This is a genomic window from Micromonospora sp. DT31 (assembly GCF_049841795.1).
In the GTDB taxonomy this organism is placed as follows: Bacteria; Actinomycetota; Actinomycetes; order Mycobacteriales; family Micromonosporaceae; genus Micromonospora.
In genome coordinates this window covers 278848-336518 of record NZ_JBNCKZ010000007.1, presented here as the reverse complement: position 1 = coordinate 336518, position 57671 = coordinate 278848, and the positions used below count along the sequence as shown (strand labels likewise).

Here is a 57671-nt window from a genome sequence, read left to right as displayed (position 1 = left end):
ATCGTCATCGGGTGCGGTGCGACGTGCGGTCGGAGAGCCAGCCGGACGTCCGCGGGCCGGCAGGAACATCAGCAGCGTCGTGATCACGGCCGTGGCCAGGGACGCGACGACGAGGCCGCCGACGGTACGCGGGCGCACGATCGCGGCGACCGTCAGCAGCCCGGCGGTACCGCACCACAGCGGCGCCGCCGCCCACCTGACGCCCGCCGCGAGCCGGTCGTTGAGCAGCACGAACGTCACCGCGTAGAGCGCGCCGACCGCCGCGAACAGCGGTGCGTACCGGCCGAGAGCGGTGTAGTCGGGCCCGCCGACGAGGCGGAAGGCCAAGCCTCCGGCGACAGCCGACGCGCCCACCAGGACCACACCGCATCCACCGGTCACCGCGAGCGCCACCGTCCGGCTGCGGCGGTCGCCGCGGGCCAGACGGGGCAGGGCCAGGACGGCGGCGACCTGCGGCGCCCAGAGCGCCCCCTTCGTCAGGACCGTCCCGACCGAGTACGCCCCGGAACCCGCCGGTGGCAGGAGTTGCCGGGCCAGGAGCAGGTCGGCGTAGGAGACGACCAGCATCGCCAGGGTCGCGCCACATCCGGCGGTCACCTGCGAGACGGTCAGGCGTGGGGCGGCCGACGGACGCCGGGGCGAGCCGGTGAGCCAGGCCAGCGCCGGGGGCGCCAGTGCGGCGGTCAGCGCCCCGACTCCGAGCGCCCCGGTCAGGCCCGCGCCGAGCAGCAGTCCCACGATCACCCCGCCGTAGCGGGCGGCGGCGAGCAACGCCATCGCGGTGGCCAGCCGCACGAAGCGCTGGCCGCCCTGCAGTTCGCCGAGCGAGCGGGAGGAGAGCACCACGGACGCGGTGGTGACGGCCAGCAGCGCGGGCACCACGGCCGGCAGGTCCAGCGCGGCCACCAGCAACGGGGTGGCCGCCACCAGCGCCCCCGCGCACAGGGCGGCGGTCACCACGGTGAGCCGCCGCGTGTCGGACGGGCCGTGCCGGGCGTGGTGCACGGCGACGGCCAGTTGCAGACCGAGCCCCGGCACCCCGGCGATGGCCACCAGGCCGAGAGCGGTGGCGAGCGCGCCGAGGTCGTCCGCGTCGAGCCGCCGGGCAGCCAGCACCGGAACCAGGTAGGCCAGGGCGTTGACCAGGACGCCGGCCAGCGTCACGGCGACGCCCGCCGCGCCCAGGCCGGTGCTCCGGCCGCCCGCCGGAGCACCGGGCGCGGGGCCGGGTCGGCGCGCGCTCACGTGATCTCGGAGATGCGGGACGCCGGGCCCTCGGCCGGTCCTTGCGCGGTGTCCGGTTTCGGCTGCCCGTCCGGTCTCGGCTGCCCGTCCGGCTCCGGTGCCCGGGGAGCCGGGACAGCGGTGGCCGGGACGGGGCGGATCCGGCGTACCGGCCGTCGGCGGGCGGTGGTGGAGAGCCAGAGGGCACCGAGCGCGGCGACGGCCACGAGTTGCGGCAACACCGCGGTGTGGCGCTCGGTCGACTCGATGTAGACCCATCCGGCAAGCACGACGAGGGCGCCGGGCAGCCACGTCTCGGCGGCCCGGACGATCCTCCTGGCCCGCCGCGGATCCGTGGTCCAGGGCAGGCGACGCGGGCCCGGAACGGCGAGCATGAAGCCCACCGCGACCAGCAGACCGCCGATGAGGCCGCTCCACAGCACCAGCGCGGCGGCGCCGACGGCCAGCAGCGGCAGAGAGCGGGTGAGCCGGCGGCGGACCGCCGGTGCGGGGGCGACCGGGCGCTCCCCGGCCGGCCGGCGGTCCGGGAGCACCGCGAGCAGGACCACCACCGCCAGCAGGACGCCACCGAGGAGCAGACCCACCCGGTACGGCGTGTCCGGCGTGAACCGCAGCACCACGTCCCCGGAGACACCGGCGGGCAGGATCCAGCCCTGCTGCCAGCCGTCCACCACCAGCGGGGTGAGCGTCCGCCCGCCGGCGGTCGCCTGCCACCCGGTGTTGGTGTTCTCCCGCACCGCGAGCACCCGGTCGACCGGATGCCCGGCCACCCGTACCCGCCGTTCGGTGGCCGACCACGAACTCACCTCGATGTCGCTGGCGGTGACCGGCGCGGCGGGCGTGGCGGTCTGCGGCACCAGGGCCACCCGGGTGGCGGCGGCGAGCGTGCTCGCGGTGGTGACGAGCCGGTGCTCACCGGCGGCCAGCTCGAGCCGGCGGAGGACTTCCCGTCCGCAGGGGGTGGCCGGCATCTCGCGCAGTTCCAGCAGGTCGCGCAGCGTGCCGGTGAGCGTGGTGGTGACCCGGGACGAGCCGATCCGCAGCGTCGGCCCCGATCCGCAGGCCAGCTTCAGCGGGGTGTCCGGGCGGGGCGCGACCGTGTTCCCGCCGGGCAGCACGGTCACCTCGCCGACCGCGACGGGCAGCGGCTCCGGCAGCCGCAGACCGTACGGGTCGACGCTGGTGGCGGACGGCTTGTCGAGGAACTGGATGGTGATCTCGTCGGTCCGCATGGGCGGGTCCAGGGTGAGCAGACCGTCGTCGCTGAGCAGGTTGCTGCGGAAGCCGTCGTCGCCGACCACCCGCACGCTGCCGAGTCGGGTGGCCGCGGTTCCCTTGTCCACGGTGAAGCGGAGCCCGCTGATGGTCTGCGGTTCGAGCCAGGTCAGGCGCAGGATCGGCGCCTCGTCGTCGGGCGCCGGTGACCAGGTGGTGGCGGGATTGCCGTCGAGCACCGCGCCCGGTCGACCGACCGGGTCGGGCACGGCCGTCGAGGACGAGGTGACCTGCGGGGCGAGGCGCAACGGCTGGGCGTTGGCGACCAGCTTGTCGAGGGCGGCGTCCAGTGCCGGGCCGGGGGTGGGCCGTGCCCACAGCTTCGCCCCGTAGCCGCCGGCGGTCGGCAGGGTCAGGGTGCGGTCGATGGTGGCCCCGTCCTCCGAGCCGCGTGCGGCGTCGGTGGAGCAGCGGGGCCGCCCGTCGACGGAGAAGCAGGCCGGTGTGCTCGGGGCCGCCGACACGACGACGCTCGCCGGCCGGTCGGTGGCGGGTGCGACCGGCAGTTGGAGGGTGCGGCCGGTCCGCACGCCGGGGATCTTGATCTCGGCGATACCGACGGTCCGGTCGCCGAACGGCCGCAGGTCGAAGGCGCCGTCGACGGAGATCTCGACCTGGCGGGTGGCGTGCACGCCGGGCAGCTCGAAGACCATGTGGTCGCCGAACCCCTCGACGGTGCGGCTCTCGTATCCGGCGCTGACGGTGACGGTCGTCGGCAGGGCGTCCGCCTTCAGGTCGAACCACACCTCCACCCGGGTGACCCGGGTCGGGTTGGCCAGGCCCACCTCGATCCACTGCCTGTCGCTGGGGGAGTGCGGCGCCGACCGCCACGAGGTGGCCGAGTTGCCGTCCATCGCCGCGTACGGCTGGTGCTCGGGGCGGGCGCCGCCGGTCGCGTCGACCTGAGAGGCCGCCGTCGAGGCGCGGATCGCGCTGATGCCGTCGAAGCGAGCCACGGTCGACCACTGCGCCCCCCACTCCGGGAGGTAGTCGTGGGCGGGCGCTGACACCTCGAACGTGTCGCCGGCGGTGAGGGTCTGCGAGGAGTTGTCGCGCAGCCGGCCGAACGAGACGTCCCGCCGGCGCAGGCCGTCGGTCAACGCGACCTGGCCGGTGACGTCGCCGGTCGCGTCGCCGGCCAGGACCGTGGGCGCGGCACCCAGCTGGCCGGACGCGGCCAGGTCGAGCAGCGACTCGGGCCCACCGACCACGGTGGTCACGTCGTCGCGGTCGTAGGCGACCACCGGTTGGACGTCGCGGCCCACCTGGTAGACCTCCAACGCCCGGCCGGGCACGTCCAGCCCCTGGTCGCGGAACTCGTCGGCGGAGTCGGAGCCGCCGCGTACCGGGCCGAAGGAGGCCACCCGGGTCAGGCCGGGTGAGCGTTCCAGCGCCTGACGGACGACCGCGGGGCGGGCCGTGTCGGAGCGGCCGTGGTCGAGGTCGGCGCGGAACAGGACGTGGCTGATCCCGGAGCGGGCGAGCAGGTCGGCGAGGCCGGCCGAGCCGGCGCCGGTGGCCAGCGTCGACTCGATCGCGTCGAGCAGTCGGATCGTGGTCGGCGGGGTGAACGGGATGGCGTTGCGGACCGCCCACCGGCTGTCGAGCAGCGGCTGGGTGATCTCGTCGGTGGTGCTGCCCCAGTCGTAGGCGGGGAAACGCGCGCCGGGGACGACGAGCACGCGTCCGCGGCCGGTGTTCGCGTCGAGCCAGTCGGTGGCCTCGTGCCAGTAGCCGGGCACATCCTTGACCGCGCCCGGCGTGGTGAGTCCGCCGGCGAGCGCCGGCGAGGCGACCCCGGCGACCGCGAGCATGGCCGTGCCGGCGGTGAGCCAGGCCCGCGCCACGGTCCGGGTACGGTGCCGTTCGGGCGCGGTCCGGGCGGCGCGTACGGCGAGGCTGACCAGGTGCGCCAGGCCGAGCGCCAGCGGAAGGCGGAGCAGGACGTCGAACTTGTGCACGTTGCGCAGCGGGGCGCCGACGCCGTCGAGGAACTGCTGCTGCGGGCCGGCGAGGATGTTCGGCAGGTCGCCGGTGTGTCCGAGCCCGACGAGCGCGACACCGAGCAGCAGGCCGGTGATGAGGAACCTGCGGTGCGGCATCCCGCGCCGGGACAGGCCGAGCACCCCGAGCGCGGCGACGACCAGGGTGGCGACCACCAGCAGGGTCTCGTTGGCCAGCCGCGCGCCGGCCGGGATCGTCGCGCCGAACGGGGAGGCCAGGTAGGCGACCCAGTAGGAGGCGCCGCGCAGGGTGGTCACCCCGTCGGTGACGCTTGTGGTGTTGCGGGCGGTTTCGATGTAGTCGAGGAACGGCGGGCTGTACCTCCCGAGGATCAGCAGCGGGATCAGCCACCATGCGGTGGCCAGGGCGACCGCGCCGCACCAGGCCGCCATCGCGGTGACGCGCCGGCGCAGGGGCGTGAGCGTGGCGAGCCAGAGCAGGGCGAGCGGCACCACCGCGGCCACGGCGGTGGCGTTCACCCCACCGGCGCAGGCGACGGCGACCGCCGATCCGGCGACCGCGCGGCGCAGCCGGGCGCCCCGGGCGAGGCCGACGAGCGGGATGAGCACCCACGGGGCGACCGCGCTGGGCCAGGACTCCACCGAGGACCAGCCGAGCTGGGTGAGGATGCGGGGGGACAACGCGAAAGCGACGCCGGCGATCATGCGGCCGGCGGGGCTGCCGATGCCGAGGCGGCCGGCCAGCCGCACCACGCCCAGGTACGCGACGCAGAACAGCAGGGCCCACCACAGGCGCTGCACGACCCACGGCGCGATGCCGAGTTCCGAACCGATCAGGAAGAACGGTCCCATCGGCCAGAGATATCCGTACGCCTGGTTCTGGAGCTGCCCGAATGTGCCGGTGGGGTCCCACAGGTGCAGCGAGCGGAGCAACCAGCCGGCGGGGTTGACGTTCAGGTCGACCTTGGTGTCGGGCACGATCTGGCCGGGCGCCTGCTGGAAGGCGAGCGCGGTGAGCGCGAGACAGATCGCCAGGTGCCGGAAGCGGCGAGCCGTCCGCCGGGTGCGGTCGACGTGACGAGCGGGGCTTTCCGCCCGCTCTGCCGGCATTGTCGTTCCGGCTGCACGCATTTTCGGCTCCTGTCTCCGCCGGCCGTACGCGCACCTGCACATGACGCGTGTCGCGCGACGGTATCCGGACCGGCGGCGGGTCGGCGACCTGGGGCCACTGCGAGGTCATCGGGAGAACGGCCGTCCCCACGGCGGGTAAGCGTGTGGCAGGCTGCCGGGCATGTCAATGCCACAAGCTGCGGCCGAGGCGCCTCCGGCGGCCGACGGTCGGGCGGACGACGGGCCGGGGCCGGTCGGCCGCTGGGTGCGCGCCGACCGGGTCCGCGCGGTAGCGGTCGCCCTCATCGTCGTGTCCGTCGCCGTACGGGCGGCGCTCGCCACCCGTGGTTGGTTCTCCCAGGACGAGTTCGTCATCGCCGCGCAGGTTCTCGACACCAAGCCGGACGTCGACTACCTGCTGGGCACGTTCAACAACCACCTCATGCCGGGTGGCCTGCTGGTGGCGTGGGCGATGGTCCGGGCGGCGGCGTTCACCGGGTGGCCGTGGGTGCTGTTGCTGGCGGTCGGGCAGGCGGCGGTCGGTGTCGCCCTCTACCGGTTGCTGCGTGACCTGCTGCGGCCCGGATGGGGCCTGCTCGTCCCACTGAGCCTGTTCCTGTTCAGCCCGTTGACGCTTGAGGTGTCCTCGTTGTGGCTGGTCGGCCTGCTGGTGCTGCCGCCCCAACTGGCGTTGGTCCTGGCGGTGGCGGCCCAGGTGCGGTACGTGCGTACCGGCCGGCGCCGGCATCTGGCCGTGGTGGCGTTCTGGGTGGTGTTCGGTCTGCTCTTCGACACCAAGGCCCTGCTGATCGTGCCGCTGCTGTTCCTGCTGACCGCGTTCCTGTTCACGAAGGGCCGTGCCTGGCGCAGCCTGGTGACGACCGTCCGCCGGTACTGGCCGGCGTGGCTGACGCTGACCGTGCTGTCCGGGGCGTACCTGGCGTACTACCTGACCCGACCCGCGCGGGAGTTGGACAATCCCACCTCGGTCGGGCAGGTTCTCACCTTCCTCGGTGACCTGGTGGGCGACACGGTGGTGCCGGGCCTGCTCGGCGGGCCGTGGCGCTGGATCTACGCGGGCGACGGGCCGCCGCTGGCCGACCCGTACGACATCGCCAAGTGGCTGTCCTGGGCGGTGCTCGCGGCGCTCATCGTGGTCACCGTGCGTCGCCGTCGATCCGCCGGCCGCGCCTGGCTGCTGCTCGGCTGCTACCTCGGGCTGGTCGCCGCGCTCTTCGCGGTGACCCGGCTCGGCGGGCCGCTCGGCCCGCTGGTGGGGATCGTGCCCCGGTACGTCGCCGACGTGGTGCTGGTCGCCGCGATCTGCGTCGGGGTGGCGCTGCTCGGCACCAGGGACGACGAGGACGCCGCCTCGGCGTGGCCGGTGCCGCCGACCCTGCGGGAGCCGGGCGCGTTCGCGGTGGGCCTCGTGTCGATGGTCGTCCTGCTGGCCACCATCGGGGTGGGCACGCTGTGGAGCACCGCGCGGTTCGGGGACAACTGGAGCACCAAGCACGGTCGGGACTACCTCGCCACGACGCAGGCCGAGCTGGCCGCCGCGCCGCCGGGCACCGTCTTCTTCGACGTCGCCGTCCCGGACCGGGTCGTCGCCGGGTATTTCTGGCCGGACAACCTCCAGTCGCACTTCTTCCGCCCGGCGCAGCGCCGTCCCACGTTCGTGACGATGAGCGAGGAACCGTCGACGTTCGACGAGGACGGCCGGATCCGCCAGGTCGCGGTCGAGGGACGCAAGGTCGCGCCCGGCCCGGTGCCGGACTGCGGGCACCTTGCCCAGGGCGGCCGGACCACCCGGATCCCCATGGACGGCTACCTGGACGAGTGGCCGTACGCGGTGCACTTCGGCTACCTCGCCTCGGGCGACGGGAAGGCCACCTTCCGGCTCGGCGAGGCCACCCGCGAACTCACCCTGCGACGCGGCTTGAACGAGGTGTTCTTCCTGATGGAGGGCGCCGGCTCCGCCGTCGAGCTGACCGTGGAGACGCCGGGCGTGGGGTTGTGCACCAACCTGGTCACCATCGGCCGGGTGGTGCCGGCGCCGTAGATGGCCGAACGATCCCCCGGCGTGGACGCCCCACCGACCCGGCGGTGGCGGGAGACGCTGCCGCTGTACGTCGTGGCGGCGGCCGTCACCGTGTTGATCCTGGCCCCGCTCGCGGCGCCGGGCTACGCGTTGCGCTACGACATGGTTTTCGTGCCGCACCAGCCGTTGAGCTGGGATCTCGTCGCCCCGGCGGAGAGCCTGCCCCGGGCGGTGCCGATGGACGCGCTGGTCTCGCTGGTCACCCAACTGGTGCCGGGCTGGCTGGTGCAGCGGGTGGCGTTGGGCGGGGCGGTCCTGGCCGCCGCCGTCGGCGCGGGCCGCCTGGTGCCGACCGGGCGGCACGGGGTGCGGTTGGTCGCCGCCGTCGGGTACGCCTGGACGCCGTACCTCGCCGAGCGGCTGCTGATCGGGCAGTGGGGGTTGCTGCTGGCGTACGCCGCGTTGCCGTGGCTGGTGCGGGCGGTGCTGGACCTTCGGGCGGGCCGCGACGGTGCGTTGGCCCGGGTGCTGCTGGCCGCCGCGCCCGCCGCGATCACCCCGACCGGCGGGCTGATCGCCCTGGGCACGGTGCTGGTGCTGGCCCCGGGATGGGGCCGGCGTCGCCCGGTCGTGTCCGCGGTGGCGGGTGTGGCGCTGCTCAACGCCCCGTGGGTCGCGGCCGCGCTGGTAACCGGCGCCGGGGGGTCGTCCGATCCGGCGGGCGTGGCGTCGTTCGCGGCGCGTGCGGAGAACTGGGCCGGCCCGCTGGTGGCGTTGGCGGGCACCGGTGGCATCTGGAACGCCCAGGCCACCCCGTCCAGTCGTGCGGGCGCGCTGGTGCCGCTGGCGACGCTGCTGCTCGTGGTCCTCGCCGCGGTCGGCGGTGGTCTGCTGCGGCGGCGTCTGCCGGCGGGTACGGCGGTGCGGCTGGGTGTGCTCGCCGCCGGCGCCTACCTCCTGTCCGCCCTCGCGCTGCTGCCGGGCGGGCGTGGCCTGCTGGGCTGGGCGGTGGTGCACGTGCCCGGGGCGGGGCTGCTCCGCGACGGGCAGAAGTTCCTGGCCCCGTACGCGTTGCTGCTGGTGGTGTGCGCGGCGTTGGGGGCGGAGCGGCTGGTGTCCCGGATCGACCGGGAGGTGGCGGGTGTGGTCCTGGCCGGTGTACTGCTCCTGCCGGTGGCGGTGCTGCCGGATCTGGCGTTCGGCGGTGTCGGGCGGATTCGTCCGGTGAGCTATCCGGCGGACTGGCAGGCGGTCGCCGACCGGTTGCGCGACGACCCGGGTGAGGTTCTCTCCCTGCCGTTGACCGCCTACCGGACCTACCCGTGGAATCCGGCCGGGGCCGTGCTCGATCCGGCGCCCCGCTACCTGCCGGGCACGGTGCTCACCGACGACACGCTTGTGGTCGGTGGCGTCGCGGTGGCCGGCGAGAACCCCCGGCTGCGCGAGGTGCGTCGGGTCCTGGCCGACGGGCTGCCCGCCTCGGCCACCGGTGTGCGCTGGGTGCTGGTGCAGCACCGGTTGCCCACCGCGGTGGATCCGGCTGCCCTGGCCGGGCTGGACCTGCGTTACGAGGGGTCGTCCCTGAGTCTGTACCGGAACCCGGCGGCCATCGCGGCACCCCGGGACGCCGGATCGGGGCGGTGGGTCGTCGTGTCGGCGTCGGGCGCTGCCGTTCTTGTGTTCATGGCTGCCGGCTTTTCGACCCTTCGCCGGCGAGCTACTGCGTGGTAACGTCCGCTCGCACGCTTCACCACTGGAGGATGGCATGCGCAGAGCGTTGACCCTTGTCGTGTCCGGCCTGGTGGCGGCGTTGCTGGGGGTCCTGGCCCTCGGCGGGATCTCGGCCGCCGCCTCGGCCACGGCAGAAGAGGCCGCGGCCGAGGCGCGTAAGGCCTCGGAGGCGGCCAAGCGGGACGGTAAGCCGGACCCGTACGCCCCCGAGGTCTACGGCACCAGGTAGGAAGGTTCGCCCCGCCGCTGCACCCGGCGGGGCGAATCCGCCGTCTCCAGCAGCGAGGCGAAGTTCTTCCCGGCCACCTGCCAGGTGAAGCTGCCCGCGTGCCGCCGCGCCTGCGCGCCCATCTCCTGCCGCAGTTCGTGGTCGTGCAGCAGCGTGCGAACGTTTTTCAGATAGTCGTCGAGGTCGTCGGCCAGCAGTCCGGTACGTCCGTCGACGACGGCTTCGGCGACGCCACCGGCCTCCCGGAACGCCACCGTCGGCGTGCCCGCCGCGCCGGCTTCCACGATGGTCAGTCCCCAACCCTCCTTGAGCGAGGGGGTCAGGGCGACCCAGGCCGAGGCCAGCAGGGCGGCCTTCTCCTCCTCGGTCACGAAGCCCCGGAAGTCGACCCGGTCGGCGATGCCCAGCTCGGTCGCGACCTCGCGCAGGTGCGACTCCCACCAGCCCTGGCCGGCGACCACGAGCCGCAGTTGGGGCAGCTCGTCGGCGAGCGCCGCGACGGCCTGCAACGCCACCTCGACCCGCTTGTGCGGCACCAGGCGGTTCAGCGTCACCAGCAGCGGGAACGGCGCCCGTTCGGCGTCGGTGCGGGGCAGCTCCGGCGTGCCGTTGTGCACGACGGCGACCTGCTCCGGTGGCACCCCGAGGGTGGCCAGTTCGCGTCGGGTCGCCTCGGAGACGGTGACGTACCGGCAGCGCCGGTAGATGCGCACGGCGACCGACGACTCGATCCACCAGCCGAATCGCGCGGCCCACGGCGGCAGGACCACCGGCCACTGCTCGCGGTGCACGTGGTGGATCAGCTTGACCACCGGACGGCGGGCCCACAGCGGGGCGAGGAACGGCAGGCCGTTGCAGACGTCCACCAGGATGTCCGGCCGACCGCCCCGGCGTGCCGCGAGCGGGCCGACGCCCAGCGCACCGGCCAGGTAGCAGAGCGCCGCCCAGAGGTAGACGGTGTGCCGGCCGCCGCGTCGGACGATCCGGACGCCGGCCGGGTTGGTCTCCTCGGCGGGCGCGTCGCGGTGCGCGGCGCAGAACAGGGTGGCGTGGAATCCCTGGGTCACCAGTTCGGCGGCGATCCGTTCCACGTACACCTCGGAACCGCCGCCCTCCCGGTTACTGGTGTCTCGCCAGTTGAGGAACAGCACGTGTCCGGGCATGCCGAAGCGACGCTCCACGCGAACCCTACTCTCAAGTAATTTAGCGGTGCGCGTCACATTAAGGGCTGGGCCCGCGTCGGGCAATGTCTGGTCGGGTCGCTCCCACCGGTTCGGCGCCGGTGGCCGGTCGCTTCGTACGGACGCGCCGGCCACTACGCCGGTGCGGCCACCTCCGGTGCGGGCACCTCGGCCGCGGGTGTCGGGGAGGTCCGGTCGGGCCGGGTCGGGCGTCGGCGCTTCTGCGAGCCGAGCATCTGCAGCGGCCGTTCGACGCCGTAGTAGCTGACGGCCGCGTACACCAGGCCGAAGGCCATGGTCAGCGCGAAGGTGTTGAGGAAGCCGCCGGTGAACAGCGGCCGGTCGTCGAGCAGGTAGATGAGTTCGATGACCATCGGGTGCCACAGGAAGAGGCCGTAGGACACGTGCCCCAGCCATCGGGACGGGCCGCTGGAGAAGACCTCCTTGGCCCGCGAGGGCCCACCGAAGGCCACCGGGATCATGATCATTACTGCGATCAGCAGGTAGAGGGTCAGCTTGACCCCGAACTGGATCGCGGTCGGACCGGTCAGGTCCCGCGGGCCGGCGATGGGCGTCGTGGCGATCGCCATCAGGGCGACCGCGGTGGCCCAGCAGGCGATCGGCGCGGAAGCGAGGTCGTCGAGCACCCGGAACGCGGCGGGCGCGGTTCCGGTGCGCAGCGCCACGTGCGCCGCCGCCAGCGCCATGCCGCCGCCGAACCAGGCGCCGTACGAGGGGAACCACATGGTGTGCAGGGCGTTGTCGAGCACGCCGAGCCCCATCAGGAGCAGCCATCCGGCGGTGACCAGCACCCCGACCCCGGTGATCAGCACGGTGCGGACGGGACGCCACGTCCGGCCCACGGCGGCCACCGCGATCAACGGCAGGATCAGGTAGAACACGACCTCGGTGGCGAGACTCCAGGTCTGGCTGAGCCCTTGGCGCAACTGGCCGTAGCTGTAGATCTGGGTCAGCGTGAGGTGGCGGAACCAGTCGCCGGCGGACGGATTGTTACCGGGCAGGACCACGAAACAGACCACCACCGCCAGCCAGTAGGCGGGCAGGATCCGCAGGGCACGGCGCCAGAAGTAGCGCTGGGCGCGTGGTCGGGGGTGACCCGTCGCGACACCGAGCGCCCACGGACGGAACAGCAGGAAACCGGAGAGGACGAAGAAGATGGCCACGCCCACGTCGAGGCGCGCCAACCAGCCGCCCCAGGTGGTGTTCATGGTGACGGCGGTCTGGAAGCCCACGTGGTGACCGACGACCGCCACGGCGCCGATCGCACGCAACGCGTCGAGGGCGGGGAGACGACCGGCTGGCGAGGGCTTCGGGATTGTTGACGCGGCGGCTGTGGACATCTGGACATCCAGGGGGTCGCTTTGAAGTTGACTGGGGAGTAACCTCCCGCCATGTTAAGGATCGGGTGCCCCGGACGACAGGCCGTAGGGCGGCGGGTTACAGGAGGATGAGTGAAGCTTCGCTTGGGCGCCGCGCTGTTTGGGCTGGGTGTCTTGTTACTGGTCTTTGCGGCCGGTTTGCCGTTCTATGTGGCCCCAGCAGTGAAAAAGCTGCCATACGACCTTGAGCCGACGACGTCGGTCGCGGAGGCGAAAGGCGCGAAATTCCTGAAGATCACCGCCGACGGAAGTTCGGTGAGTATCGAAGTCCCGCAGGCTGATCTGGTGTCCAGCATCGAGGTCATCCCGCAGCCGGACGACACGAAGGACCGGTTGCCGAAGGAACTCGACGGCAACGCGATGATCTGGGACGTCTACCAGACGGTCAAGCGGGGTGACACCCAGGACGTCATCAGCCAGTACAGCACCGAGCTGGCGCTGTACCGGATCTCCGGCGCGGCGGCGCCGTGGGACGAGCAGTGGCTCAACGAGTCCGGCGCGGACCAGGTCCCGGTGGGCAACGTGCGCTACTCAGGCCAGGTCTACAAGTTCCCGTTCGACACCAGCAAGCGGGATTACGACGTGTTCGACCGCGACCTGAAGAAGCCGTTCTCGGCGCGGTACACCGGTACGGAGAAGATCAAGGGAATCGAGACGTACCGGTTCGAGCAGCGGATCCAGAACGAGGTGCTGAACACCCCGCAGGACAGCATCCAGACGCTGATCGGCAAGTTCGCCCCCGGCGCCACCAGCGGCCAGGTCGTCTACAGCAACACGCGGACGCTCTGGGTCGACCCCGTGACGGGCGCCTACGTGAAGGTCCGGGAGCAGCAGTACAAGGAGCTGCGTCCCGACACGGGCAGCCCGACGGTGCTGCTGGACGCGGACTTCGTCTACAACGAGGACACGATCAGCCGTAGCGTCGAGACGGTCAAGGAGAACCGCTTCAAGATCGGCATGGTCAGCCTGTGGGGTCCGATCATCGCCGGTGTGCTCGGCCTGATCGCCCTGGTGGCAGGGGTGTGGCTGGTGACCCGGCCCAACGGCAACAATGCCAGGCACCGGGCTGACCCGCCGGCGACCGACCCGACGTCGACCCGCGTGGACCAGGAGCCGGTGGGTGGCCCACTGGACGACGAGATCCCGCCGGCGTCGACGAACTGGCGGTCGGGCGACGCATCGGTGCCGGAGCGCCGCTGACCGGTACGCCGGAAGCACGACGAAGGGGTGGACCGCGCCGCGGTCCACCCCTTCGTCGTGGTGGTTTGCCATGACGGCACGCTACGTCGCATTTGTTACCCGAACGTAACTACCGCATCTCGGATAACTTTCCGTTGCGCTGACGAGCATCTATGTCACGTTTGCCGCTGTTTGTCCGCCCGCTCGGGCAGTCTGGCCAGGCCTTTCGTGACGCGGGGTCACCGTGCCGGCCGGGCTGATGTTGCCGGCCGGTAATTGGGGGGTTGTGAGCTGCGCCTCATCGGGTGCACGATCAGGCTCGATCGTTACCCGCCGGTAACACCGGACGGGATCGTCGCAGGTCGCCCGGCTCGGACCGGCCGCCGCGCACATCCGCTCAAGGAGGAACCCGTGCAGAATCGGTTCGAGGACCAGGGCCGCACCCGGTGGCGGCGCTTCGCCGCCATGATGGTGCCCGCCACGGCAGCCGCCGGGGCCATCCTGTTCGGCATGTCGAGCGGCGCCATCGCCTCCGACATCACCGTGTCCGGGCAGACGTTCAAAATCGGCGCCGACCGCCTCGAGGGTGACGGCTTCAAGCAGTACGGCGGCATCGTCCGCGAGAAGGGCGAGAACGGCAAGGCCGGCGCGACGCGCCCGATCGCCATGGCCGAGATCAGCAGCGCCGAGCTGTACCGCCTCTGCCAGTCCGTCCGCGCCGACCTGCCCGGCCTGCCGGTGGTGCTGACCATCAACGCCGGCGAGGGCAAGGAGCCCGCCCGCGCCAAGGACCTGGTGATCGCGATGGACTCGCTGGAGGGCAACGCGACCTTCACCAACATCAAGATCGGTCGGGACGCCAGCGACCTGAACCCGACGGCGCAGAAGGGCTCGTTCGGCCAGAACTCCGACCGCGTCACCATCCGCGACCTCAAGCAGGTGTCCCGGTACACCACGGCAGCCACCTTCAACCTGGTCGGCCTCCGACTCAAGGTCAACGTGGGTGACGACGCCAAGGGCAAGGAGTGCTTCTGAGGTGAACGCGGCCCGCGGTGACCATCACCGCGGGTCGCACCCCGTCCCCGTCCCCGCTCCGCCAGGAGGAGTACGTGAGCACCGTCAACCCGTCCCGCGCCCGGCCCGGCACCGCGGCCCAGGCATGGCGGACCTTCCGTCTCTGGCGGCGGAGCAGGCCGTTCTGGGGCGGCCTCCTCATCATCCTGGCCGGGGTGGAGATGTTCGCCTCCACCCACCTGACCCTCAACGGCCTGAGCTTCCACAGCGGCGCCACCGGCCTGCTCTCCCTGCTGATCCCGGCCATCCTGGCGACCTGCGGGGTACTGCTCTGGTTCAGCCCGGCGCAGCAGTTGTTCTACGCGATCGTCGCCGCGATCACCTCGGTCTACTCGCTGATCGGGCTCAATCTCGGCGGCTTCTTCCTCGGCCTGCTGCTCGGGATCACCGGTAGCGCCCTCGCCTTCGGCTGGGCGCCCACCCGGGCGGCGGGCCCGGCGGACGACGAGTCCGCAGCCGGCGACGTGGCAGCCACCGACACCGCGGACGCCACCGAGGACCCCGGCGCCGCCGCGCCGGCCGGCGAGCGGGTGACCGTGGACGAGCTGTTCACCGACCGGTCGGACGCCGGGCAGCCGACCACCGAGCAGCCGACTGTCGAAGGGCCGGGCGGGGAGCGGCCGGCCCCTCGACAGTCGGCACCCGGGCAGCGGGTGGAGGAACCGCAGGGAGTGGGCCGCTCCGTCGACCCGCGCGCCCTCGGCGTCGTGCTCGTGGTGCTCGGCCTGGCCACCGCCGGCCTGGCCGCCCAGCCCCGGGCCGTCCAGGCGGCCCCGAGCCGGCCCGCCGCGAACGCCTGCCCCACGCCGTCCCGACCGGCCACGCCGAAGCCGAGCGCTCCCGCCGCGACGCCCACGCCGAGCGCCAGCCCGACGCGGGACGGGAACATCATCACCGACATCCTGGACGGGATCGGCAACCTGTTCACCGGTGGCAAGAACAAGGAGACCGCAACGCCGTCGGCCACCCCCGCACCCGGTGCGTCGACGACGCCGACGGCCAAGCCGACCACCCGCCCCGGCTCACCGGACTGCCCGTCGCCGGGCAGGCCGGCCCCCAGGCCGACCAAGCCGGGCAAGGTGGAGCCGGGCAAGCCGCTGCCGCGTATCGCCGCCGACCCGAGCCTGCCCAGGGTGGCCCGGGCGCCGTCCAAACTCACCGGATCCAAGGTCACCATGACCGGGCTGCGGTTCGAGGGGATCACCGACCTGCAGACCGATTCCGGTGCCCTGAAGGTGTTGAAGTTCAGCATGAAGGAGGCCGTCACCGACGACTTCCTGCTGGAGGCGGACGGCCCGGCCGGGCGCACCCAGCGATACCGGACCGACCGCCTGACCGTACGCGACGACGTCGCCTTCTACTGCACCCGGTTCGTCGGCAGGCTCGCCGGCATCAAGATCACGTTGACGCCGGAACTGCCGTTCCCGGACGGCCTGCCCGTCACCGTGCCCATTCCGGTGACGTTCACCGACCCGGTCATCGACCTGGCGTACGTCACCAGCGACACCCTCACCGGCCGGCCCTCGCTGCGCCTGACGCTCGGCTGAAACGCGACGCGGGTCCTGCCCATCGGCGCCGGAACCCGCGTCGCTCAACGCCTCAGAGCCGCGCCAGCGCCCGGCGCAGCGGATCCAACCCCAGGGAGCCCAGGTCGAGCGCCTGCCGGTGGAACTCCTTCAGGTCGAAGTCTGGGCCCTTGCGAGCCTTCGCGTCGTCGCGGGCCTGCAACCAGATCCGCTCGCCGATCTTGTACGAGGGGGCCTGTCCGGGCCAGCCCAGATAGCGGTTCAGCTCGAAACGCAGGTTCTCGTCCGGCACCCGGCAGTGCGCCCGCATGAACTCCCAGCCCAGCTGCGGCGTCCACCGCTGACCCGGGTGGAAACCGAACGGGTTGTCCTTCGGGATCTCCAACTCCAGGTGCATCCCGATGTCGACGATCACCCGGGCCGCCCGCAGCGCCTGCCCGTCGAGCATGCCCAGGCGGTCCCCGGGGTCCGCGAGATAGCCCAGCTCGTCCATCAGCCGCTCCGAGTAGAGCGCCCACCCCTCGCCGTGCCCGGAAACCCAGCAGAGCAGCCGCTGCCACCGGTTGAGCAGGTCGGCCCGGACGGCGGTCTGGGCGACCTGGAGGTGATGGCCCGGCACGCCCTCGTGGTAGACGGTGGTCACCTCCCGCCAGGTGGAGAAGTCGGTGATGCCCTGCGGCACCGCCCACCACATCCGCCCCGGCCGGGAGAAGTCCTCGCTCGGACCGGTGTAGTAGATCGCGCCGTCACTCGTCGGCGCGAGGCAGCACTCGATCCGGCGCACCTGCTCGGGGATGTCGAAGTGGGTGCCGTCCAACTCGGTCACGGCCCGGTCGGCGAGCTCCTGCATCCAGTCGCGGAATGCCTCCTTGCCGCGTACCGTCCGCGCCGGGTCGGCGTCGAGCATGCGTACCGCGTCGTCGACCGAGGCGCCGGGCCCGGCGATGCGCGCGGAGACCGACCGCATCTCGGCCTCCAACCGGGCCAGTTCCGCGAAACCCCAGGCGTACGTCTCGTCCAGGTCGACCTTCGCACCGAGGAAGTACTGCGACGCCAGTTCGTAGCGCTCCCGCCCGGCGGCCTGCTTCTGTCGGCCCGTCGGCGCGAGTTCGGTGCGCAGGAACTGGCCGAACTCGGCGGTGGCCGCGGTCGCCGCGGCGGCACCCTTGCGCAGCTCGGCGCCGAGGGTGCCGTCCGCGTCGAGCCGCTCCGCCAGCCCGTGGAAGAAGTTGTCGCCCTCCGGGTCGACCCAGATGTCGCACTGCTTGGCGACCTCGACGAGCTGGACCTGGGAGCTGACCCGCCCGGCGGCCGCCGCCTCACGCAGCGTGCGCTTGTAGCCGTCCAACGCCGACGCGAAGCGGTTCAGGCGGGCGGCCACGTTGGCCTTGGCCTCCTCACCGTCGGTCGGCATCAGGTCGAAGGCCATCCGGATCTCGTGCAGCCCGCTCGTGATGACGTTCACCTCGCTGGCGGTCTCACCGGCCTCGTGGCGGGCCAGTTCCAGGCCGAGGCGCTCCTGCATCGCCTCCTTGGCGGTCCGCTCCGCCTCGGTCTGCGGCTCGGTCACGTCGAGTTGCCCCAGCGTGCGTCGGGTCAGCTCGGCGCGGGCCTGGTAGCCGTCGGGCGACAGGTCGTCGAGCTGGTCGTCGTAGCCGGCGATGCCGACGTAGGTGGCGCCCGTCGGGCTCAGCGGCGCCCACTCGGCCACGTACCGGTTGGCGAGGTCATCGATGTGTCCCACCAGGCGACCCTACGTGACACCGTCGGCCGTCCACTTCAGCAGGCGGTCCGCCGTCCAGGTGTTGACCACCCGCTTCGCCGGCACCCCGCACAGCGCCGCCCGCTCGCAGCCGAAACGCTGCCAGTCGAGCTGGCCGGGGGCGTGCGCGTCGGTGTCGATCGCGAACCGGCACCCGGCTTCCAGTGCGACGCGAATCAGCCGCTTCGGCGGGTCCTGCCGCTCCGGCCGAGAGTTGATCTCGACGGCCACGTCGTGCTCCGCGCAGGCGGCGAAGACCGCGTCCGCGTCGAAGTCACTCTCCTTGCGGGTCCGCGCGCGGTGCCCCCGGTCGCCTGGCCCGGTCACCCCGGCGGGCCGGGAGGAGACCATCCGGCCGGTGCAGTGACCAAGGATGTCCAGGTGCGGGTTGGCGATCGCGGCAAGCATCCGCCGAGTCATCTTCGCCCGTTCGTCGTTCAGCCCGCTGTGCACCGAGCCGACCACCACGTCCAGCCGGGCCAGCAGATCCTCGTCCTGGTCGAGCGAGCCGTCGGCGAGGATGTCCACCTCGATGCCGGTGAGGATGCGGAAACCCGCCGGCAGGGCCTCGTTGACGGCGGCGACGTGGTCGAGCTGCCGGCGCAGCCGCTCCGCGGTGAGGCCCCGGGCCACCGTCAGCCGCGGCGAGTGGTCGGTCAGCACCATGTACTCGTGGCCCAGCTCGACCGCGGCCAGCGCCATCTCCTCGATCGGCGAGCCGCCGTCGGACCAGTCGGAATGGGTATGGCAGTCGCCGCGCAGCGCGTCCCGCAACGTCGCCGCCGCCTCGTCCAGGTCGGTGCCCTCGGTGGCGAGCAACCGGCGCAGGTAGACCGGCTCCTCGCCGGCCAGCGACTCGGCCACGCAGCGGGCGGTGACATCACCGACGCCGGACAGCTCGGTCAGCGTGCCGGTGCGGGCCCGCTCCGCCACCTCGGCGGCGGGCAGCGCGCCGAGTGTCTTCGCCGCCGAGCGGAACGCCCGCACCCGGTAGGTGGCCTCGTTCGCCCGTTCCAACAGGAACGCGATCCGGCGCAGGTCGGCGATGGGATCCCGGGCACTCATGCCCTGGAACCTACGCGCTCGCGCCGCACGTCGCGTGCCGCGCGCCGGGTCAGCCGCCGGCGGCGGCCGACCCCGGAGACGTCGGGCAGCCGTGCGCGCGCTGCCACGCGCTGACCTCGGTGACCGGCGAACGGTTACCGCCCTTGCGCCACGAGGTCAGGTAGGGCGCCGGCCAGACCACACCCCGACGGATCCACCAGTCGTTCTTGCCCGTGCACTGCGGGGAGAGCCCGAAGTGCAGGTGGCACACATTGTTGGCGTTGCCGGTGCGGCCCACCTTGCCCAGTTGCTGGCCGGCGCGTACCCGCACACCCGCGTCGACACCGGCGGAGACGGCACTCAGGTGCGAGCCGTAGTAGCGCACCCCGTCGTCGCCGAGCAGCGAGACGGAGAGCCCGCCGTTGTTCGGACCGCGCGGGCCGCGCCTGTCGAACCGGTCCACCCGGCTCACCTCCAGCACCACGCCGTCGGTGACCGCCACCACCGGCTCGCCGCAGTCGGCGAACACGTCGGTGCCCGGGTAGCCGCCGTGCGTCGGGTGGTAGTCGACGTCGGTGGCCCGCACCGGGAACACCCGCCGCACCTTCGCGCCCGTCGACGCCGGGGCGGAGACCGCGCCCGGCGAGGTCGGGGCCGCGCCCGGCGTCGCCGGTGCGGCGGGCTGCGCGGCCGTCCCCCTCGGGCTCGGGTCCTGCCACGTGTCGACCGGTGCGGGGGGACGACCGCACCCGGCGGCCAGCGCCGCGACGAGCAGCAGGACCGGGTACGCCGGACGGGCGCGACGTCCGATCGATGGCGAGCGCATCCGGTCATCCTGGCAGACCACTACCGTAGGGACGAACGCCGAGAGCCGGGCCAGCGTCCGGTGACGGTGCGTGATGAGCGGGCGGATGGTCCGGGAAGGGGCAGCGGTGACCTACGGATGGCGGGGCGAGCCCGGGGGAGCCGACCCGGGGGCGGCGCACCTGCCGCCGCGTACCCCCTCGGGGCTGTTTCCGTCCGGCGGGTCCATGCGGCCCAGCTACCGCGAGCCGCACCCGATCACCGGCGGCGGCGTGGCCATCGGCGCGACCGTCACGTTCGCCTGGTTACTGCTGTTCGGGCTGCTCGGCGGCGATGTGCCCAGATACGCCTGGTGGACGCTGCTGGCCGGCGCGCTGGCCTGGACGGTCGCCGCGGTGCTGATCCGGCACGGTGACCGGGGGGTGGCGACTGGCGTCGCGATCGTCACCGCGGGTGGCTGGAGCATCGCCGCTGCGATCGTCGCCCTCCGCTGGGCGCAGACCGGCGACTGGCCGCTCTGGTGACCTTCGGTGCCGGTTTCGCTGCGTAGCGAAGACGGTCTTGACGTACGCGAGCAGACGGTCCACCCTCGCCGTATGGCCTGGACCACACCGCCGCAGCTCGACCCCGAGCGGAGCCGGCGTCGCCTGCAGCTCCTTGCCGAGTTGGCCGGTGCCCGTGCGGTGCAGCAGCGCCAACGGCCGAGGCGGGCGCGCGGCGAACACCTCCGCCAGCTCATCGCCACCCGCCGCCGGGTCGCCGGCTGACGGACTTTTCTCCAGGAACGGCCGGCCCGTTACGGGGCGTTGACCCGTCGACCGCCGACCCGACCGGTTAACGTGCATCGCGTGACGAGTCGGCGTGCTGCCGAGGCCGAATTGGGGGGACCGTGTCGTACTTCGCTGCTGCTGCGGCGCGCATCGACGGCGGCTGGACCGCCGCCGCGGTGAGCCTCCGGGGCGTCACCGACATCGAGGAGGTCGCCGACCGGCTTCGCGACGTCGAGCCGGACGCCGAGCTCTCCCTGCTGTTCGTCGAGGCGGACGACACGTACCTGGTGATCCTGCGCCTCGACGAGGGGGAGGACCTGCGGGTCTTCGGTTCCGACTCGGCGTACGCCGAGGAGTCCCGGTTGGGCGCGCTGCTGGTCGGCGACCTGAAGACCTCGGTGACCGGGCTGGAGGACGTCGACGAGCCGCCGGTGTCCGTCGACGACGACAGCGAACAGCCGGCCGTGGACCCGGAAGCCGACCCGGTGGGCGACGCCGACCTCCTCGCCGACCTGGGCATCCCGGCGCAGAAGCTGCTCGCGCTCTGCTCCCACGAAGGATCCATGCCGGGCGACGTGACCGCCGAGGTCTGCCAGGTGCTCGGCTGTGCCGACGAGGTCGAGGAGCTGCGTGAGGTCTGAGCCCGGTGGGTTCGTGGCACCGGGCGCGGACGAGGCGCCGGCCGACCCGGGCACGGTGGGCCGTCGGCAGCGGCACGAGCTGTGGATGCGCCGCGCCCTGGAGGTCGCGGTGACCGGCCCGGACGGCCCGACCGCCGACCGGGACGCCGACGACGTGCCGGTCGGCGCGGTGCTCTACGGTCCCGACGGCACCGAGCTGGCGATCGGGCGCAACGAGCGGGAACTGACCGGCGACCCGACCGCGCACGCCGAGGTGCTGGCGCTGCGCCGGGGGGCGCAGCGGCTGGGCCGGTGGCGGCTTGACGACTGCACGCTCGTCGTGACGTTGGAGCCGTGCACGATGTGCGCCGGGGCGATCGGGTTGGCCCGCGTCCGTACCGTGGTGTTCGGCGCGTGGGAACCGAAGACGGGTGCGGTCGGCTCCCTGTGGGACGTGCTGCGCGACCGCCGCGTCACGCACCGGCCCGAGGTGTACGGCGGCGTGCTGGAACGCGAGAGCGCGGCGCTGCTGCGGGCGTTCTTCCGCTGACCGCGGTGCGGTGCGCGGCGGTGCGCTGCGGCTTGGTGCGGCCGGCTCGGCCGCCGCACCGGAGAAGGCATCGGTTCGGAGTGATATGACTCAGAGGCATAATTATGCCTCTGAGTCATATCGTCCACCGGCGGATCCTGCCTGCCTTGACAGGCGGGGCAGCCCGGGCCGGAGGGCACGGCATTGGGCGCGGACGCGACGACCCGGCCATGGCGCCGCACGGACCGGACGGGCGCGGAACGGCGACCGCCCCGGCACCGGGCGGCGGCGGGGCGGTCGGGGAACGACGGGGTGATCAGGCGATGATGGTGTCGAGGGCGATCTCGACCATCTGGCCGAAGGTCTGCTCACGCTCCTGCGACGTGGTCTTCTCGCCGGTCTTGATGTGGTCGCTGACGGTCAGGATGGTCAACGCGCGGGCCTTGAAGCGGGCCGCGATCGTGTAGAGCGCCGCCGACTCCATCTCCACCGCCAGCACGCCGTAGTCGGCAAGCGTGTCGTACAGGTCCGGTCGGTCGGTGTAGAAGGCGTCCGCCGCCAGGATCGGGCCGACCCGCATGCTGATGCCGCGCCGCTCGGCCACCTCCACCGAGGTACGCAGCAGCCCGAAGTCGGCCACCGGGGCGTAGTCGATCAGCCCGTCGAAGCGGACCCGGTTCATGTTCGAGTCGGTGGACGAGCCGATCGCCGCCACCACGTCCCGCAGTTGCAGGTCCTCGGCCAGCGCGCCGCACGAGCCGACCCGGATCAGCGACTTCACGCCGTACTCGTTGACCAGCTCATGGGCGTAGATGGAGGCGGACGGCATACCCATGCCGGAGCCCTGGACGGACACGTCGACACCGTTCCACCGGCCGGTGAAGCCCAGCATGCCGCGCACCGTCGTGTAGCAGCGGGCCCCCTCCAGGTAGGTCTCCGCGATCCACTTGGCCCGCAGCGGGTCGCCCGGCATCAGGACCCGCTCGGCGATCTCTCCCGGCTCAGCGCCGATGTGCGTACTCATGGCAAAGATCCTGCCAGGTCGGCGGCGGGGATACCGGTTCGGCGTCCAGTCCGGTGGTCCTGTACCCTCGTCGGCGGTGGCGTGTCCGAGTGGCCTAAGGAGCACGCCTCGAAAGCGTGTGAGGGTTAACGCCCTCCGCGGGTTCAAATCCCGCCGCCACCGCCAAACCGAAGCGCCCGGGACGTCCCCGGGCGCTTCGTCGTCAGCAGGGGCCGTAGCCCTCGTCGAAGAGGCGGCGGGCCCAGTCCGCGTACCCGGCGATGATCTTGCGGACGGTGACGCCGTCGTGCAGGAACAGGTAGGCGCGGTCGCCGTCGCGGGCGAGCAGCCCGGCGAAACGGTGACTGTCGGGCGGCGCCGGCAGGCCGACGGCGCCGGGGTACGCGGCGCGCACCCTGTCGGTGGGCGCGCCGGCGGTGATGCCCTCCGGCGTGCTCGCCGGGTCGTCGAGCCAGAGCAGGACCAGCCGGTCGTCGACGAAGATCGGGCTGACCGAGCCGGGGCCGGTCAGCGTGGGTCCGCACGCCTGATCTTCGGTGCGTAGCAGGCCGCGCCGGGTCAGCTCCGCCTCGGTGTCGCCGAACTCCGCGTCGCGCAGGCCGTCGAGACTGACCACCTCGGCGGCGCCGGCCGGGCGGAACGGCCACTGTGGATCGACGCCGCTGCCGGCGGCGGACGCAGCCGCCAGCATGGCGGCAATAAAGCCAAATTGTCGTATTTTCATGCAATCCCCCAGTCCCCAACGGGACCGGGGCGCTGAGGTTGCTGGTGCTGCTCGGATTGGCGCAACTCTCACTCTTCGGCCAGCTCGTCCCAGTAGTCGGCGGACAGTCCACGCCTGCCGTGCGCCAGCCAACCGTCCGTGTCCCGCTCCAGGTGCAGGCCCAACTCCGCGAAGGGGTCGATCCAGGCCCCCGGCTCCACGCCCAGGCGGGCCAGCGCCGTGTTGATCGGCCACTGGGCGCGCGGCCGGTCGAGCGCGTCGTCGTAGCGCGGCCCCCAGCTCACCTCGCCGGCCAGCCAGACCACCGCCGACTGGTACCCCTCACCGCCGAAGAACTCCGCCTCCAGGTATGCCACCGGCCCGCTTCGCGACCAGCGGGCCAGCACCTCCGCCAGCGGCGGTGACAGCACTAGCCGGAACGGGCGCTCCGCGTGCGGCTCGTCCTCGGCGAAATCCGGAAGCCCGCCGGTCAGCTCCTGCACCAGCTGCGGGGTGACCGGCAGCAGCGCGAAGTCCTGACGGAGCGCGGCCAGCACCGCGTGGTCCAGGCCGGCGGTGTGCTCGCGGAGCAACTCCACGTCGGCGACCACGGCGCTGAGGTCGTAACTCATCCGGCCTCTCCTGGCTCCATAGGCTGTGGATAGAACGTGTGCACGACGCTGGTCGGGTGTCCCGACGCGCGCGACGCGACCGCTGTCCCAACGTACGGGCGAGGCGGTGCCCGCGCATCACCGAGCCCGATACTCGCACCGCACGGCTGTCCGACCGGGGCGGCGACGTTCGTAGCCGGGGTGACGGCGGCCCGCGCGGGCCCCATGACGTTGGGAGAGGAACCGATGGCGCAGTACCTGATCTCTGTCCTCGACGACAGGACCGGCTCGGCCACTGAGGCGGAGATGAACGCGATCGGTGAGTTCAACGAGCGACTGCGAGCCGACGGCCACTGGGTCTTCGCAGGTGGTCTCGCGGCACCGGAAACGGCGACCGTCGTGGACGGCCGGGCCGGGAGCCCGGTGTTCACCGACGGGCCCTACCTGGAGACGAAGGAGTACGTCGGTGGATTCTGGATCATCGAGGCGCCGGACTTCGACGTGGCGCTCCCGCTCGCCGCGCAGGCCTCCCAACGGTGCAACCGCCGCGTCGAGCTGCGGCCCTTCCTGAGCTGATGACCGACGTCGGCGAGGTGCTCGCCCGGGTCCACCGCGAGGAGTGGGCCCGGGTGGTCGCCACGCTCGCCCGGCGCATCGGGGACCTCGACGTGGCCGAGGAGATGACCGCCGAGGCGTTCGCCGCCGCCGTCGAACGCTGGACGGTGGACGGCGCACCGCCCAACCCCGGCGCGTGGCTCACCACCACCGCGTACCGCAGGGCCGTCGACCGGATCCGGCGCGAGAGCCGGCGGGAGGACAAACACCGGGAGGCGCTGATGCTGACCGGCGCCCCGGAACCGCTGGGCGTCATCGACGACGACCGGCTCCGCCTGATCTTCACCTGCTGCCACCCCGCGCTGGCCATGGAGGCGCGGGTGGCGCTGACGTTGCGCCTGGTCGGCGGGCTCACCGTGCCGGAGATCGCCCGGGCGTACCTGGTCCAGGAAGCCGCGATGGGCCGGCGGATCACCCGGGCCAAGACGAAGATCAAGGCGGCCGGCATCCCGTACCGGGTGCCGTCCCGCGAGGACCTGCCGGCCCGGGTCACCGGCGTGCTCGCCGTCCTCTACCTGATCTTCAACGAGGGCTACCTCGCCTCGGACCCCGGCAGGGAGGCGGTCCGCGCCGACCTCACCGGCGAGGCGATCCGGCTCACCCGGCTGGTCCGTACGCTGCTGCCCGACGACGGCGAGACCGCCGGACTGCTGGCGCTGATGCTGCTCACCGAGGCCCGCCGACCCGCCCGGGTGTCCGCGACCGGCGAACTCGTCGTCCTCGCCGAACAGGACCGGGGCGCCTGGGACCGCGACCTCATCGCCGAGGGGCACGAACTGGTCCGTGCGTGCATCGCCACCGGTCGCGCGCCGGGCCGCTACCAGATCCTCGCCGCGATCAACGCCGTCCACACCGACGCCCGCGACACGCGGGACACCGACTGGGCGCAGATCGCCGCGCTCTACGACCACCTGGTACGCGTCGACCCGTCACCGATCGTGCGACTCAACCGGGCGGTCGCGCTCGCCGAACTGGACGGGCCGCAGGTCGCGCTCGCCGAGGTGGACGGGCTGCCGCTGGAGGGCTACCACCCATACCACGCCACCCGGGCCGAGCTGTTGCGCCGGATGGGCCGGGGCCGGGAGGCGCGGGCGGCGTACGACCGGGCGATCGAGTTGGCCGGGAACCGCGCGCAGACCGCGTACCTGAGGCGGCGGCGGGACCAGTTGGCCGGCGGGTGAGTCGTGCCGGCTATCCGGATGGCGCGAACAGCCACGCCTTGCTCCTGCCGTCCCGGTCCGGCAGGTACGCCAGCATCCGGTCGCCCATGATCACCGGTTCTTGCCCTGTGCGCGCCTGGTACCGCAGTTCACCGCTGCGGGCGTCGAAGGCGCGCAGCGCCCACCTTTTCTCCTCCTCGGGTGCGAACAGTCCGTCCAGGAGCAACCTCCGTGGCCGGTGCGTGACGACCACCAGCCGGCCGTCGGCGACGATGGTGGGCACCTCGGCGGCTGGCAGGTCCAGCCGCCAGAGGGTTTTCCCCGTCACGGCATCCCGGGTGACCACCGCGTCCCTGGTCGACTCCACCTGCACCCCGGCGCCGAGAACCGACACATCCCCCTTCGTGTTTGCCGGAGAGGCCACGCGTGACCAGTAGGGGGGCACCTTTCGTGTCGTCCCGGTGTTGAGGTCCACGGCATAGGCCGAGCCGTCCTTGGTCGTCTCGGACCAGAGTGCGTCACCGGTGCGCATCCCGGCGCGGTTGTCCAAACGCGTCTTCCCGAACGACTCCATGAGTGAGCAGTCGACAGGTACCGACGGCGGCGAGGCCCGTCCGGTCCGGGCGATCTCCAGGACACATCCGGAAGGGCCGGGCCCGATGATCAGCGCGACGTCGCCGGCTTCCCACACCCTGTGCCCCTCGGGGTAGGAACGGACCACCTCGCCGGTGTCGGCCGACCGAAGCTGACCGGCGCCGCTGGTGTCTGCCGAGGCGAACCAGTCGGTGCCGAACGACAGGCCGAGGTCGGGGTCGCTGATCGGCGGCCGGGAGAGGTCGAGCGCCGACTCCACGCGACCCACGTGCGCGGTGAGCGTCCAGGTGATCGAGCCGTCGGTGACATCGTGACCGACGTGGCGACAGCCAGACGGCGAACACATCCGTGTGACGAGCGTCCGGTCGCTGATCGCAATGATTTTGGCGTAATCCTCAGCCGTGATGGACCAGCGGGGCTTTCCGTCCGGGCCGAGCGCCACCACGGGCAGCCGATCGGACTCGCGCTCGCCCGCCACCACCAGGCTGTCGCCCGGCAACGCATGGGCCACCTCGAAATGGTGGAAGCCGGACCCCCAGCGCCATCGGGTCTTGCCGTCGGGTCCAAGCGCGGTGATGTCTCCCCCGCCCAGGATGCGCAGCCCACCATCGGAGGACGGCAGGGCGAAGTGAGGGAAGGGCGGAATGTAGGGCGGAATATCCGAGCTCAGCCGACTCCCCTCATGTCGATAGGCCAGGCGCACCGCCAGCCACGGTGCGGTGAAACCGGTCACTACGATCGTGACCGCGGTCAGCACCGCCACGACGGGACGGCTTCGCCACACGGCCACCGCCAAGCCGGCGAGGAAGGCCACCCCGAGCAGGTAGGGGAGCGCCGAAACCCACCACCAGCCGGCCGCCACCCCGGCAGCGCCGGCGATGCCGGTGAACGAACGCCACGGATAGTCCAATGCCACGTCGATCGGTGAGCGGCGGGCGGTGGCTGGGGCAGGCGTGATCGTCTGTGCCTTCGACATGACCGCGACCATACTGATGATCGTCAAAACCCGGAGGTGGGTGAGAGGGCGCAGGGCCGGCGCCGCGATCGGTGCACCCGTACCTCGCGAGACGGTCTGGGTGCGCGCGACAAGCTGGACCGCGGATGAGAGGTGTCGGCTATCCGGACGGCGTGAACAGCCACCGGCGGGTTCGGCCGTCCCGGTCCACCAACTCCGTCATCATCCGGTCGCCGACGATTATCGGCGCCTCCAGCGTTGACGGGCCGCGCGCCTGGTAGCGCAGTTCACCGCTGCGGGCGTCGAAGGCGCGCACGGCCAGGCCTGCGTATCCCGGTACGAACAGTCCCTCCAGGAACAATTCCGGTTGCTTCTGCACGACGACCACCAGCCGGCCTTCCGCGGCGAGTGTGTACACCTGGTCGGCCGGGACGTCGAGCCGCCAGAGGGATTTCCCGGTCGCGGCATCCCGGGTGACCACCGCGTCCCTGGTCGCCACCACCCGCACTCCGTCGCCCAGAATCGATACCTCACCCTTCGTGTCTGCCGGGCGTCCCGAGCGTGGCCAGTAGGCGGCCACCGTTAGTACCGCGCCGGTGTTGAGGTCCACGGCGTAGGCCGACCCGCTCTTGGTCGTCTCGGACCAGAGCATGTCGCCGCTGAACATCCCGTATCCCCGCTTCCCGTGCCCTGGCGTCCCGTATCCCGTCCTCCCGGATCCCTCATTCACGAACGTTCCGCTGATCGAATCGTGGAGTGCGCAGTCGACAGGTGCCGGTGGCGGTGAGGTCCGTCCGGTTCGGACGATCTCCAGGCTGCATCCGGAGGTGCCCGGTCCGATGATCAACGCGGCATCGCCGGCCCTCCACACGTAATGGCCTTTGAGGTAGGAGCGGAGCACCGCGCCGGTGTCGGCCGACCGAAGCTGACCGGCGCCGCTGGCATCTTTCGTGGCGAACCAGGCGGTGTTGAACGACGGGCCACTTTCGCGGCTGATCCACGCCGTCTTGGTGAGGTTGGTCGCCGCGTGTTCGGGGCCCAAGCCAGCGGTGACCGTCCAGATGATCGTGCCGTCGGCCAGGTTGCGGCCGACGTAGCGACAGCCAGACTTCGAACAATCGTTTACTGTGACAAGCGTGCGGTCACTGATCGCAATGATGTCAAAACCGTCGCCGGGCAGAATGGACCAGCGGGGCTTCCCGTCCGGACCGAGCACCACCCCGGGCAGATCATCGGGTTCGCCGCGTCCGGCCACCACCAGGCTGTCGTCCGGCAACGCGTGGGCCACCGTGAAAAATCTGTAGTCGGAATGCCAGCGCCATCGGGTCCTGCCGTCGGGCCCGACCGCGGTGATTCCTTTCTCGCCCAGGATGCGCAGCCCGCCGTCGGAGGACGGTAGGACGAACCGCGGGTAGGGCGGGATATTCGGGGCCCAACGGTATTCCGTCTCGCTGGTAGGCCTGGCGCACCGCCAGCCACGGGGCGGTGAATCCGGTCGCGGCGATCGTGACCGCGACCAGCCCTGCCACGAGGGGGCGGCTTCGCCACACGGTCACCGCCAGGCCGACCAGGCAGGCCAACCCGAGCATGTAGGGATACGCCCAGCCCGACCACCAGCGACCACGATCCCGGCGACCCCGGCGATGCCGGTGAACGAACGCCACGGATAGTCCAACGCCACATCGATCGGCGACCGGCGGACAGCGGATGGGGCAGGCGTGATCGTCTGTGCCTCCGACATGACGGACACCATACTGATCAACGTCAAAGCGCAGGGTGGTGAGACGGTTCAGGGCCGGCCCCCGGGGACCGGCCCTGTCGTTTCACCTGCTCAAGCGAGCGGAGGATACGAGATTCGAACTCGTGAGGGTGTAAACCCAACACGCTTTCCAAGCGTGCGCCCTAGGCCTCTAGGCGAATCCTCCGCGAGCCAGGATACAGGTCCCGTGACGGCGGGCCACCCCACCCTCCCGGATGATCCACAACCCTTCGGGTAGGCTTGGCGTCACCTCCCGTGCGGCGGTACCTCGTGAACCTCCCCAGGGCCGGAAGGCAGCAAGGATAAGCGAGCTCTGCCGGGTGCACGGGAGGCCTTTCTGTCTCCGGGGCCGGGTAACGTCGCTGCGGGTCGGGTCACGGGGTGGTGGGTGGTCACCCGGGGCCGACCGGCGCAGAATGGCTCTCCTCGAGAGGAGGCGGGACGGGTGGCACTGGCCCTTTACCGCAAGTACCGGCCGCGTACGTTCGCCGAGATCATCGGCCAGGAACACGTGACCGAGCCGTTGTCGCAGGCGCTGCGCAGCGGCCGGCTGAACCACGCGTACCTCTTCTCCGGCCCCCGTGGCTGCGGCAAGACCTCCAGCGCGCGGATCCTGGCCCGTTCGCTCAACTGTGAGCAGGGCCCCACCCCGGAGCCGTGCGGGCACTGTGACTCGTGCCGCGAACTGGCCCCCGACGGTGGCGGTTCGATCGACGTCATCGAGATCGACGCGGCCAGCCACGGTGGTGTCGACGACGCGCGTGATCTGCGCGAGAAGGCGTTCTTCGCGCCCGCCCGCAGCCGCTTCAAGATCTATATCATCGACGAGGCGCACATGGTCTCGTCGGCCGGCTTCAACGCCCTGCTCAAGCTGGTCGAGGAGCCTCCGGAGTACGTCAAGTTCATCTTCGCCACCACCGAGCCGGAGAAGGTCCTCGGCACGATCAAGTCGCGGACCCACCACTACCCGTTCCGGCTGTTCCCGCCGAAGGTGCTCCGGCCCTACCTGGAGCAGCTCTGCGAGGCCGAGGGCGTCAAGGTCGACCCGGCGGTGTTCCCGCTCGTGGTGCGCGCCGGCGGGGGCAGCGCCCGGGACAGCCTCTCCGTGCTCGACCAGCTCATCGCCGGCGCCGGCCCGGAGGGCGTCGGCTACGCCCGGGCCGCCGCGCTGCTCGGCGTCACCGACTCCGCGCTGATCGACGAGATGTGCGACGCGCTCGCCGCCGGTGACGGCGCCGCCGCGTACGCCACCGTCGACCGGGTCGCCGAGGCCGGCCACGACCCCCGCCGCTTCGCCTCCGATCTGCTGGAGCGACTGCGCGACCTGATCGTGCTCCAGCAGGTGCCGGACGCCGCGGCCAAGGGGCTCATCGACGGCCCGGCCGACCAGATCGAGCGGATGGCCGCCCAGGCGCAGCGCCTCGGCCCGGCCACCCTGTCCCGTTGCGCGGACATCGTGCACAACGGCCTGGTCGAGATGCGCGGCACCACCGCGCCCCGGCTGCTGCTGGAGCTGGTCTGCGCCCGCATGCTCCTGCCCGGCGCGGACGACTCGTCCGGCGGCCTGCTGCAACGCCTGGAGCGGATGGAGCGCCGGCTGACGCTCGGTGGCGTCGAGCCGTCGCCGGCCGCCGCCGGCTCCGCGCACCCCACCCCGACCCCTGAGGTACGCCCGGCGGCTCCCGCCCCGGGCGCGGCTGCCGCCGCGATCGGCCCGGAGACCGCCGGCACGCCGGCGGCTGCCGGTGCCCCGACCGTGGCCTCCGCCGCGCGTGGCCCGGTGCCGCCGACAGCGGTGCTGCCCGATCCGGTCACGCCCGAGCCGCCGCGCCCGGGTGCGGCCGATCCGGGCGCGCTGGACGCGGTCGCGGTGCGCCGGGTCTGGCCGGAGGTGGTCGGCAAGGTGAACCGCAGCAACAAGCGGATCGCCGCGCTGATGCGGGACGCCGTGGTGCGGGACCTGGACGGCGACACGCTCGTGCTGACCGTGAAGTCGACGGTGCTGGCGAAGATGATGGCCGACCACGCCGCCGTGCTTACCGACGCGCTCTACGAGGAACTGGGTGGTCGCTGGCAGATCCGCTGCGAGGTGGCCGGCGAGCGCGGCGCGGCCTCGCTCGGTGGCCCGTCCCGCCCGTCCGGCGCCGGCCCGGCCCCGGGCGGCGCGGCGAACCAGCCCGACGCCGCCGTCAACCGCCCCGACGCCGCAGTGAGCCAGCCTGACGCCGCAGTGAACCAGCCCGACGTCGCCGTCAGCAGGCCCGACGCCGCACCGGCGGCCGGCTCCAGTGCGGCGGCGGGTTCCCATGCGGCGGCCGGCTCCGACCCGGCGGTGCGTCCGGAGCACGCGCCGGTCCGGTCGACGCCCTCCGCCGACCCGGCGTCCGCCGGTCGACCCGTGCCCGGCTCGATCGATGCCACCCACGCCCCCGGCGGACGTCCGGCGTCTGCCTTGCCCGCCGTCACCGGTCACGGGCCGGCGGGCGGCGGCCAGGCCGTAAACGGGGGCGGTCCGGGCATCGCCACCTCGCCGAACGCCTCGACGGCGGCAACGAGACCTACGGCATCGACGGGATCGACGGCATCGGCGGCCCCGACGGTCCGGCAGGACGATGGGGAGGACTGGCCGGAGCCGGTCCGTCCCGGTGGCGCTGCGGCGTCGGCGCGTACCGGACCGGGAGCGCCCGCCGTCGACGGGGAGGACTGGCCGGCGGCGGCCCGTCCGGGTGGGGGCACGGCGACCGCGACCGCCGCTCCGGTCGTACCCAAGCCGGCGGCACCCCCGCCGGCGGGTGGGCCGAGGGCGGCGGCGGGTGGTGGGCCGAGGAACAGCGCGATCGCGGCGGCCCGCGCGGCTGCGGCGGCGGCCGCGGCGGGTGGTGGCCCCGGCAAGGGGCCGCGTACGGCGCAGCCGGCGCGGAAGACGGCGGACACCGAGTGGGCCGGCGAGCCGCCCTACGATCCGGAGTTCGACGGCCCGGTCCGCGGCGGCCAGGCAGCGGTCGCGGCGCCCGCCTACGACGGCTTCGACCCGGGTGACGAGCCGTTGGACGACGTGATCGACGAGCGGACCGCCCGGCAGTCAAGCGAGGAGCAGGCGATGCAGCTGCTGCGCGAGACGTTCGGGGCGGAGAAGATCGACGAGGTGGACGCGCGCTGAGCGCGCGTCGGCCGTGCGGGAGTGACGCCGGGGCCCGACTAGGCTGGGGCCGGCCGAGCAGACGAGTGGACGAAGGAGCGGTCCGTGCGCCCAGGTGGACAGCCGAACATGCAGCAGATGCTGAAGCAGGCGCAGAAGATGCAGCAGCAGATCGCCAGTGCCCAGGCCGAGCTGGCCGAGGCGGAGTTGACCGGCACCGCGGGCGGCGGCCTGGTCACCGCCACCGTCGCCGGCACCGGTGAGCTGAAGGCGATCAGGATCGACCCGAAGGCGGTCGACCCGGAGGACGTGGAGACGCTTGAGGATCTCGTCGTCGCGGCCGTGCGCAACGCCGCCGAGGCGGCCCGGGAGCTGACCGAGAAGAAGATGGGCCCGGTCGCGGGCGGCATGGGCGGCCTCGGCCTGCCCGGGTTCTGAGCCGGCAGATGTACGAGGGTGCCATCCAGGATCTGATCGACGAGCTGGGCCGGCTGCCGGGTGTGGGCCCGAAGAGCGCCCAGCGGATCGCGTTCCACGTCCTGTCGGCTGATCCGGCCGACGTCAACCGGCTGGCCGGCGCGCTGCGCAAGGTCAAGGACCTGGTCCGGTTCTGCACGACCTGTTACAACGTGGCGGAGTCGGAGCAGTGCCGGATCTGCCGCGACCCACGGCGTACCGACGAGGTCCTCTGTGTGGTGGAGGAGCCCAAGGACGTGGTGGCGGTCGAGCGGACCGGCGAGTTCCGCGGGCGCTACCACGTGCTCGGCGGCGCGATCAACCCGCTGGAGGGCATCGGTCCGGACAACCTACGGATCCGGGAACTGATGACCCGTCTCGGCAGCGGTGCGATCCGGGAGCTGATCCTCGCCACCGACCCGAACACCGAGGGTGAGGCCACCGCGACGTACCTGGCGCTCATGGTCAAGCCGATGGGGATCGCGGTGACCCGGCTGGCCAGCGGACTGCCGGTCGGCGGCGACCTGGAGTACGCCGACGAGATCACGTTGGGTCGGGCCTTCGAGGGCCGTCGGGCCGTCTGACTGTTCGATCATCTCCGGCGGGCGCCCTGCGGGGTGCCCGCCGGAGGTGTTTCCGAAAGTGGACCGAGGTGGCAATCGATCTGACAGGAACGTCCGTCCGGGACCGGATCGACGTAACAAATTAGGCCCTCAGGCCGACGAAAATTCGGCGAAGCGAAGGCTTTCCCTTCGAATCGAATGTCTCATTGCGGAAAAGACACGATCCGATACCAACCCGCACCCCGCCGGTTTCGGTGCCGTCCGCCCGGAGGCTAAGGTCACCGCACATCGGTGACCCTGTCACCACGTTGTCCGTACCCCCAAGGACGAGGTGAAGCACCATGCGTGCACCCAGGCCGAAGGCCGCACTCGCGGCCATCGCGGTCGCGGCCCTCGCGGTTGCAGGCTGCGCCGAGAGCGACCGTGAGAGTGGCTCCGGAGATAGCAACAAGAAGGACACCCTCGTCTTCGGCGTCGCCGGAGACCCGAAGGTGCTCGACCCCAGCTTCGCCAGCGACGGTGAGTCGCTGCGCGTGGCCCGCCAGGTCTTCGAGACCCTGGTCCGCCCCGAGGAGGGTGGCACCAAGGTGACGCCGGGCCTCGCCGAGTCCTGGACTCCCGACGCGGCCGGTACCACCTGGACCTTCAAGCTCCGCACCGGAGTGAAGTTCCACGACGGCAGCGAGTTCAACGCCGAGGCGGTCTGCGCCAACTTCGACCGCTGGTACAACGCCAAGGGCCTCATGCAGAGCCCGGACGTGACCGCGTACTGGCAGGACGTCATGGGCGGGTTCGCCAAGAACGAGGACGCGGAGCTGCCGCAGAGCCTGTTCAAGTCGTGCACCGCCAAGGACGCGGCCACCGTCGACCTGGCCTTCACCCGCGTCTCCAGCAAGATCCCGGCCGCGCTGATGCTGCCCTCGTTCTCCATCCACAGCCCCAAGGCGCTCCAGCAGTACGACGCCAGCAACGTGACGGGCACCGCCGAGGACATCAAGTACCCGGCGTACGCGATGGAGCACCCGACCGGCACCGGCCCGTTCAAGTTCAAGGCGTGGGACGTCGCGAACAAGTCGCTCACCATCGAGCGCAACGACGACTACTACGGCGACAAGGCCAAGCTGAAGACCATCATCTTCAAGACCATCTCCGACGAGAACGCCCGCAAGCAGGCGCTCAGCTCGGGTGACATCCAGGGCTACGACCTGGTCGGTCCGGCGGACGTGGAGACGCTGAAGAAGGACGGCTTCAACGTCCTCACCCGGCCCGCCTTCAACGTCCTCTACCTGGCGATCAACCAGAAGGGGAACCCGAAGCTGGCCGACCTCAAGGTCCGGCAGGCCATCGCCTACGCGCTGAACCGGCAGGCCCTGGTCGACTCGAAGCTGCCCCCGGGCGCCAAGGTCGCGATGAACTTCATGCCGGACACCGTCGAGGGCTGGAACGGCGAGGCCACCAAGTACGACTACGACCCGGCCAAGGCCAAGGCCCTGCTGGCCGAGGCGGGCGCGTCGAACCTGACGCTGAAGTTCCACTACCCGACCGAGGTCACCCGGCCGTACATGCCGAACCCGAAGGACATCTTCGAGCTGCTGTCCGCGGACCTCAAGGCGGTCGGCATCAAGGTCCAGGCCATCCCGCTCAAGTGGAGCCCGGACTACCTGAACGCGACCACCTCCGGCAGCAAGCACGACCTGCACTTCCTCGGCTGGACCGGTGACTACGGCGACGCGTACAACTTCATCGGCACCTTCTTCGACCGGCCGAAGGACGAGTGGGGCTTCTCCAACACCCAGCTCTTCGACCAGTTCAAGGACGCCGACACCACCGCCGACCAGGCGGCCCGGGTGGAGAAGTACAAGGCCCTCAACAAGTCGATCATGGACTTCCTGCCGGGTGTGCCGATCTCGCACTCCCCGCCGGCGATCGTGTTCGGCAAGGACGTGACCGGGATCAAGGCGAGCCCGCTCACCGACGAGCGATACGCGACCGCAGAGTTCAAGTGATCTGAAGGCACCGTACGCGGGCGGGCGCTGTGACCACAGCGCCCGCCCGCACCCCTCCGCACCCCCACCGAGGCGCCCGTGTTCCGGTTCATCGTCAGACGCCTGCTACAGCTGATACCCACGCTGTTCGGGCTCTCCGTCCTGCTGTTCATCTGGCTGCACCGGCTTCCCGGCGGGCCCGAGACAGCGATCCTCGGTGAGCGGGGCACCCCCGAGACGCGCGCGGCGATCCGGCGCAACCTCGGCCTCGACGAGCCGATCATGGTCCAGTACGCCCGCTTCCTGAAGCGGATGGGCCGGCTCGACCTGGGCACCTCGACCGGCACGAAGCGGGCCGTCACCACCGAGTTCCTGGAACGCTTCCCCGGCACCGTCGAACTGACCGTCGTGGCCATGCTGCTCGCGGTCGGCCTCGGCATTCCGCTGGGCTACCTGGCCGCCCGCCGACGGGGCCGGTTCCTCGACCACGCCTCGGTCGGCGGGTCCCTGATCGGCATCTGCATCCCGGTCTTCTTCCTGGCGTACGTGCTCAAGGCGATCTTCGCCGAGAACCTGGGCTGGTTCCCGTCCAGCGGTCGGCAGGACCCGACCATCGGGGCGACCCGGGTCACCAACTTCTTCGTCATCGACGGGATCATGACCCGCGAGTGGGACGCCGCCGCCGACGCGCTCTGGCACCTCGTGCTGCCGGGCATCGCGTTGGCCAGCATCCCGTTGGCGATCATCGTCCGGATCACCCGGGCCAGCGTGCTCGAGGTGCTCAACGAGGACTTCGTGCGGACCGCCGAGGCCAAGGGCCTGACCGAACGGACCGTCCGCCGCCGGCACGTGCTGCGCAACGCCATGCTGCCGGTGGCCACCTCGATCGGTCTGCAGACCGGTCTCCTGCTCTCCGGCGCGGTGCTCACCGAGACCGTGTTCGCGTTCAGCGGCATCGGCGCGTTCGTCGCGGAATCGATCAGCCAACGCGACTACCCGGTGCTGATGGGCTTCATCATGATCATTGCGGTGGTGTACGTGCTGGTGAATCTCCTGGTCGACCTCTCCTACAGCGTGATCGACCCGAGGGTGAGGGTGCGATGACCATCACCGGAGGCAAGAAGCGCGAGAAGCTGGACCGGCTCGCCGAACTGGCCGCCCCCCAGGACGAGCAGGGGGTGAGCCTCTGGAAGGAGGCGTTCCGCCGGCTCCGGCGCAACCCGGCGGCCATCATCGGCACGGTCATCCTGGCGATCTTCGTCCTGGTCGCCGTCGTCGGCCCGTTCTTCGTCCCGTACAGCCCGACGGACACCGTCGGAATCCGGGAAGGGCTGGTCAAGTCCGGCCAGGGCATCATCCCGGGGGTGTCCGGCGACCACTGGCTGGGCTTCGACCACCAGGGCCGCGACGAGTTCAGCCGACTGATCGTCGGGGCCCGGCAGACGCTGCTCGTCGGCGTGGTCTCCACCCTGCTCGGCCTCGCGCTCGGCGCGCTGATCGGCGGCGTCGCCGGTGCCGCGGCCGGCCTCGGTGGGCGTTGGGGCCGCTGGATCGACACCGTCCTGATGCGTTTCGTCGACATGCTGCTGGCCATGCCGAGCCTGCTCCTCGCGGTGAGCATCGCCGCGCTGCTCGGCGCCAGCCTGACCACCGTGATGATCGCGGTCGGCGTGGTCTCCGTGCCGATCTTCGCCCGCCTGCTGCGCGGGTCGATGATCTCCCAGGCGAACAGCGACTACGTGCTCGCGGCCACCTCGCTGGGCGTGCGCAAGTCGAAGATCGCGATGACCCACGTGCTGCCGAACTCGCTGGCCCCGGTCATCGTGCAGGCCACGCTGACGCTGGCCACGGCCATCATCGAGGCGGCCGCGCTGTCCTTCCTCGGCCTGGGCAACCCCGACTCGGCCACCCCCGAGTGGGGTGTGATGCTCGCCGACGCGCAGCCCTACCTGGGCATCCGGCCGGGTCTGGCGATCTATCCGGCGCTCGGCATCATCATCACCGCGCTCGGCTTCACCCTGCTCGGCGAGGCCATGCGCGAGGCCCTCGACCCGAAGTTGCGGAAGTAGGTCCAGTAATGGCACTGCTCGATGTCAACGACCTCTCGGTCACGTTCGCTCGGCGTGGGCAGCGCACCGTGCACGCGGTGGACGGGGTGTCCTTCTCGGTGGACGCGGGTGAGGTGGTCGGCCTGGTCGGCGAGTCCGGCTGCGGCAAGAGCGTCACCTCGCTGGCCATCATGGGTCTGCTGCCCAAGCAGCCCGGCCTGCGGGTCGGCGGCAAGGCGGTCTTCGACGGCACCGACCTGCTGCAGCTCGACGGCCGGTCTCGCCGCGACATTCGCGGCCGGGAGATCGCGATGATCTTCCAGGATCCGCTGTCCTCCCTGAACCCGGTCATCCCGATCGGCCTGCAGGTGACCGAGGTGCTCACCCGGCACCGGGGGATGAAGGGTGCGGCCGCCACCAAGGAGGCCGCCGCGCTGCTCGACCGGGTCGGCATCCCGGACCCGCGGCGGCGGCTCAAGGAGTATCCGCACCAGCTCTCCGGCGGCATGCGGCAGCGGGCGCTGATCGCCATGGCGGTCGCCTGCCAGCCGCGGTTGCTGATCGCCGACGAGCCGACCACCGCGCTGGACGTCACCATCCAGGCGCAGATCCTGGAACTGCTCAAGGACCTGGTCCGCGACTCCGGCACCGCACTGGTGATGATCACGCACGACCTCGGTGTGGTGGCCGGCTTGTGCGACACCGTCAACGTGCTCTACGCCGGCCGGGTGGTGGAGACGGCCACCCGCCGTCCGCTGTTCCGCCAGCCGCGGCACCCGTACACCGAGGGTCTGCTCGGTTCGGTGCCCCGCCTGGACGTCGGCCGCGGCGAGCGCCTCAACCCCATCCCCGGGTCGGTGCGCGACGTGCTGGCCTGGCCGGACGGTTGCGCGTTCGCCCCGCGATGCGCCCGGCGCGTCGACGAGTGCGTGGGGGAGCCGCCGGAGTTGGTGCTCGCCCACGACGGGCGCAGCTACCGCTGCGTCAACCCGGTACCGGTGCCGGGCCTGTCCGCGCAGGCCGACGTGCGGGCGACGACGCCCACGACGACCGCGCCGGACGCGGTCCCGGCGCAGGCCGAGCCCGCCGACCCGCCCGCCGTGCCGGGATTCGGGCCGGCTCCCCGCGAGGAGGAGACCCTGTGAGCGACAACGACATCCTCGTCGAGGTCCGCGACCTGAAGGTGCACTTCCCGATCCGGCGGGGCGTGTTCTTCGACCGGACCGTCGGGCACGTCAAGGCGGTCGACGGGGTGGACCTGGCCATCCCGCGCGGCAAGACGTACGGGCTGGTGGGCGAATCGGGCTGCGGCAAGTCCACGCTCGGCCGGGCGCTGCTCCAGCTCACCCCGCCGACGAGCGGTGAGGTGCGGTTCGACGGCGTCGACCTGGTCGCGTTGCCCGCCGGGAAGCTGCGGTCCATGCGCCGCCGGATGCAGATGATCTTCCAGGATCCGATGTCGAGCCTGGACCCTCGGCAGAACGTCGAGTCGATCCTCACCGAGGGGTTGCAGGCGCACGGCATCGGCGGCGACCGCGGCGAGCGCCGCCGGATCATCGGCGAGACCCTCGACGCGGTGGGACTGCCGAAGTGGGCGCTGTCGCGGTACCCGCACGAGTTCTCCGGCGGGCAGCGGCAACGCATCGGCATCGCCCGCGCGCTGGTCCTCGGCCCGGAGCTGATCGTCGCCGACGAGCCGGTCTCCGCGCTCGACGTGTCGATCCAGGCGCAGGTGGTCAACCTGCTCGACGAACTCCAGGAAAGCCTCGGCCTGACCTATCTGGTCATCGCGCACGACCTGGCGGTGGTGCGGCACATCTCCGACATGGTCGGCGTGATGTACCTGGGTGCGCTGGTCGAGGAGGCGCCGAGCGACCGGCTCTACACCGAGCCGCTGCACCCGTACACCCGGGCGCTGATGTCGGCGGTGCCGGTCCCGGACCCGGACGTGGAGGACCGACGTGAGCGGATCCTGCTCGCCGGGGACCTGCCGTCGCCGGCCAACCCGCCGTCCGGATGCCGCTTCCACACCCGGTGCCCGTGGGCCCAGCCGACCCGCTGCGCGGACGAGCGACCGGAACTGCGCGTGATCGGCGCCAGCCGGGTGGCCTGCCACTGGGCCGAGCCGATCGCCGCCGGGGAGCTTCGCCCGCACGAGGTCGTCGCGACGGTCACCCGCCCGGAGGGCGAAGGCGAGGAACCGGCCGTGGTCTCCGCCCCCAGCGAACCCGGCTCGTACGTCTGACCGACATCGGCGGGTCCCCGCCCACCCGGGCGGGGACCCGCCGAAAGCCTCACCCCTCGGGGCGGTTGAGCAGGCCCACCGCGATCGTGTGCACGGCGTCCACCGCGGCCGGATCGGCCAGTGGGGCGGAGCCGCCGGTGACCGCGTACCACTCGTCGGCGTCCTTGTACTGCACCCGCAGGGTCACCGTGCCGCCGGTGTGCTCGGTGCGCAGGGTCAGTTCGCCGGTCACCACGCCCACCTCGTCGGTCATCACCCCGCCCGGCCCGGCGGTGACATCCGTGCTGCGGGCCACCGGCCCGTCAGGCGTCGCGCCGGCCGGGGTCGGGCCGCCCGGGGTGGTCTGCGGCGCGGGCGTGTCGCCCGCCCCGGTCACGGCTTGCTCGCCCATGTGCAACCCTCCAGCATGTCCGTGAGGGCGGCCTTCTCGGCACTTGTCACCGTCAGCCGCCAGTGGTGCTTGACCGCCACCCAGTCCGCCGCGTACTGACACCAGTACGACCGGTTCGCCGGCTTCCACTGCGACGGGTCCTGGTCACCCTTTGCCCGGTTGGAGCGCGCGGAAACCGCGATCAACTGCGGCCGGGTCAGGTCGTTGGCGAAGTCACCGCGCTTCGAGTCGTCCCACTCGGCCGCACCGGTACGCCACGCGGCGGCCAACGGCACGGTGTGGTCGATGTCCACGTCCGACGGGTCGGTGAGCGTCACCCCGTCGTAGACGCTCTCCCACCGCCCGCCGACCACGTTGCAGCCGGAGAGCTTGATGCCCTCCCCGTCCTTCTGCAACACGCTGTCGCGTACGTCGCAGTTCTTTCCGGTTCCCCGCCAGTGCGGGAAACGCGACCGGCTGTAGCCCTTCATCGACCCGGCTGCCGCCACGGTCAACTGGCCGAGCTGCTGGTTGACGTTCCCCGACGCGCTCGGCGGCGCCTCCGGCTCGGTGACTGAGCCGTCACATCCGGCCGCGCCGAGGGCGAGCACCGCGGTCAGCGCGGCGGCCAGCCCGGCTCGGACTCCTGATCTCGTACGCACAGACGACACCTCTCCAGCTTGCGGGCTCCGGGCGAGTCCGCACAGTACCCGGCGGCGCTTTTCGCGATTCGTGCCGTCAGGCACGAGGTACGGGCAGAGTGGTGAACCGTGAGCACACCCGCCTCCCCACTGCGCACCGGGACCGCCGCCGGGCGCGGCACGCTGCTCGCCGCGGTCCTCGCCTCCGGCATGGTGTTCCTGGACAGCACCGTGGTCAACGTGGCGCTGCCCCGCCTCGGCGCTGAACTCGACGCCACCGTCGCCGGACTACAGTGGACGGTGAACGGCTACCTGCTCATGCTGGCCGCGTTCGTGCTGCTCGGCGGCGCGCTCGGCGACCGGTTCGGCAGGCGGCGGGTCTTCCTGCTCGGTGTGGTCTGGTTCGCGGCGGCGTCGATGCTCTGCGGGCTGGCCCAGGGCACCGGCTGGCTCGTCGCCGCCCGGTTCCTCCAGGGGGCGGGTGGGGCGCTGCTCACCCCCGGCTCGCTCGCCGTGCTCCAGGCCAGCTTCCACCCCGACGACCGGGGCCGGGCGATCGGCACCTGGTCCGGGCTGTCCGGGGTGGCGACCACGCTCGGGCCGCTGCTCGGCGGCTGGCTGATCGACGCGCTGTCCTGGCGGTGGATCTTCTTCGTGAATCTGCCGTTCGCCGTCGCGGTGGTGCTCGCCGCGCTGCGCTGGGTGCCGGAGAGCCGGGACGAGAGCGTCTCGCGTACCGGTGAGGGCCGGCGGTTCGATATGGCCGGCGCGCTGCTCGGCGCGCTGGCGCTCGGCGGTGTCACGTACGCGCTCATCGACGCCCCGGCGCGTGGCGACGGCTCACCGGCGGTGTTGGCCGCGGCGGTGCTCGGGGTGGTGGCCGTGGTGGTGTTCGTGCTTGTCGAGCGGCGGCGCGGCGACACCGCGATGCTGCCCACCGGCCTGTTCGGCAGCCGACTGTTCTCCGTGCTGAACGTCTTCACCGTGGTGGTGTACGCGGCGCTCGGCGGGTTCACCTTCTTCCTCGCCGTCTACCTGCAGAACGTGGTCGGCTGGTCGGCGCTGCTCACCGGTCTGTCCACCGTGCCGATGACGCTCCTCCTGCTTGTCGGCTCGCCGCGCGCCGGCGCGCTCGCCGCCCGGATCGGCCCCCGGCTGCCGCTGGCCGTCGGCCCGGTCGTCGCCGCCGGCGGCCTGCTGCTGCTGCGCCGGGTCGGGCCGGGCGCGTCGTACTGGGTGGACGTGCTGCCGGGCGTGGCGTTGTTCGGCATCGGGCTCACGCTCGTCGTCGCGCCACTGACCACGTCGGTGCTCGGCGCGGTGTCGGACCGGTTCGCCGGGGTGGCGAGCGGCTTCAACAACGCCGCCTCCCGGGCCGGTGGGCTGCTCGCGGTGGCCGCGCTGCCGCTGCTGGTCGGGCTCTCCGGCACCGGGTACGAGCAGCAGGGTGCGCTGGCCGACGCGTACCGGGGGGCATTGGCGTGGTGCGCCGGCCTGCTGCTGGTCGGCGCCGCCCTCGCCACCGTGCTCATCCACCGCCCCCGGGGGGAAGGAAGGGCCCCCTCTTAACGCCTCCGGTAGAGGAAGGGACCCTTGTTAACAGTCGGGCCATTCGGGCGCGGATGTTAAGAAGGGCCCCCTCCTATGCAGAATGCGTTAAGAGGGGGCCCTTCCTTGCACCTCAGGTGCGGGTGCGGTTGACCGCGCTCGTGACCGCCTTGATCGAGGCGGTCACGATGTTGGCGTCCACCCCGACGCCCCACACCGTCCGGCCGTCCACCTCGCACTCCACATACGCGGCGGCCTGCGCGTCCTCACCTGAGGACAGCGCGTGCTCGTGGTAGTCGAGCACCCGTACCGCCACGCCCAGGGACTGCAGCGCGTTGACGTACGCGTCGATCGGGCCGTTGCCGACCGCGGTGAGCGACCGGGGTTCGCCGGCGAAGTCGATCCGGGTGTCGATCTCGACCTTCCCGTCGACGGTGCCGATGGTGTAGCCGGTCAGCGTGACCGCCGGGTCGACCTGGTGGCCGACCAGGTAGTTGCGGGCGAAGATCTCCCACATGGCACCCGGCTCGACCTCGCCGCCGTCGTGGTCGGTGACCTGCTGCACCACGCCGGAGAACTCGATCTGGAGGCGGCGCGGCAGGTCGAGCTGGTGCTCGGTCTTCATGATGTACGCGACGCCGCCCTTGCCGGACTGCGAGTTGACCCGGATGACCGCCTCGTAGGTGCGGCCCAGGTCCTTCGGGTCGATCGGCAGGTAGGGCACGGCCCAGGTGAAGTCGTCGACCGGCACCCCGGCGGCCTCGGCGTCGAGGTGCAGCGCGGCGAAACCCTTGTTGATCGCGTCCTGGTGGGAGCCGGAGAACGCGGTGTAGACCAGGTCACCGGCGTACGGGTGGCGTTCGTGCACCGGGAGTTGGTTGCAGTACTCGACCGCGCGCTTCACCTCGTCGATGTTCGAGAAGTCGATCATCGGGTCAATGCCCTGGGAGAACAGGTTCAGCCCCAGCGTGACCAGGTCGACGTTGCCGGTGCGCTCGCCGTTGCCGAACAGGCAGCCCTCGATCCGGTCGGCGCCGGCCAGCAGGCCCAGTTCGGCGGCGGCCACGCCGGTTCCCCGGTCGTTGTGCGGGTGCAGGCTCAGCACCAGGCTGTCCCGCCGGGGCAGCCGCCGGTGCATCCACTCGATCGAGTCGGCGTAGACGTTCGGCATCGCCATCTCGACCGTCGCCGGCAGGTTGATGATCAGCTTCCGGTCCGGCGTCGGGTCGATCACGTCGATGACCGCCGAGCAGACCTCCAGCGCGTACTCCAGCTCGGTGCCGGTGTAGGACTCCGGCGAGTACTCGTAGTGGATGTCGGTGTCCGGGGTGTGGATCTCCGCGTACTTCTGGCACAGTCGCGCGCCCTGGGTGGCGATGTCGGTGATGCCGTCGCGGTCCAGGCCGAAGACGACCCGCCGTTGCAGCGTCGAGGTCGAGTTGTAGAAGTGCACGATGGCCCGGTGTGCGCCGCGCAGGGACTCGAAGGTCCGCTCGATCAGGTGCTCCCGACACTGGGTGAGCACCTGGATGGTGACGTCGGAGGGGATCAGGTCCTGCTCGATCAGCTGCCGGACGAAGTCGTAGTCGGTCTGGCTGGCGGACGGGAATCCGACCTCGATTTCCTTGTAGCCCATCTGTACCAGGAGCTGGAACATCCGGCGCTTACGCTCCGGCGACATCGGGTCGATCAGCGCCTGGTTGCCGTCGCGGAGGTCGACGGCGCACCAGCGGGGCGCGGCCTCGACGCGGCGGGTCGGCCAGGCGCGGGCGGGCAGGTCGACGCGGAACTGCCCGTCGTACGGCACGTAGCGGTGGACCGGCATCCGGCTGGGGCGCTGGCGGGCGAACGGATCGGTCTCGGTGACAGGTTGAGCCATCTCGGAGTGCTCCCTGGAACATGTGGCGTCAGCAGATCGGACGGTGTCGGCGCGCTGCCGGGCGACGGTGCGCGGCGGTGCCGAGGAGAAAGATCGGATGTGCTGGACGGCGCGTTTCCACCCCGCGACGAGGTGCCGGCCGGTCAGGCCTCGTCGCGGCGGCCAAGGAGAAGGTACGCGCGCCACATGACAGGGTCACCCTACGTGGTGGGACGGGTGGTGGGAAGGATGGTCCGGACTATGGGATCGGCGTCACCACGTCGACGGACTCCGGCGCGACGCCCAGCCGGGGCGTGCGCTCCGCCCGGGCCACCACCGGCACGATCGCCAGCCCGACCAGGGCGAAGACGGCCGCCGCCGGGTACCAGCCCCAACCGCCGGTGCTCACGCCGAGGGCGGTCAGCGCCGCCGGGGCGATCAGGTACTGCAGCTGCGAGCCGAGCCCGAACGCGCCGACGTACGCGCCCCGCTGGGCGGCGGGTGGCAGCGTGGCGGTGAGCCCCCAGGCGCCCGCCGACTCGATCAGCTCCGCCAGGATGAGCAGGGTCGCGGCGGTCACCAGCACGATCACCGTGAGCAGCCCTCGGGTCGCGGCGGAGATCGGCAGGGCCACGCAGAACAGGGCGATCAGCAGCGCCCCCCGGCGGGACGCCCGCGCCGCGCCCGGCGCCGTGTCCGCGCCCCGGCTGGCCCGAACCTGGAACAACACGATCAGTACGGTGTTGAGCAGCACCAGCGCGGCGATGATCGTTTTCGGCGCGTCGGTGTGGGTGAGGATCCACAGCGGCAACACGGTCAGGTAGAGCGTCTGGTGCGCGGTGAGCAGCCCGGACAGCAGCGCGACGCTCATGAAGGGCCGGTCCCGCAGCACTGCCAGCCGGCTCATCGGTTCGGTCGGCCGGGCCACCCGCGGCAGTCGCGGCAGCCGGCCGACGAAGACGGCGGTCACCAGGTAGACCACGGCGATGAACCAGACCATCACGTGGTACGCCCAGATCGTGTCGACCGCGAGCACCAGGCCGCTGATCATCGCGCCCAGCCCGAAGCCGACGTTCAGCGAGGACCGTTGGTAGGCGAGCGCCGTCACCCGTTCCTCCGGGCGCAACACGTTGATCGAGTAGACCTGGCGGGCGGTTCTGGTCGCGGCGTTCACCCCGGCCAGCGCGAGCACCACCGCGAGGAAACCGGCGAAGCCGCCGACGAACGGGTACGCCGCGAACAGCAGGGCATCGAGCAGCATGCCGACGATCCACACCGGCTGCGGGCCGTACCGGTCGGTCAGCCCGCCCAACGGCACGGTGCCGAGCAGGGACGCCCCGGCGGCCAGGGACAGGCCGAGCCCCACCTGGGCCGGGTTGAGTCCCAGCGCCCGGGTGAAGAAGACCGCGCTGCCCGCCTGGAACAGGCCGTTGCCCACGGCGTACACCATGGCCTGCACGGCCAGGGCGCGGGTCAGCCCGGCCGGCGGTACCACGTCTCGGACGGCGGTGCGGATGTGTTCTCTGGCCCCCATGACCGGTGAGCAAAGCGTGCCCCCCACGCGCCGGTCGAGCCATTTAGTCTGAGCCGAATCCGCCGTCCGGGGGTGCGCGTCTGCGGGGCGGCGACCCCCGGGTCGTGTGCGCGGCCTACGACGTTTCCGGGCTCGGGGTGTCCTGTCCCACCGGCTCGCCCTCGGTCACCGCGCCGGCCAGCTCGACCGTGGCCGGCGCCGCGCCCGGCTCGCCGGCGAGCGTCAGGGTGCCGAATGCGGCCCGCACCCCGGCCGGCGTGCCGTCCTCCCGGAAGCAGTAGATGCCCACGTCCAGCGGCGCGTTCAGCGAGGCCGAGGTGGAGTCGACCGCGTAGCACCTGCCGGTGACCCCACGCAGCGGCGTGGCCGGTGCGACCGCGAGCGGCGCGCGTCGGTCGGTGAGCACCTCCAGCCAGTCGGTGAACGGGTGCTGCACCCGGGGATCGAGCCGGCGGGGCACCGCGTCGTCGGGGTCGCCGAGGCGTACGCAGGCGGCCGCCCGCGCCCAGCCGGCCGAGGGCAGCGCGCACTGGAACAGCCCGTCGGAGGTGCCGGCGAGGGAGACGTCCACCGTGCCGCGGTGCGCCCAGCCGGGCACGTCGACCCGCCAGCTGCCGTCGTTCGCGCTCGTCACCGTGACGGTGCGCGGGGCGCCGTCGGCCGGCGCGAAGGTGTACGTGGCGGTGAGGTGGCGGTCCTGCGCCGCGGCGGCCAGCCCGGCCAGCTCGTCCCGGGCGGCGTCGACCTGCACCGGCACCGGGTCGGCGGTGCCGGTGGGCGCGGGCTCCGGGTGGTCGTTGACGCAGGCGGCCAGCAGCGCCGGCAGGGTGAGGGCGAGCGCGCCGGTCAGTCGGCGGGCCGCGCGTCGATGAGCGTGCACCCGGCCATTCTGCGCCGTGTCGGCGGCCGGGGCAGCCCACCGTGCGGGTGTACCGCTTGGCGTGTCGCGTGGTCGGCGGGCCCGGGTGAGCCGGCCCACGCCGGGGCCGGATGGTGGGATCACCCGACCCGAGGCCGTGGCCCGACCGATAGGCTGAGGGGGTCTGACACGCGCGCCGCCGGACCGAGAAACCCGGCGGCGTCGGCACGCTCAGGGTCGTCGCTGGGAGGGAGTGCGCCGTCGTGGCACTCGTGGTGCAGAAGTACGGCGGGTCCTCCGTCGCGAACGCCGAGCGGATCAAGCGGGTGGCCGAGCGTATCGTCGCGGCGCGCAAGGCCGGTGACGACGTGGTCGTGGTGGTCTCCGCCATGGGCGACACCACCGACGAGCTGCTCGACCTGGCCAACCAGGTCAGCCCGCTGCCGCCCGGCCGCGAGCTGGACATGCTGCTCACCGCGGGGGAGCGGATCTCCATGGCGTTGCTCGCCATGGCCATCCACAACCTGGGCTACGAGGCCCGCTCGTTCACCGGTTCCCAGGCGGGCGTGATCACCACGTCGGTGCACGGCCGGGCCCGGATCATCGACGTGACCCCGGGGCGGCTCAAGGGCGCGCTGGACGAGGGCGCGGTGGTCATCGTCGCCGGCTTCCAGGGCGTGTCTCAGGACACCAAGGACGTCACCACGCTCGGCCGGGGCGGCTCGGACACCACCGCGGTGGCGTTGGCCGCCGCGTTGCGGGCGGACGTCTGCGAGATCTACACCGACGTGGACGGCATCTTCACCGCCGATCCGCGGATCGTGCCGAACGCCCGGCACATCACACTGATCACTTACGAGGAGATGTTGGAGCTGGCGGCCTGCGGCGCGAAAGTGCTGCACCTGCGCAGCGTCGAGTACGCCCGGCGCGCGGGCTTGCCGATCCACGTCCGTTCGTCATACTCGACCAACACCGGCACGATGGTCACCGGATCGATGGAGGACCTTCCCGTGGAACAGGCACTGATCACCGGGGTCGCCCACGACCGCAGCGAAGCGAAGATCACGATCGTCGGGGTGCCCGACGAGCCGGGCGCCGCCGCGAGCATCTTCGACACCGTGGCGGGCGCCGAGATCAACATCGACATGATCGTGCAGAACGTGTCCACCGAGGGCACCGGGCGCACCGACATCTCGTTCACGCTGCCCAAGGCCGACGGCCCGACCGCGATGACCGCGCTCAGCAAGATCCAGGAGGCGGTCAAGTTCAAGGGTCTGCTCTACGACGACCACGTCGGCAAGGTCTCGCTGATCGGTGCCGGGATGCGCTCGCACCCGGGCGTGGCCGCCGGCTTCTTCGCCGCACTCGGGGCGGCCGGGGTGAACATCGAAATGATCTCCACCTCGGAGATCCGGGTTTCCGTGGTCTGCCGGGACACCGACCTCGACAAGGCGGTCCGGGCCATCCACGACGCCTTCGAGCTGGGTGGTGACACCGAAGCCGTCGTCTACGCCGGGACCGGGCGGTAGCGGCGGATGGCGTCGTTGCCCACCCTCGCCGTGGTCGGGGCGACAGGTGCCGTCGGCACCGTGATGTGCCAGATCCTCTCCTCCCGCCGCAACGTGTGGGGTGAGATCCGCCTGCTCGCCTCCGAGCGCTCGGCCGGCCGGCAGGTGTCCTGCCGTGGCGAGGAGCTGACCGTCCAGGCCCTCACCGCCGATGCCTTCGACGGTGTCGACGTGGCGATGTTCGACGTGCCGGACGACGTCTCGGCCGAGTGGGCGCCGATCGCCGTGGCCCGGGGCGCGGTGGTGGTGGACAACTCCGGCGCGTTCCGGATGGACCCGGACGTGCCGCTCGTGGTCCCCGAGATCAACCCCGAGCAGGTGCGCCGGCGCCCCAGGGGGATCATCGCCAACGCCAACTGCACCACGCTGGCGATGATCATGGCGGTCGCTCCGCTGCACCGCGAGTACGGCCTGCGTGAACTGGTGCTCGCGTCGTACCAGGCGGTCTCCGGCGCCGGGCGGGCCGGGGTGGACGCCCTGCACCTGCAACTCGCCAAGATCGCCGGGGATCGGGTGCTCGGCTCGCGCGCCGGGGACGTCCGCCAGGCGGTCGGCGACGAGCTGGGCCCGTTCCCCGCGCCGGTGGCGCTCAACGTGGTGCCCTGGACGGGTTCGCTGGCCGACGACGGCTGGTCCTCCGAGGAACTCAAGTTGCGCAACGAGTCCCGCAAGATCCTCGGCCTGCGCGACCTCAAGGTCTCCGCCACCTGCGTACGGGTGCCGGTGGTGACCGGCCACTCGGTCGCCGTGCACGCGGTCTTCGCCACCGAGGTCGACGCCGAGAGCGCCCGTGAGGTGCTGCGCAACGCGCCCGGTGTGATCCTGGTCGATGACCCGGCGGCCGGGGAGTTCCCGATGCCCATCGACGTGGTCGGCACCGACCCGTCCTGGGTGGGCCGGATCCGCCGTTCGGTGGACGACCCCCGCGCGCTCGACCTCTTCGTCACCGGCGACAACCTCCGCAAGGGCGCCGCCCTCAACACCGCCCAGATCGCCGAACTCCTGGCCAAGGAACTGTCCCGCCCCTGACCACCCCGGCACGCGATCGTGCACCTGCCGCCCGGGTCGGGGTCAGGCGGCGGAGAGGTGGACGCCGTCCCGGCCGTGGCGTTTCACCCGGTAGAGAGCCTGGTCGGCGCGGTGCAGGGTGCGCTCAGGGCTCTCGCCGGGGCGGGGCAGGGCGATGCCGACGCTTATCGTCCGGCCGGTCTGGCGGGCCGCCGCCGTGAGCCGCTCGGCGATCCGTACCGCCTCCTCCGGGCGACTCACCTCGATCACGGCCACGAACTCGTCCCCGCCGGTGCGGTACAACTCGTCGCCGTGGCGCAGCGCCCCCTCCAGCGCCCGGGCCAGCCCCACGAGCAGCCGGTCCCCGGCCTGGTGGCCGTACGTGTCGTTGACGTCCTTGAACCCGTCCACGTCGATCGCCAGCAGGGCGGTACGCCCCGGTGTGGCGGTGGCGATGCGCTGCCCGAACGGACCGGTGTGCCGCAGCCCGGTGAGCGGGTCGGAGCTGGCCTGCTCGCGCAGCCGGGCGAGCGTACGCAGCCGGTCCAGGCAGGTCCACGCCTGCCCGGCGAGCAACTCGATCAGGTTGACCGTGGTCGGGTCGGGGCGCAGCAGCCGCTCGTCGGCGACCAGCAGGACGCCCCCACTCGACGGTGCGCCGACCGGCACCGCCACCAGCGTGTGCGCGCCGGCCCGGGTCAACGGCAGGTACTCCCCGGTGGGCGGGTGCCCCGCCTCACCCAGCGTGTACGCCGAGCCGTACCGGTGCGCCCGGTCGATCATCCGCTCCAGCGCGGCCGGCCCGGCGGCGGTCAGCTCGTCCCGGATGCGCGCCTCCAACTCGCCAGGGGTGTCGGTGGGCGCGCCGAGTCGGGGCCGGCGCCGGCCGGTGAGCACCAGCACGGCGGCGGACAGCCCGGACACGTCCCGGGCGGCGGACAGCGCGGCGACCATCAGGTCCCAGCCCGTGGGGGCGGCGGTGAACGCGGCGGCGTGCCGGAGCAGCTTCTCGCTGCGGCTCTCGGCAGGTGGCCCGCCGAGCGCGGCGATCCGTGCCCCGAGCCGGTCGGCCAGCCGTTCCGCGGTGTCCTGCCACGGCGCGAGCGTCACCGGTTCACTCCACTGGAGGTCGAGCACGCCGATCGGCCGGCCGTCCGGGTCGCGTACCGGCACGCAGATCTCGACTGTGACGTCCGGGCGTACCGGCAGGTAGTCGGGGTCGGCGCTGACGTCGGGGACGGCGGCGGCCTGGCCGGAGGCGTACACCCGCCGCACCACCGACGGTTCGGGGCGGGCCGGGCCGGCGACGGTCGCCGGCACGTGGGAGAAGACCTGCCAGGCGCCGGTGGCGGCGACGCATCGCAGCCGGTCGTGGACCCGCAGCAGGACGGTGGCGGTGGCCGGGGTGTGCCGGGCCAGCGCGGCGACGGTCCACTGGCATGCTTCGGCGACGGTGGACGCCGTGGGAAGGCGCACCGTGACATCGCGGAGGACTCGCTCGTGATCCACGTTGTTCCTGGTGGGAGAGGTGGTTTCGCGATCAAGAGTACTCAGCGCAGGGCCCGGCGACCCTCGTACACATGTGCTATCCACAGGTTGTGGACGCGGCCTGTGGACAGGATCGGGCCTGCGCGGCGAGGGCTCCCGGCGATAGCGTGAGGGCCCGGGCACCCGAGGAGGCCGCGATGCTCATCGCCCAGCTCAGCGACCCGCACGTGACCACCGGACCGCTCGCCGCCGAGCCGGCGTCCGGGCTGCACCGCGCGCTCGGTACGGCGCTGGCCGTGCGCCCCCGGCCCGAGTGCGTGGTGATCACCGGTGACCTCACCGCCAACGGCCGACCGGACGAATACCTCGCCCTGCGGGAGATCGTCGGCGCGTTCCCGCTGCCGGTCCACCTGGCCATCGGCAACCACGACGACCGTGAGTCGCTGCTCGACACGTTCGGCGGCACCCCCTACCTCGCCGGAGGGTTCTCGGCGCACTACCACGTCGACCTTCCGGACGCCACGCTCGTGGTGCTCGACTCCCTCACCCCCGGCGACGTCGGCGGGCGGCTCGGCGACGAGCAGCTCGCCTGGCTCGACGGGGTGCTCGCCGGCCGGCCGGAGGCGCCCGCCGTCGTGTGCCTGCACCACCCGCCGGTCGCCGTGGGCATCCCGGGCAGCGACGCGGTCGGGCTGGCCGACGCCGACGCCCTCGCCGCCGTGCTCGGCCGGCACCCCCATGTGGTACGCGTCGCCGCCGGTCACCTGCACCGTCCGGTGACCAGCGCGTTCGCCGGCACGGTGCTGACCACCGCGCCGAGCACCTGGATCCAGGCGAGCCTGACCATGACCGACGAGGAGGAGATCGGCCTGGTCGCCGAACCGACCGCGTTCCTGCTGCACCGGATCGTCGACGGCGGCTGTGTCACGCACACCGTCCAGGTCAGCCACGCCGCCGGGCGGATTTGCTGGTTCTGACCCCGATGCTGCTCTGGTACGTCGCGTACGGGTCGAACCTGCACGCCGCCCGGCTCGACTGGTACCTGCGGGGCGGACGGCCGCCGGGCGGACTGCGCGCGTACCCCGGTTGTCGGGATTGCCGACCGCCGCGCCGGACGGTCCCGGCGCTGATCCCCGGCGGGGTCTACTTCGCGGGCGAGTCGCGGGCCTGGACCGGCGGCATGGCGTTCTACGACCCGACGCTGCCCGGTCGGGCGGCGGCGCGCGGCTACCTGGTGACCGTGGAGCAGTTCGCCGACATCGCCGCCCAGGAGATGTACCGCCCACCCGGTGCCGACCTGGCCGGGATCCTCGCGGCGGTGCGGACCGGCCGGGCGACGCTCGGGCCGGGACGCGGCGCGGACCGTCACCTACCTGGCGGGTCGGCCGGGGGTCGCCGGGCGGTGGACCGGGGCGGCGCTGCGGGCACTCGTCGGCGCCGGCCACACCGGACCGGCGGACCAGCCCTCCGGCGGCACAGTCGAAATCGGACAGTCGGCAGGTGTTGCCGGGCCGTCGGACATTAACGTCCGTTCGGTTCGCGATGCTGGCCGGCAGGGGGTAATTCCGGCGAGGACGGTTGCCAGCGCAACGAATTGCGCGTGACATGAGAGCGGCGGTGCCGGTTCCCTGGTCCCTGGGAGCCGGCACCCTTTCGCGCTGGTACCGCCGACGGCGTGAAGCGTGCGGGAATTCACCTGCCGGTCATGTCGGACTCATCGGGCGGGTTGACGCCCGCCGCCCGACACATAGACGATCCCGCAGGCGGCTCCGGTCGCCCCGAGGGCCGCTGGATGAGAAGCTACCCCGGGTCGGGCGACGTTCCCCGAGTGCCGCCCGCCGGGATCGACCCCTGTCACGGCACGGATCAGGATCACCGGGTGAACCATGGCCCGGACACCACACGCCGTCATCTCACGAGGAGTTCCATGTCCGTCACCGGGATGCGACGCCGGGCCGCCATCGGCCTGGCCGCACTCGCCGCGACCGCGTTCACCACGGTCGCCGTCACACCCGACCGGGCCGAGGCCAGCCCGACGCCGGTCGACGTCCAACTGCTCGCGATCAACGACTTCCACGGCAACCTGGAACCGCCCACCGGGTCCAGCGGCACCATCGAGGGCCAGCCGGCAGGTGGCGCGGAATACCTGGCCAGCCACCTCAAGGCGATGCGCGCGAAGGCCCAGCAGCAGGGCAAGGGCACGGTCACCGTCGCCGCCGGCGACCTGATCGGTGCCTCGCCGCTGCTCTCCGCCGCGTTCCACGACGAGCCCACCATCGAGCAGATGAACCTCGCCGGGCTGGAGTTCTCCAGCGTCGGCAACCACGAGTTCGACGAGGGTGCGGCCGAGCTGCTGCGGATGCAGCGCGGCGGCTGCCACCCGGTGGACGGCTGCGCCGACGGCACCCCGTTCGAGGGCGCGAAGTTCAGGTACCTCTCGGCGAACGCGTTCAAGACCTCCACCGGCCTGCCGCTGACGCAGCCGTTCGGCATCAAGATCGTCAAGGGTGTGCCGATCGGCTTCATCGGCATGACCCTGGAAGGCACCCCGAACATCGTCAGCCAGCAGGGCGTCGCCGGGCTGCGCTTCGCCGACGAGGCGGACACCGCCAACAAGTACGCCAAGGCCCTGCGCCTGCTCGGCGTCAAGAGCATCGTCGTGCTGCTGCACGAGGGTGGCGTGCAGAACGGCGGCGGCATCAACGACTGCACCGGGTTCAGCGGCCCGATCGTCGACATCGCCAACCGGATGGACCCGGCGATCGACGTGATCGTCAGTGGGCACACCCACGCCGCGTACAACTGCAACGTCAACGGCAAGCTGGTCACCAGCGCCAGCTCGTTCGGCCGACTGGTCACCGACATCAACCTGAAAATCGACCCGCGTACCAAGGATGTGGTCAGCGCGTCCGCGAACAACGTCGTGGTCACCCGGGACGTCGCCAAGGACCCGGCCTCGACCGAGCTGATCAACCGCTACAAGACCGCGCTCGGCCCGGTGGCCGACCGGGTGGTCGGCCAGACCACCAGCGCGATCACCAAGACGCAGGAGAACCTGTACCAGACCGGGGTCGACGCCAACGGCAACCCGACCTACCAGGCCGGTGAGTCGCCGCTGGGCAACCTGATCGCCGACGCCCAACTCGCGGCCACCGACACCGAGCAGAACGCGGTGGCCGCGTTCATGAACCCCGGTGGTGTCCGCGCCGACCTCGACGCCGGCCCGGTCACCTACGCCGAGGCGTTCACCGTGCAGCCGTTCGCCAACAACCTGGTGACGCTGGACCTGACCGGCGCGCAGCTCTACTGCATGCTGGAGCAGCAGTTCACCGTGGCGCGGGTGCTCTACGCGTCCTCCACGGTGAACTACGTCGTCGACGTCAACGGCACCACCGCACCCGCCGGCACGCCGTGCGCCGGCACCCGGGTGGTCCGGGGCAGCCTCACCATCAACGGCACCCCGGTGACGGACACCGCGACCTACCGCGTCACGGTGAACAACTTCCTCGCCGGCGGCGGTGACGGCTTCAGCGTCCTCACCGGCGGCACCAACCCGGTGACCGGCCAGATCGACCTGGACGCCTTCACCGCGTACCTGGCCGCGAACTCGCCGGTGTCCGCGCCGGCGCTGGACCGGATCAGGACCACCACGGAGGTCCCCGCCTCCTGACGGGCGACCGCATCGTCGACGGGCCCCGGAGCGACGCTCCGGGGCCCGTTCGTTCCGGTCAGACCACCGGAGCGGGCTGGGGCTCCGGGGTCGGTGCCAGGCGACCGTCCTGGGTGGCGGTGAGCAGCGGGCGCAGTGTCAACGCGAGCACCGAGGCGGCCAGGCAGCCGCCCACCACGACCGCCACCCACACCCGGCCGTTCGCCGCGCCGATCAGCGGCCCGGCGGTCACCGGGCCGACCACCCCGCTGATCCCGAAGATCATCGAACTCATCGCGTTGTAACGACCGCGCAGCTCGTCGGTGGCCAACGCGTTGGTCAGGGCCGGCATGACCGGCGACAGCATCGTCTCGCCGAACCCGAAGATCGCCGAACAGGCCACCACGCCGAGCGCCGCGAGCAGCGCGCTCCCGCCACCCACCACACCGGCCGCGCCGAGCACCAGCCAGGCACACGCGAACACCGCGCCGACCACCGCCAGCGCCCCGGTACGGCTGCGCCCCTCCAACCGCCGGATCACCAGCAGTTGCGACAGCACGATCATCACGGTGTTCGCGGCCAGCGCCCAGGCCACCACCCGGGGCGTCACCTCCACCACCCGCACCGAGTACGCGGCGAAGCCCACCTCGATCTGCGCGTAACCGCAGGTGGTGAGCACCAGGCCGAAGATGACGAGACGACGGAACGGCCGATCCCGCAGCACCGTCAGATAGCCACCGGCCCGGCGTTCCACATCGGCCGTCCCGACCGACAGCACGGCCGGCCGGTGGCCCACGTGCGGCAGGGTGAGCAGGATCAGGGCGGGAATCAGGTAACTCACCGCGTCCAGCAGATAGACCGCCTGGAAGGTGGTCGGGCGGGCCACGTCCACCACCGCCCCGGAGATCAGGCCACCCGTGCCGATGCCCAGATTGAGCAGCGCGAAGTTCAACCCGAAGACCCGCTGCCGCTCGCCGTCGCCGGTCAGCGAGGCCAGGATGGTGTTCTGCCCGGCCCAGATCGCCGAACTGCCCACCCCGACCAGCGTCATCACCGCGAACGCCGAGGCGGTCGAGTCGACCAGTGCCAGCGAACCGGTCCCGATCGCCTCGACCACCAGGGAGGGCACCACCACCCGGCGCGCGCCGAACCGGTCGATGAGCGTGCCGGCCAGCGGCGAGAGGACCAGCGTGACCGCGCCGAACCAGCCGATCACCAGCCCCGCCCGGGTGTCGGTCAGGCCGCGCACGTCGGTCAGGTAGATGAACAGGAACGGCAGGGTGAGACCGCGACCGACCGCGGAGAACAGCGTGCCGATCAGGAGCCGGCGGGCTTCGGGACGGGCGGGCAGGGCGCGGCGCAGCATGCGCTGGATTCTCTGCGGCGGGTACGACAGCCGCGACCCGTTTACCCCTTACCGGTGCGGGCGGCGGGCCGGAAGGTGAGCAACGACACGGGTCTGCCATGCTGGCCCGGTGACGACGACCTGGCGGCACCTGCCCGCGTCGGCCCGCGAGATCGCCGAGGCCGCGTCGGACGCGGTCGCCGCCGCCCAGGCACGGGACGCCGAGGCGTACCCGCCGGCCGTGACACGGCTGGCCGCCGCGGACCGGGCGGGGCTGGTGCTCGGCGGCGTGGTCCGGCTGCTGCTGGAGGAGGCACACCCGGACGGGTTGGACGGCGACGACGTACGGCAGGCGTTGGAACACTGTGTCCGCTCCGCCGCGCCCTGGTGGCCCGAGGTCGACCCGCACGTGCTGCTGGTGCTGCTGGCCGGTGCGCTCGGCGTCTACGACCCGGGCGACGACGACAACCCGCCCGACCCGGCGGCGGTCGCCCGGCACGCGCCGCTGCTCGTCGCCGACCTGCTCGCGATCACCGGGCGTCCGTTCGCCGGGTACCTGAACGTGGCGTTCGCCGAGGTGGCCCGCACCGAGCTGCACGACTGACCGGCGGGCCGCTCAGGGGCTGGCGGCGAGGAAGACGAACGCGGCGAGCAGCACCAGATGTACCCCGCCCTGGAGCACTGTCGCCCGGCCGGGCACGACGGTCAGCACGCTGGCCACGGCGGTCAACGCCAGCAGCGTCATCTGGGTGCCGCCCAGGCCCAGCAGCAGCGGTCCGTCCAACCAGATCGAGGCGATCGCGATGGCCGGAATGGTCAGGCCGATGCTGGCCATCGCCGAACCGAGTGCGAGATTGAGGCTGATCTGCACCCGGTCGCGCCGGGCCGCCCGCGCGGCGGCGAGCGTCTCCGGTGCCAGCACCAGCAGGGCGATGATCACGCCGACGAACGCCTGCGGCAGGTTGGCCCCCTCGACCGCCGTCTCGATCGCCGGGGAGACCGTCTTGGCGTCGCCGACCACCGCGACCAGCGCGACCACAAGCAGCGCCAGGCTGGCCAGGGCGGTGCGGGTGGACGGCGGATCGGCGTGCCCGTCGCCGTCCTTGTCCTGGGCGAGGGGACTCCCCTCCTGCGTCACCGGGAGGAAGTAGTCGCGGTGACGGCCGGTCTGCACCATCACGAACAGCAGGTAGAGGGCGAGGGAGGCGACCGCCGCGAAGGCGAGCTGGCCGGGGGAGAACTCCGGACCCGGCCGGCTGGTGGTGAACGTCGGCACCACCATGCTGAGCGTGGCGAGCGTCGCCACCGTCGCCAGCGCCCCACCGGTGCCCTCCGGGTTGAACACCGCCACCCCCCGGCGCAGCGCGCCGAGCAGCAGCGACAGGCCGAAGATGCCGTTGCAGGTGATCATCACGGCAGCGAAGACGGTGTCCCGGGCCAGCGCCTGCGTCTTGTCCCCGCCGCCGATCATCAGCGTGACGATCAGACCGACTTCGATCACGGTCACCGCGACCGCCAGCACCAGCGAACCGAACGGCTCACCGACCTTGTGCGCCACTACCTCGGCATGGTGCACGGCCGCCAGTACGGCTGCCGCGAGCAGGATCGCCACGGCGAAGATGAGCGGACCGGGCAGCTGCCGTCCCCAGGTCATCACGAGCACGAGCACGGCGACCAGGGGAGCGACGGTGGTCCAATCGTTCAGGCGGGATCGGATCATCGCTGGCATGCGGTCAACCATGCCAGGAGGCGACCTCAGCCGCGGGTGGCGGGTCACTCCGGGCAGTCGTGTCGCCCCTGTCGGTCACGTCGTCACGCCGTACCGGGGATCGGGGTCGGCTCCCGAGCCGGGCCGGCAGATCGCGGAGAGTGGCGATCACGGGCCCGTCCCAACCGGGATCGGTGTCCTGGTGCTCCGTGGTCCGCAACACCATCATGCCGACCGCCGCCGCGCCGGCCAGTTCGCCGTCCGCGCCGTCGCCCACGTAGAAGCAGTCGACCGGCGCGACGCCCAACCGCTTGGCGGTGGTGCGGTAGATCGCCGGGTCGGGCTTGGCCAGCCCCACCTCGCAGGAGAAGACCGCGACGTCGAAACGACGGGCCAGTGGACCGTCCGCCCACGCCTCGGCGGTCTCGGACGTGGCGTTGCTGATCAGGGCCAGCGGGTGTCCCCGCTCGCGCAGCGCGTCGAGCACGTCCAGGGTTCCGGTCGAGACACCGCCGAGCACCCGGCGGGCGAGCGCGCGCCGGTGCGCCGCGGCCCGCGCCACCTGCTCGTCGGTCGGCGAGCCGCCGAGCCGGCCGGTCAGGATGCGGACCGTCTCCGCCACGTCCCACCCGACCAGCCGGTCCCGCCAACTCCCGTGGTACGCGGCGACCAGCTCCGCCGGGGCGACCCCGACGATGAGCGCCATCTCGCCGACCACCCGGTCCCGCTCCTCGTCGGCGCCGTGCACCAGGGT

The 57671-nt window shown here is 72.1% G+C and carries 47 protein-coding genes, 2 tRNA genes, 1 other RNA gene and 1 pseudogene (2 of these 51 only partly in view); 29 read left to right on the top strand and 22 right to left on the bottom strand.

The window, feature by feature from the left end; translation table 11 throughout:
* A protein-coding gene (locus ACLQ2X_RS15385) for a polysaccharide biosynthesis protein (RefSeq protein WP_425681678.1) crosses the window boundary here: on the bottom strand, positions 1-1245 show its 5' portion. 30 nt of this gene lie to the left of the window's left edge; only the first 1245 of its 1275 coding nucleotides appear in the window; it begins with the start codon at positions 1243-1245; its stop codon lies beyond the left edge, outside the window.
* Positions 1242-5594, bottom strand: coding sequence for an alpha-(1->3)-arabinofuranosyltransferase domain-containing protein (locus ACLQ2X_RS15380; RefSeq protein WP_425681704.1), 4353 nt, complete (start codon positions 5592-5594; stop codon positions 1242-1244). Before ACLQ2X_RS15380 ends, ACLQ2X_RS15385 begins: the two co-directional genes overlap by 4 nt.
* 187 nt (positions 5595-5781) lie before the next feature.
* On the opposite strand from ACLQ2X_RS15380, the gene ACLQ2X_RS15375 reads away from it, so the two are divergent.
* From ACLQ2X_RS15375 to ACLQ2X_RS15365, 3 genes are read left to right on the top strand one after another with little or no spacing between them, the layout of a single operon-like run.
* Positions 5782-7656 carry a hypothetical protein gene (locus ACLQ2X_RS15375; protein WP_425681703.1) on the top strand — a complete coding sequence of 625 codons (1875 nt, stop codon included), beginning with the start codon at positions 5782-5784 and terminating at the stop codon, positions 7654-7656.
* Positions 7657-9366, top strand: coding sequence for a hypothetical protein (locus ACLQ2X_RS15370; protein WP_425681677.1), 1710 nt, complete (start codon positions 7657-7659; stop codon positions 9364-9366). It begins immediately after the preceding gene.
* A 34-nt stretch (positions 9367-9400) separates the two neighbouring features.
* On the top strand, positions 9401-9595 hold the full coding sequence (locus ACLQ2X_RS15365; protein WP_425681676.1) for a hypothetical protein: 195 nt from the start codon (positions 9401-9403) through the stop codon (positions 9593-9595).
* Here ACLQ2X_RS15365 and ACLQ2X_RS15360 read toward each other — a convergent pair.
* Both ACLQ2X_RS15360 and ACLQ2X_RS15355 read right to left on the bottom strand, forming a co-directional pair.
* Positions 9580-10758: a glycosyltransferase family 4 protein gene (locus tag ACLQ2X_RS15360; RefSeq protein WP_425681702.1), complete on the bottom strand. Its 1179-nt coding sequence runs from the start codon at positions 10756-10758 to the stop codon at positions 9580-9582. The two genes, ACLQ2X_RS15365 and ACLQ2X_RS15360, sit on opposite strands and share 16 nt — an antisense overlap.
* Positions 10759-10910: 152 nt before the next feature.
* Positions 10911-12137 (bottom strand): acyltransferase family protein, encoded by a 1227-nt coding sequence (locus tag ACLQ2X_RS15355; RefSeq protein ID WP_425681675.1) that lies wholly within the window; start codon positions 12135-12137, stop codon positions 10911-10913.
* Between the two features lie 111 nt (positions 12138-12248).
* On the opposite strand from ACLQ2X_RS15355, the gene ACLQ2X_RS15350 reads away from it, so the two are divergent.
* The 3 genes from ACLQ2X_RS15350 (at position 12249) to ACLQ2X_RS15340 (ending at position 15976) form a co-directional block, all read left to right on the top strand.
* A complete protein-coding gene (locus ACLQ2X_RS15350) occupies positions 12249-13376 on the top strand; it encodes a DUF3068 domain-containing protein (RefSeq protein ID WP_425681674.1) in 1128 nt (375 codons plus the stop codon).
* Between the two features lie 390 nt (positions 13377-13766).
* Positions 13767-14390, top strand: coding sequence for a DUF6230 family protein (locus tag ACLQ2X_RS15345; protein ID WP_425681673.1), 624 nt, complete (start codon positions 13767-13769; stop codon positions 14388-14390).
* Positions 14391-14464: 74 nt separating this feature from the next.
* Entirely contained in the window at positions 14465-15976 is a 1512-nt protein-coding gene (locus ACLQ2X_RS15340; RefSeq protein WP_425681672.1) for a DUF6114 domain-containing protein, read from the top strand.
* A gap of 52 nt (positions 15977-16028) precedes the next feature.
* On the opposite strand, the gene ACLQ2X_RS15335 is transcribed toward ACLQ2X_RS15340, so the two are convergent.
* From ACLQ2X_RS15335 to ACLQ2X_RS15325, 3 genes are read right to left on the bottom strand one after another with little or no spacing between them, the layout of a single operon-like run.
* Entirely contained in the window at positions 16029-17699 is a 1671-nt protein-coding gene (locus tag ACLQ2X_RS15335) for a DUF885 domain-containing protein (RefSeq protein WP_425681671.1), read from the bottom strand.
* 9 nt (positions 17700-17708) lie between these two features.
* Positions 17709-18782: a PHP domain-containing protein gene (locus ACLQ2X_RS15330; RefSeq protein WP_425681670.1), complete on the bottom strand. Its 1074-nt coding sequence runs from the start codon at positions 18780-18782 to the stop codon at positions 17709-17711.
* Positions 18783-18831: 49 nt separating this feature from the next.
* The gene (locus ACLQ2X_RS15325; RefSeq protein ID WP_425681669.1) at positions 18832-19587 is read right to left on the bottom strand and encodes a M23 family metallopeptidase; all 756 of its coding nucleotides are present in this window, start codon (positions 19585-19587) and stop codon (positions 18832-18834) included.
* A gap of 205 nt (positions 19588-19792) precedes the next feature.
* Between ACLQ2X_RS15325 and ACLQ2X_RS15320 the strand changes: the two genes are divergently transcribed.
* From ACLQ2X_RS15320 to ACLQ2X_RS15305, 4 genes are all read left to right on the top strand, one after another.
* Entirely contained in the window at positions 19793-20089 is a 297-nt protein-coding gene (locus ACLQ2X_RS15320) for a hypothetical protein (RefSeq protein ID WP_425681701.1), read from the top strand.
* A 72-nt stretch (positions 20090-20161) separates the two neighbouring features.
* A complete protein-coding gene (locus tag ACLQ2X_RS15315; RefSeq protein ID WP_425681668.1) occupies positions 20162-20332 on the top strand; it encodes a hypothetical protein in 171 nt (56 codons plus the stop codon).
* Between the two features lie 122 nt (positions 20333-20454).
* On the top strand, positions 20455-20976 hold the full coding sequence (locus ACLQ2X_RS15310) for a tRNA adenosine deaminase-associated protein (protein WP_425681667.1): 522 nt from the start codon (positions 20455-20457) through the stop codon (positions 20974-20976).
* Entirely contained in the window at positions 20966-21505 is a 540-nt protein-coding gene (locus ACLQ2X_RS15305) for a nucleoside deaminase (RefSeq protein WP_425681666.1), read from the top strand. Before ACLQ2X_RS15310 ends, ACLQ2X_RS15305 begins: the two co-directional genes overlap by 11 nt.
* Before the next feature lie 295 nt (positions 21506-21800).
* Here ACLQ2X_RS15305 and deoD read toward each other — a convergent pair whose 3' ends face one another.
* A complete protein-coding gene (gene deoD / locus ACLQ2X_RS15300) occupies positions 21801-22508 on the bottom strand; it encodes a purine-nucleoside phosphorylase (RefSeq protein WP_425681665.1) in 708 nt (235 codons plus the stop codon).
* Positions 22509-22583: 75 nt separating this feature from the next.
* On the opposite strand from deoD, the gene ACLQ2X_RS15295 reads away from it, so the two are divergent.
* Positions 22584-22673: transfer RNA gene (locus ACLQ2X_RS15295), tRNA-Ser, on the top strand.
* 37 nt (positions 22674-22710) lie between these two features.
* Here the strand turns inward: ACLQ2X_RS15295 and ACLQ2X_RS15290 are convergent.
* Together ACLQ2X_RS15290 and ACLQ2X_RS15285 are read right to left on the bottom strand one after the other, a co-directional pair.
* Positions 22711-23196: a hypothetical protein gene (locus ACLQ2X_RS15290; RefSeq protein ID WP_425681700.1), complete on the bottom strand. Its 486-nt coding sequence runs from the start codon at positions 23194-23196 to the stop codon at positions 22711-22713.
* 107 nt (positions 23197-23303) lie between these two features.
* Positions 23304-23843: pseudogene (locus ACLQ2X_RS15285) on the bottom strand (hypothetical protein); the annotation flags it as partial.
* Positions 23844-24068: 225 nt separating this feature from the next.
* On the opposite strand from ACLQ2X_RS15285, the gene ACLQ2X_RS15280 reads away from it, so the two are divergent.
* Both ACLQ2X_RS15280 and ACLQ2X_RS15275 read left to right on the top strand, forming a co-directional pair.
* Positions 24069-24398 (top strand): YciI family protein, encoded by a 330-nt coding sequence (locus ACLQ2X_RS15280; protein ID WP_425681664.1) that lies wholly within the window; start codon positions 24069-24071, stop codon positions 24396-24398.
* On the top strand, positions 24398-25618 hold the full coding sequence (locus ACLQ2X_RS15275; protein WP_425681663.1) for an RNA polymerase sigma factor: 1221 nt from the start codon (positions 24398-24400) through the stop codon (positions 25616-25618). The genes ACLQ2X_RS15280 and ACLQ2X_RS15275 overlap by 1 nt, the downstream gene beginning before the upstream one ends.
* A 10-nt stretch (positions 25619-25628) precedes the next feature.
* Here the strand turns inward: ACLQ2X_RS15275 and ACLQ2X_RS15270 are convergent, their stop codons facing one another.
* From ACLQ2X_RS15270 to ACLQ2X_RS15260, 3 genes are all read right to left on the bottom strand, one after another.
* Entirely contained in the window at positions 25629-27167 is a 1539-nt protein-coding gene (locus ACLQ2X_RS15270) for a PQQ-binding-like beta-propeller repeat protein (RefSeq protein ID WP_425681662.1), read from the bottom strand.
* A 139-nt stretch (positions 27168-27306) separates the two neighbouring features.
* Positions 27307-28434, bottom strand: coding sequence for a PQQ-binding-like beta-propeller repeat protein (locus ACLQ2X_RS15265; protein ID WP_425681661.1), 1128 nt, complete (start codon positions 28432-28434; stop codon positions 27307-27309).
* A 552-nt stretch (positions 28435-28986) separates the two neighbouring features.
* Positions 28987-29071, bottom strand: a tRNA-Ser gene (locus ACLQ2X_RS15260).
* Between the two features lie 81 nt (positions 29072-29152).
* Between ACLQ2X_RS15260 and ffs the strand changes: the two genes are divergently transcribed.
* The 9 genes from ffs (at position 29153) to ACLQ2X_RS15215 (ending at position 39341) form a co-directional block, all read left to right on the top strand.
* Positions 29153-29242: signal recognition particle sRNA small type (gene ffs, locus ACLQ2X_RS15255), an RNA gene on the top strand.
* Between the two features lie 108 nt (positions 29243-29350).
* Complete coding sequence (locus tag ACLQ2X_RS15250; protein ID WP_425681660.1) at positions 29351-32065, top strand: DNA polymerase III subunit gamma and tau; 2715 nt, start codon at positions 29351-29353, stop codon at positions 32063-32065.
* 108 nt (positions 32066-32173) lie between these two features.
* Positions 32174-32482, top strand: coding sequence for a YbaB/EbfC family nucleoid-associated protein (locus ACLQ2X_RS15245; RefSeq protein ID WP_425681699.1), 309 nt, complete (start codon positions 32174-32176; stop codon positions 32480-32482).
* Between the two features lie 8 nt (positions 32483-32490).
* The gene (recR, locus tag ACLQ2X_RS15240) at positions 32491-33084 is read left to right on the top strand and encodes a recombination mediator RecR (RefSeq protein ID WP_425681659.1); all 594 of its coding nucleotides are present in this window, start codon (positions 32491-32493) and stop codon (positions 33082-33084) included.
* 320 nt (positions 33085-33404) lie between these two features.
* A complete protein-coding gene (locus tag ACLQ2X_RS15235) occupies positions 33405-35069 on the top strand; it encodes an ABC transporter substrate-binding protein (RefSeq protein WP_425681658.1) in 1665 nt (554 codons plus the stop codon).
* Positions 35070-35147: 78 nt separating this feature from the next.
* Entirely contained in the window at positions 35148-36152 is a 1005-nt protein-coding gene (locus ACLQ2X_RS15230; RefSeq protein ID WP_425681657.1) for an ABC transporter permease, read from the top strand.
* A complete protein-coding gene (locus ACLQ2X_RS15225) occupies positions 36149-37117 on the top strand; it encodes an ABC transporter permease (RefSeq protein WP_425681656.1) in 969 nt (322 codons plus the stop codon). Before ACLQ2X_RS15230 ends, ACLQ2X_RS15225 begins: the two co-directional genes overlap by 4 nt.
* Positions 37118-37125: 8 nt before the next feature.
* Positions 37126-38241, top strand: coding sequence for an ABC transporter ATP-binding protein (locus tag ACLQ2X_RS15220; protein WP_425681655.1), 1116 nt, complete (start codon positions 37126-37128; stop codon positions 38239-38241).
* Positions 38238-39341 (top strand): ABC transporter ATP-binding protein, encoded by a 1104-nt coding sequence (locus ACLQ2X_RS15215; RefSeq protein WP_425681654.1) that lies wholly within the window; start codon positions 38238-38240, stop codon positions 39339-39341. Before ACLQ2X_RS15220 ends, ACLQ2X_RS15215 begins: the two co-directional genes overlap by 4 nt.
* 49 nt (positions 39342-39390) lie before the next feature.
* Here the strand turns inward: ACLQ2X_RS15215 and ACLQ2X_RS15210 are convergent, their stop codons facing one another.
* The gene (locus ACLQ2X_RS15210; protein WP_425681698.1) at positions 39391-39816 is read right to left on the bottom strand and encodes a hypothetical protein; all 426 of its coding nucleotides are present in this window, start codon (positions 39814-39816) and stop codon (positions 39391-39393) included.
* Positions 39714-40373: an HNH endonuclease family protein gene (locus ACLQ2X_RS15205; RefSeq protein WP_425681653.1), complete on the bottom strand. Its 660-nt coding sequence runs from the start codon at positions 40371-40373 to the stop codon at positions 39714-39716. Before ACLQ2X_RS15205 ends, ACLQ2X_RS15210 begins: the two co-directional genes overlap by 103 nt.
* A 108-nt stretch (positions 40374-40481) precedes the next feature.
* On the opposite strand from ACLQ2X_RS15205, the gene ACLQ2X_RS15200 reads away from it, so the two are divergent.
* A complete protein-coding gene (locus ACLQ2X_RS15200) occupies positions 40482-41921 on the top strand; it encodes an MFS transporter (protein WP_425681652.1) in 1440 nt (479 codons plus the stop codon).
* Positions 41922-42033: 112 nt separating this feature from the next.
* On the opposite strand, the gene leuA is transcribed toward ACLQ2X_RS15200, so the two are convergent.
* The 3 genes from leuA to ACLQ2X_RS15185 all read right to left on the bottom strand — a co-directional run bounded on the left by leuA (position 42034) and on the right by ACLQ2X_RS15185 (position 46172).
* Positions 42034-43779, bottom strand: coding sequence for a 2-isopropylmalate synthase (gene leuA, locus ACLQ2X_RS15195; protein WP_425681651.1), 1746 nt, complete (start codon positions 43777-43779; stop codon positions 42034-42036).
* A 238-nt stretch (positions 43780-44017) separates the two neighbouring features.
* The gene (locus ACLQ2X_RS15190; protein WP_425681650.1) at positions 44018-45292 is read right to left on the bottom strand and encodes an MFS transporter; all 1275 of its coding nucleotides are present in this window, start codon (positions 45290-45292) and stop codon (positions 44018-44020) included.
* A gap of 115 nt (positions 45293-45407) precedes the next feature.
* Positions 45408-46172: a hypothetical protein gene (locus ACLQ2X_RS15185; RefSeq protein ID WP_425681649.1), complete on the bottom strand. Its 765-nt coding sequence runs from the start codon at positions 46170-46172 to the stop codon at positions 45408-45410.
* 242 nt (positions 46173-46414) lie between these two features.
* Between ACLQ2X_RS15185 and ACLQ2X_RS15180 the strand changes: the two genes are divergently transcribed.
* Both ACLQ2X_RS15180 and ACLQ2X_RS15175 read left to right on the top strand, forming a co-directional pair.
* Complete coding sequence (locus ACLQ2X_RS15180; RefSeq protein ID WP_425681648.1) at positions 46415-47680, top strand: aspartate kinase; 1266 nt, start codon at positions 46415-46417, stop codon at positions 47678-47680.
* 6 nt (positions 47681-47686) lie between these two features.
* Positions 47687-48748 carry an aspartate-semialdehyde dehydrogenase gene (locus tag ACLQ2X_RS15175; protein WP_425681647.1) on the top strand — a complete coding sequence of 354 codons (1062 nt, stop codon included), beginning with the start codon at positions 47687-47689 and terminating at the stop codon, positions 48746-48748.
* 42 nt (positions 48749-48790) lie between these two features.
* Here the strand turns inward: ACLQ2X_RS15175 and ACLQ2X_RS15170 are convergent, their stop codons facing one another.
* On the bottom strand, positions 48791-50236 hold the full coding sequence (locus ACLQ2X_RS15170) for a diguanylate cyclase (protein WP_425681646.1): 1446 nt from the start codon (positions 50234-50236) through the stop codon (positions 48791-48793).
* Positions 50237-50412: 176 nt separating this feature from the next.
* Here ACLQ2X_RS15170 and ACLQ2X_RS15165 point away from each other — a divergent pair, with 176 nt between their 5' ends.
* The 3 genes from ACLQ2X_RS15165 (at position 50413) to ACLQ2X_RS15155 (ending at position 53885) form a co-directional block, all read left to right on the top strand.
* A complete protein-coding gene (locus tag ACLQ2X_RS15165; protein WP_425681645.1) occupies positions 50413-51192 on the top strand; it encodes a phosphodiesterase in 780 nt (259 codons plus the stop codon).
* Between the two features lie 5 nt (positions 51193-51197).
* A complete protein-coding gene (locus ACLQ2X_RS15160; RefSeq protein WP_425681644.1) occupies positions 51198-51740 on the top strand; it encodes a hypothetical protein in 543 nt (180 codons plus the stop codon).
* 402 nt (positions 51741-52142) lie between these two features.
* A complete protein-coding gene (locus ACLQ2X_RS15155; RefSeq protein ID WP_425681643.1) occupies positions 52143-53885 on the top strand; it encodes a bifunctional metallophosphatase/5'-nucleotidase in 1743 nt (580 codons plus the stop codon).
* 58 nt (positions 53886-53943) lie between these two features.
* On the opposite strand, the gene ACLQ2X_RS15150 is transcribed toward ACLQ2X_RS15155, so the two are convergent.
* Positions 53944-55230 carry an MFS transporter gene (locus ACLQ2X_RS15150; protein WP_425681642.1) on the bottom strand — a complete coding sequence of 429 codons (1287 nt, stop codon included), beginning with the start codon at positions 55228-55230 and terminating at the stop codon, positions 53944-53946.
* A gap of 109 nt (positions 55231-55339) precedes the next feature.
* On the opposite strand from ACLQ2X_RS15150, the gene ACLQ2X_RS15145 reads away from it, so the two are divergent.
* A complete protein-coding gene (locus ACLQ2X_RS15145) occupies positions 55340-55813 on the top strand; it encodes a hypothetical protein (protein ID WP_425681641.1) in 474 nt (157 codons plus the stop codon).
* Between the two features lie 12 nt (positions 55814-55825).
* Here the strand turns inward: ACLQ2X_RS15145 and ACLQ2X_RS15140 are convergent, their stop codons facing one another.
* Positions 55826-56929, bottom strand: a complete 1104-nt coding sequence (locus ACLQ2X_RS15140) for a calcium:proton antiporter (protein WP_425681697.1) — start codon at positions 56927-56929, stop codon at positions 55826-55828.
* Between the two features lie 13 nt (positions 56930-56942).
* Positions 56943-57671, bottom strand: partial view of an HAD family hydrolase gene (locus ACLQ2X_RS15135; RefSeq protein WP_425681640.1) — the 3' portion only. It continues 33 nt past the right edge of the window; only the last 729 of its 762 coding nucleotides appear in the window; its start codon lies off the right edge, out of view; its stop codon occupies positions 56943-56945.

Bases quoted from the DNA above. Each gene is read 5' to 3' on its own strand.
- recR (WP_425681659.1), top strand. From the start codon at position 32,491: ATGTACGAGGGTGCCATCCAGGATCTGATCGACGAGCTGGGCCGGCTG.
- ACLQ2X_RS15320 (WP_425681701.1), top strand. From the start codon at position 19,793: ATGCGGCCCAGCTACCGCGAGCCGCACCCGATCACCGGCGGCGGCGTG.
- ACLQ2X_RS15355 (WP_425681675.1), bottom strand. From the start codon at position 12,137: ATGTCCACAGCCGCCGCGTCAACAATCCCGAAGCCCTCGCCAGCCGGT.
- ACLQ2X_RS15365 (WP_425681676.1), top strand. From the start codon at position 9,401: ATGCGCAGAGCGTTGACCCTTGTCGTGTCCGGCCTGGTGGCGGCGTTG.
- ACLQ2X_RS15175 (WP_425681647.1), top strand. From the start codon at position 47,687: ATGGCGTCGTTGCCCACCCTCGCCGTGGTCGGGGCGACAGGTGCCGTC.
- ACLQ2X_RS15165 (WP_425681645.1), top strand. From the start codon at position 50,413: ATGCTCATCGCCCAGCTCAGCGACCCGCACGTGACCACCGGACCGCTC.
- ACLQ2X_RS15375 (WP_425681703.1), top strand. From the start codon at position 5,782: ATGCCACAAGCTGCGGCCGAGGCGCCTCCGGCGGCCGACGGTCGGGCG.
- ACLQ2X_RS15325 (WP_425681669.1), bottom strand. From the start codon at position 19,587: ATGCGCTCGCCATCGATCGGACGTCGCGCCCGTCCGGCGTACCCGGTC.
- ACLQ2X_RS15225 (WP_425681656.1), top strand. From the start codon at position 36,149: ATGACCATCACCGGAGGCAAGAAGCGCGAGAAGCTGGACCGGCTCGCC.
- ACLQ2X_RS15380 (WP_425681704.1), bottom strand. From the start codon at position 5,594: ATGCCGGCAGAGCGGGCGGAAAGCCCCGCTCGTCACGTCGACCGCACC.
- ACLQ2X_RS15315 (WP_425681668.1), top strand. From the start codon at position 20,162: ATGGCCTGGACCACACCGCCGCAGCTCGACCCCGAGCGGAGCCGGCGT.
- leuA (WP_425681651.1), bottom strand. From the start codon at position 43,779: ATGGCTCAACCTGTCACCGAGACCGATCCGTTCGCCCGCCAGCGCCCC.
- ACLQ2X_RS15370 (WP_425681677.1), top strand. From the start codon at position 7,657: ATGGCCGAACGATCCCCCGGCGTGGACGCCCCACCGACCCGGCGGTGG.
- ACLQ2X_RS15280 (WP_425681664.1), top strand. From the start codon at position 24,069: ATGGCGCAGTACCTGATCTCTGTCCTCGACGACAGGACCGGCTCGGCC.
- ACLQ2X_RS15140 (WP_425681697.1), bottom strand. From the start codon at position 56,929: ATGATCCGATCCCGCCTGAACGATTGGACCACCGTCGCTCCCCTGGTC.
- ACLQ2X_RS15190 (WP_425681650.1), bottom strand. From the start codon at position 45,292: ATGGGGGCCAGAGAACACATCCGCACCGCCGTCCGAGACGTGGTACCG.
- ACLQ2X_RS15275 (WP_425681663.1), top strand. From the start codon at position 24,398: ATGACCGACGTCGGCGAGGTGCTCGCCCGGGTCCACCGCGAGGAGTGG.
- ACLQ2X_RS15360 (WP_425681702.1), bottom strand. From the start codon at position 10,758: ATGCCCGGACACGTGCTGTTCCTCAACTGGCGAGACACCAGTAACCGG.
- ACLQ2X_RS15150 (WP_425681642.1), bottom strand. From the start codon at position 55,230: ATGCTGCGCCGCGCCCTGCCCGCCCGTCCCGAAGCCCGCCGGCTCCTG.
- deoD (WP_425681665.1), bottom strand. From the start codon at position 22,508: ATGAGTACGCACATCGGCGCTGAGCCGGGAGAGATCGCCGAGCGGGTC.
- ACLQ2X_RS15155 (WP_425681643.1), top strand. From the start codon at position 52,143: ATGTCCGTCACCGGGATGCGACGCCGGGCCGCCATCGGCCTGGCCGCA.
- ACLQ2X_RS15330 (WP_425681670.1), bottom strand. From the start codon at position 18,782: ATGAGTGCCCGGGATCCCATCGCCGACCTGCGCCGGATCGCGTTCCTG.
- ACLQ2X_RS15220 (WP_425681655.1), top strand. From the start codon at position 37,126: ATGGCACTGCTCGATGTCAACGACCTCTCGGTCACGTTCGCTCGGCGT.
- ACLQ2X_RS15160 (WP_425681644.1), top strand. From the start codon at position 51,198: ATGCTGCTCTGGTACGTCGCGTACGGGTCGAACCTGCACGCCGCCCGG.
- ACLQ2X_RS15270 (WP_425681662.1), bottom strand. From the start codon at position 27,167: ATGTCGAAGGCACAGACGATCACGCCTGCCCCAGCCACCGCCCGCCGC.
- ACLQ2X_RS15245 (WP_425681699.1), top strand. From the start codon at position 32,174: ATGCAGCAGATGCTGAAGCAGGCGCAGAAGATGCAGCAGCAGATCGCC.
- ACLQ2X_RS15235 (WP_425681658.1), top strand. From the start codon at position 33,405: ATGCGTGCACCCAGGCCGAAGGCCGCACTCGCGGCCATCGCGGTCGCG.